Source organism: Aeromonas sp. QDB31 (genome assembly GCF_027707605.1).
GTDB lineage: Bacteria > Pseudomonadota > Gammaproteobacteria > Enterobacterales > Aeromonadaceae > Aeromonas > Aeromonas media.
Map to the genome: position 1 here is coordinate 57231 of NZ_JAPCIX010000002.1, position 54580 is coordinate 111810.

Sequence of the window (54580 nt, forward strand, 5' to 3'; positions counted from 1 at the left end):
GCAGATCGCTCTCCATCAGCGGCACCTTCAGCATCACATCGGCGTTACGGTCGATAGAGATGAGGTGATAGAAGACGGTGAAGTCGCTGTCCGGCAGGCCGTGACGATGGCTGCGCATCCGCTCGTCGGTGGCGCTGAGATCAAACAGCATCACGAAGGGGGAGGGGAGCTTTTGTAAAAAGCCCATCACGTCCAGCAGCAGATCGCGGGAGAGCCAGATCACCGGCACCCCGGTACGGGTGCTCTGCACCGTGAAGTGCTCGGCACCGAAGTGGGCGAACAGCTCGCCGACCACCTGGGCATCGACGTGATCCGCCGTCTGCCCCTGGGCCATGGTGTAGTTGCTTGGGAATTCTCGAGTCAGTTTCATGGTCAGATCTCATCCGGCGTGCGCAGGTTGGTGACTTGGATGCGCTCTTCCCGCTTGCGATCCTTCTCCGCCTGCATCTGGGGACGGTAGACCCCCTGATCGCCCACCACCCAGGAGAGGGGGCGGCGCTCCTTGCCGATGGAGTCTTGCAGCAGCATCAGGGCTTGCAGGAAGGCTTCGGGACGGGGCGGGCAGCCCGGGATGTAGACGTCGACCGGCAGGAACTTGTCCACCCCCTGCACCACGGAATAGATGTCATACATGCCGCCCGAGTTGGCACAGGCCCCCATGGAGATGACCCACTTGGGTTCGAGCAGTTGTTCATAGAGGCGCTGGATGACCGGCGCCATCTTGATGAAGGGAGTCCCTGCGATCACCATGAAATCCGCCTGACGGGGCGAAGCCCGGATGACTTCGGCGCCGAAGCGGGCCACGTCATGGGGGGAGGTGAAGGCGGTACACATCTCCACATAGCAGCAGGAGATGCCGAAGTTGTAGGGCCAGAGGGAATTCTTGCGGCCCCAGTTGACGGTGTCTTGCAGCACCTCTTCGAGGCGCCCGATCATGATGCCGCGGGTCGCCTGCTGCGCCAGCGGGTCATCGACGGTCTGGCGCTGTTCCTGGGGGTAGCGCTCAACGGGCGCATCCGGGTCAATCCGGGTCAGGGTGTACTTCATGGTGCAACCTCAAAGGGATAATCGGTAAATCAGTCTGGCTTCTTGTCAGTCAGGACGCGTTTCTTCGGGGCCCAGTCGAGAGCACCGATGCGCCACAGGTAGATGAGGCCTACCAGCAGCAGGGTGATGAAGATGGTGGCTTCGATGAAACCGACCCAGCCGCTCTCCCGAACGGAGACGGACCAGGCGAAGAGATAGAGCGCCTCGACGTCGAAGATGACGAAGAACATGGCGACCAGATAGAACTTGGCGGAGAAACGCAGACGGGCATTGCCGACGGAGTCGATGCCCGATTCGAAGGGCCTGTTTTTGGCACGGCCATAGGCTCGTCCCCCCAGCAAGGCGGCGACGCCTATCATGGTCAGACAGATGCAGATGGCCCCAATGACGTAGACAGCAAAGGCCCAATGCTGGACAGCAATATCAGCAAACATATAGGTTTTCCCTAACCGAATTAATCATGTGACTTAACAAGGATGCTACGTAGTATGCCACTTTCATACTGATTTACATGTCATTTCAAAGGATTAATTATTAATCAATAGGGGGAAAATCGCGTTTTGCTAGCGGGGTCAATTTTCTCATTTGAGAATCATTTTCAATTGCTTTTACGCGGTGGGAGAAATGGCGAAATGGTGCAAAAAACAAACTAATCGACAAAACGAAAGACCCCGCATGGCGGGGTCTTTTCATCAGGGGGCGAGGAGGGGAAGGGCTTGTTCCGCCGCCTTGCCCTGGGAGAGCACTATCTCCACCCGGCGATTGGCCTGGCGATGGGCCGGGGTGTCGTTGGCAAAGCGGGGCTGGGTGTCCGCCACGCCCTGGGCGATGACGCGGCGTGAATCCAGCTTGGGGTTGGTGAGCAGGGTATGGACTATGGTGGCGGCTCGCAGCACCGACAGCTCCCAGTTGTTGCGATAGAGCTCCACCGGGGCCTGGGAGTTGTCAGTATGGCCAGTGACCACCACCATGCCCGGAATATCGGCCAGCACGTCGGAGACCTTGTTGACCAGGGGGATGAACTGGGGCTGCAGGAAGGCCGAATCAGCCGGGAACAGGGTCTTCTCGCCGATGCGGATCACCAGCTGGCTGCCGAGCTGTTCCACCTCGATCTCCTTGGATTCAATCTGGCTCTTGAGCTGCTGATCCAGTTTTTGCTTGGTGAGGACGGCCCACTCCTGCTCCTTGGTCTTGTGGGGCCATGACTCGGTGGCGCTGGGTTTCTCCGAGGCGCCGATGGTCTCGTTGAAGGGATCGGCCGCGGCGGCCGGCGCCTGGGTGTCCAGCACTTCCTCTTTCTGAGAGGTGCCCGGCGTGGTCTTGGACTCCGGCTCCAGAATGCCGGTCCCCCCCTGCATCACGGGAGAGCCGGCAGGCAGAGAGATGAGGCCTATCTTGCCAAGCGACTCGATAAAGCCCTGGATAAGCACCCGGGTCTCCGATTGCTTGGCCATGGCGAAGGAGTAGAGCACCACGAACAGGGCAAACAGCAGGGTCATGAAGTCGGCATAGGAGACCAGCCAGCGTTCATGGTTCTCCGGTGCCTCAGCCTTTTTCTTTTTCGCCACCATGGCCTCCGAGGTAGGGTTCAAGGGTCACTTGCAGTCGCTGCTGTGACTCGCCGTCCACTATGCAGAGGATGCCGGTCAGGGTCATCTCCTTGTAGTGGCGGATCTGGTGGGCGAAGCCCTTGTAGCGGTTGCCAAAGGGCAGGAAGATCAAGTTGGCGGCGCCGACCCCGTAGATGGTGGCGATGAAGGCCACCGCGATGGCACCACCGAGCTTGTCCGGTGCATCCAGCAGCCCCATGGCGTGAATGAGGCCGAACACGGCCCCGACTATCCCCATGGTCGGGCAGTAGCCCCCCATGGCCTCGTAGAATTTGACGGTCTGCTCGAGATCTTCCTGCTCGAATTCGATCTCGTTTTCCAGCACCTCGTGGATCTTGGTCTTCTCGTAGCCATCCACCATCATCTGCACCCCTTTTTGCAGGAAGGGATCCTTGATGTCATCGATCATCCCCTCCAGTGCCAGCATGCCGCTGCGCCGGGCGTTGCCTGCCAGGGTCTCCAGTAGCTGAGCCTGCTCCAGCATGTCGAGGCGCAGGGGAGAGATGAGCCACTTGAAGCGCTTGAAGGTCTTGCCGACCACGGAGAAGGGGAACTGGGTCAGTGCGGCTCCCACGGTTCCCCCGATCACGATGAGAAAGGCGGGGAGATCGAGCAGGGCGCTTGGATGCCCCCCCTCGATGAGGTTGCCGCCCAGGATGGCAGCCAGGGCCAGCAGCAAACCGATAAGACTCATTTGTCCATATTCCTATGCGATGTGTGTGGCTAGTGTAGCTATTTAACTATCAGTTTTTCAAAACGAAATACAATCGGTGAGCAATATCCGAGAGGATACCGACATGGCTCCACCTTCCTGTGTCGGCCCGAGTCGCGGGATCATGAGGGCTGGCGGGCGCCAACATGGCAGCAACCGGGCAGTGTGGGGCTTTGATGAAGTGGAGAGAGATTGCGCCGACAGCTTGGTGATGAAAAGGAGTGACGAGCGAGGCGTGGTAGTGGAGGTCGGCTCTGCGTAGCGGTGAGGAAGGGATGATTTGCCACTGCGTGGCTCACCCCTTCGGGGCGGCCTCTGGCCGTTCATCGCGGTAAGCCGCTCTGCTCGAACCCGGCGAGGGTTCTCACCCTCCCTCTATGCGCATCAGGGAACACGGTAGCCCAGATGCAAAAAACCGACCCTGAGGTCGGTTTTTTATAATTTGGCGGTGAGGGAGGGATTCGAACCCTCGATACGTTGCCGTATACACACTTTCCAGGCGTGCTCCTTCAGCCACTCGGACACCTCACCAAATTTTCGATTGCTGCTTAACGTGTTCAATCACCACATAGTTCGCTGCGTTGTTGCGCTGGAACGGGGCGTAATTTAGGGGAAAGCTGACTCGGGGTCAAACACTTTTCCCCTTATTTTTCAGAATCTTTATCGAATGCCTATCCCTTGAACAGAATGCCGGTTTTTTAAGCCCGATCAAGGTTTGTCCAAAATGATCAGGCTGTCGGGCAACTCGTTTTGATCCCGGGTGGCCGGAAACGCATCGGTCAGGATGGCGCTGGTGCGATCCACGCACTCGAGGAAGCCTTGTTCCACCTCCTTGTTGCGTACCCGCACCACGAAGTCGTCGATGATCTGTTGCCACTGCGCGTTGTCTATGTGCTGGGCGATGCCGTCATCCACCAGGATCTCCACATAGTGCTCCGCCACCGAGACGAAGATCAGCACCCCGAGCCGGTCGCGGGTGCGGTGCAGCCCCTGCTCGACAAATTGCAGGCGGGCCATCAGTGCCGCCCTGTGTTGACGCACTTTTTTCGGGATCAGCCGCATCTTGATGGGGGTCCAGTGGAACAGCAGGCTCAGCAGCAACCAGACCGACCACTGCACCAGCAGGATCTCGTACCAGCCGAGCCAGAAGCCGAGCTGGAATACCAGCAAGGGGGTGAGCATGGCCAGCAGCGCAGCCCAGAGGGTCGGGATGTAACGATAGCCATCGCTGGCGGGGGCCAGCACGGTGACCAGTTCGGCGTCCGTGGCCTGCTCGGCCTGCCGTACCCTGGCCTGCAAGGTGTGATAGAACTGTTTCGAAATCATCTTGTAGTCTCTTGTTCCCTGATTACCAACCGCCGGAAGCACCGCCGCCACCAAAACTGCCACCGCCGCCACTGAAACCACCGCCGCCCCCAAAACCGCCGCCGGTGCGTCCGGCACCGAAACCGCCGACCAGATAGGCGGCGTTGCGCCGGCCGCGACCACCGCCGCCACCGCCTCCCCGCAGGTTATGCAGCACGATCATCACTATCACTACCAGGATGAAGAGCCAGGGGCCGCCTTGCTTCTCCTCCTTGCTGGCGTTGTCTACCGGTTGGTATTCACCGGCCAGGGCCTGCATGATGCCCTGACTGCCGGCGACCACGCCGGCCACCATGTCGCCGCGCTTGAAGGCGGGCAGGATCCGGGTCTGGATGATGTTGGCGGCGATGGCATCGGGCAGGGCCCCTTCCAGGCCATAACCCACTTCGATGCGCACCTTGCGCTCATCCTGGGCGATCAGCAGCAGCACGCCGTTGTTCTTCCCCTTCTGGCCTATGCCCCAGTGGCGACCGAGCTGATAGCCGTACTCCTCGATGGTGTTGCCATCCAGGGTGTCTATAGAAACCACCACCAGCTGGATGCCGCTGCGCTTCTCGAAGGCGGCCAGTTGCTGGGTCAGCTGGTGGGCCTGCTTGCGAGACATCAAGGCCGCCTCATCCACCACACGCCCACTTAACGGCGGAAAGGCGGGGGCGGCTTGCAGCGCTGTCGTCCAGAGCAGCAGCAAGGGGAGCAGCGCGCGCAACATCATCGTCATTGGAAGCTGACCTTGGGCGCCTCATCGGCACCGGGTTTGGCGCTGAAACTGGGTTTGGCTTCCAGATCCGAGTAGAGCAGCTTGGACCAGATGACCCCGGGGAAGGTGCGGATCTCGGTATTGAACTGGCGCACCGCCTCTATGTAGTCGCGTCGCGCCACCGCAATGCGATTCTCGGTGCCTTCCAGCTGGGCCTGCAGGGTCAGGAACTGCTGATCCGCTTTCAGATCCGGGTAGCGCTCGACCACCACCATCAGGCGGGAGAGGGCGCTGGAGAGCTGATCCTGGGCCGCTTCAAAGGCCTTGAGCTGGGCGGGGTCGCTCACCTGCAGGCTGCCGACCCGGGCGCGGGCATCGGTCACCGCCTTCAAGGTCTCCTGCTCGTGGCTGGCGTACCCCTTGACGGTCGCCACCAGGTTGGGAATGAGATCGGCCCGGCGTTGGTACTGGTTCTCGACCTGGCCCCAACTCGCCTTGACCTGCTCATCCAGGGTGGGGATGTTGTTCATGCCGCACCCGGTCAATCCTAGCAGCAGGGTGAAAGTCAGCAGGCACTGGGTGGCCCTGTGCCGGAGTGAAGTGGCCATCTTGTTGTTCTCCATTGAAATTTCTGACGGATATCGGCTCACCATAGCAGCTTGTGGTCAGCCCTCACAACGCCTCGGTAGGGCGGGGGCTCGATAGCTCATGGAGACCTTGGGCAACTGGGGCTTGTCCTTGAGCCAGGAGGCCAGTTCGGCATCGCAACCGTTGCCGGGCGGGATGGGGGCCTGGGGCTGGCAATCCGGGCTGTTCACCGGGCAGCGCAACCTGACGTGGAAGTGGCTGAAGTGGCCGACCCAGGGGCGCAGCTTGGCGACCCAGGGTTCATCGGCCGCCCGTTTGCACACCTCGGCCTTGATGACGGGGTTGACGAAGATGCGCGCCACCTCGGGCTTGTCGGCGGCGAGGCGCAGCAGGGTGAGTTGCTGGGAGCCGAAACGGCCGGGCAGCATACGGTAGCTGGGCTCGTCGATCAGCGCCCACTCCTTGGGGGCATCCTGCTCCCACTGGCTGATGGGCCTGTCGGCCATCCGGAACCAGATGTCGGCATCGAGGCCGGTCTGGTGACTGCGATGACCCGAGGTGAAGGGGCCGCCCCGTGCCATGGCGAGATCGGCGATATAGAGATCCGGCATGCCGGCCAGCCTGGTCTGGTTGGCCAGGCCCTGCAGGTAGTGAATGAGATCGGGGTGACCGTAATAGCGCAGCCGCTTGCTGCGGATCACCTGATAGCCGGGCCCTGTCAGCGGCAGGGCCACGGCATTTTTCAGGCAACCGGCCGCGTAGCCGCCGATGGCTTCTGCATAGAGGGCGCTGGTGGTGAGCAGCAGGGCAGTGGCGAACATGGGACTCCTGAAGATGGCGGGCTCAGACAGCCCCAAGCATACCAAGAGTTGCGGCTGGCCGTCATCCGTGCCGGCGCGCCGGTTGCAACCCATGGGCGGGCTCGCGCACAATGCGGGCCAACGCCGATGCGGCAGGGCCGTTTCCATCATGTGAGGAGGATGAAATGAGAGTCAGTGAACTGGCATTGCAGGGGGGCGTGAACTGGCTGATGCCACCGGCGCGGCGCTTCTACGGGGTCATGATCTGCCTGTTGCTGGCGAGCCTGGGGACTGTGGTGGCCGCGCTCTTGCTGGGGTATCCCGAGATGGGGTTGCTGCCCTGGGTCGGTCTGGTGTTTGGCGGCATAGTGCTGGTGATGATGGTGTTGCCGCGCAACTGGCAACGCTGGCGGTTGGCGGAGCTCGCCTGGGACGATCACCACCTCTATCTGCTCAACGGTGGCGAAGACCGGGCCCTGGCCCTGCCGAAGGCGGCGCTGGTGGGCATAGAGCGGGATCGCAAGGTGGGTCACGACGGTCAGTGGCTCGACTTCAGCCTGGATCTCGGGCTGGATGAAGAGACTCTGGCCGACGCCGCCGGCTTGCTGGGCCTGACCCGGGAAGGCACCCATGAGGTGGCCCCCGGGGTCTATCGCTTCGGTTTTAAACGGGCCTGGCACAGCCGCCAGGTCCTGAACAAGCTGTTGGCCGCGCTGCAGCCGGCCTGACTATTTTCTCGACAATTCACCGTAAAGCTCAGATACTCCCTCTGATTCGAATTGATCTTTCCTGCTCCGATAGTCCAAGAGATCAACGACTTGGGGCTCGAAGCAGGGAGTGCCACGGCATGATGCCATGGCTGGTCCGGCAGGGGGGTTGTGCCCTTACTCCAGGTCGGTGGATGCATAGATAAGGCACCTTGAATCGAGAGTAGATGGCATGAAGATTTACGTAGGTAATCTGTCGTACCGGATGACGGCCGACGAACTGACAAACGTGTTCAGCCAATTTGGGCAGGTAGTCAAGGTCGATATCATCATCGATCGCGATACCGGTCAGTCCAAGGGGTTTGGCTTCATTGAAATGCCTGTAAACGGGGATGCCGAGAAGGCCATTGCCGAGTTGCATGGCACCGAAATAGGTGGTCGTACCATTACGGTCAACCAGGCCAAACCGAAGACAGATGCACCTCGTGGCCGCCCTCAGCGCCATCGTTGAATCGTCTCGATAACGAAAAACGGCATGGATCTCTCCATGCCGTTTTTGTTTGCCTCGCGATCAGGGGCAGGCGGGATCAGGGCACATCGTAACCCAAGGCGGCCTTGCGGATGCGGAACCACTGCTGGCGGCTGAGCACGATGGACTCGGCCGCCACGGCGGCGGCGATCCGCTCCCGCTTGCCCGAGCCGATGAGCGGCAGCGGCTGGCTCGGCAGCATCATCACCCAGGCGTAGACCACCTGCTCTATGGTCTGGGTCCCCAGCTCCTGGCGGATCAGTTCGAGCTCGGCCCGCAGCGGGGCATAGGCGGGATCGTTGAACAACCGTCCGCCACCGAGGCAGGACCAGGCCATGGGCTTGATGCCCAGTTGCTGACACTGATCCAGGGCGCCATCCAGCGTCCCTTCCTGGTGCAGCGGCGAGATCTCCAGCTGGTTGGTGACCAGCGGGAAGGGCAGGCGGGATTGCAGCAGCGCGAACTGGTGGGGAGTGAAGTTGGAGACGCCGGCGTGCTTGATCTTGCCCGCCTGCTTGAGGCTGATGAAGGCCTCGGCCACCTCGTCGGCATTCATCAGAGGGTCGGGGCGGTGGATCAGCAGCAGATCCAGGTGATCGGTGCCGAGCTTTTGCAAGGAGGCCTCGGCGCTGGCGACGATGTGGCCCTTGCTGGTGTTGTAGTGATTGAGAGCGTGTTCCGGCTTGGCGGTGAGGGCGATGCCGCACTTGCTGACAATCTCCACTCGGCTGCGCAGGGAGGGTTCCAGACGCAGGGCCTGGCCGAAGGCCTCCTCGCACTGGTAACCGCCGTAGATATCGGCGTGATCTATGGTGGTGACCCCGAGATCCAGGTGGTATTTCATCAGATCCAGCAGGGCGGCCGGGGAGAGTTGCCACTCCATCAGGCGCCAGTAGCCCATGATGAGGCGGGAGAAGGTGGGACCTTGATGGTGCAGGGCAAGACGGGATACTGACATGGTGACTCCTCTACGGATAAAGCGACGGACAAATAAAGGCAGAATGAATGCTGCCAGCATCTTGGTCTCTTCTGGCGGACAAGGCAATAATACCCCCTTTGCGAATTCGAACTATGGTTCTGACCACCCCACTGACCGTGGCCAGCATGCCAGTGAGAGGAGAGAGTGTGATGGAAGGATTTGCCGCCAGGCTGCAGAGCCTGATCGGGGAGGGTAGCGTCAGCGCCTTTGCCCGCAAAGTGGGGCTGAGTGAGGCTCTGATCCGCAAGTATCTGAAAGGGGCCGAGCCCGGCCTTGGCAAGGCGAACCAGATCGCCATGGGGGCGAACTGCTCCCTGGAGTGGCTCGCCACCGGTTGCGGGTATCTCTATCGCCAGGCCGAGGTGGTGGACAGGGACGCGCTGGCGGCGGCGGGGGCGCTGGTGCAGGAGACGCTCCCCGGCCAGCCGATGCCGGACGAGGAGCAACTGGTGACCCTGCTCGCTTACTATCAGTTTTTGCGCAGCCACAAGCAGGCGGACGGCTTTCTGGATCTGGCGCGGGCGAGGGAGTTCGGACGTCACCTGGCAGAGGCCTGAGGCCGCAGGTCAGCGGCAGCCTGCCATTCTTCTGATACCCTCTAAGCAAAGGACAAAACCAAGGACACACAGATGAGTTATCTGATCCTGGGCAGTGGTGGATTGGGGGGGGCCCTGGCCCATGAGCTCGCCAGCCGTGGCGAAGAGTGGTTGCTGGCGGGCAGACAACTGCCCAAAGGGCTGGATCCGGCCTGCTATTTCCCGTTGCAGGAGGTGGACCCGCTCTCCTTCGACGCCCTGTTCACCCTCTATGACACCGCCACCCTGCCGACTGTGGTGATCAACACCATAGGTCTGCTGCACGATCTCAGCCACATGCCGGAGCGGCGAGTGGAGGAGGTAACCCCCCAGTGGCTTGGCGAAAGCCTGCAGGCCAATGCCTGGCCCCACCTGGCTCTTGGTGCCAGCCTGAGCCGGCTGATGACGTTCGAGAGTCGGCTGTGGCTTTGTACCCTCTCCGATCTGGCGGGTAGCCTGAGGGAGGCTCATAAGGAGCCCGTTCGCCGTTACAGCTATCGGATGAGCAAGGCTGCCCTCAACATGGGATCCCGGATCCTGGCCGCCGAGTGGGCCGAGCGATTCCCCGGTGCCGGGGTCATCACGGTTCATCCTGGGCTCATGGATACTCCCATGCAGCAACCCTTCCGACAGGAGATTGACTCGGCCTTGTTACAGGATCCCGCCCTGGTGGCACCGTTGTTGCTGGATCTCCTGGCCTCGCTGAACCAGGCGCACTCTGGCCGCTTCGTGGACTTGCGCGGCCAGCCGCTGCCCTGGTGAGCCGCCGGGCTCACATTCCCGCCCCCCATCCCTTGCCAGCACAGTCCCGGCTGGTTAATGTCATGCTCCTGCATCAGGAGGATGACATGCGCTATATCGATTTACGAAGTGATACCGTGACCCAGCCCACGGAGGCCATGCGCCAGAGCATGCTGCACGCCGAGGTGGGCGATGATGTCTACGGGGAAGATCCCAGCATCAATGCGCTCGAACACAAAGGTGCTGAGTTGCTGGGCAAGGAGGCGGCCCTGTTCGTGCCATCCGGCACCATGTCCAACCTGCTGGCGATGATGAGCCACTGCCAGCGTGGAGAAGGGGCCGTGCTGGGCTCGGCCTCTCACATCTATCGCTACGAGGCGCAAGGATCCGCCGTGCTGGGCTCGGTGGCTCTGCAGTCTGTTCCCATGCAGGCAGACGGTACCCTGGTGCTCAAGGATGTGCGGGCCGCCATCGCCCCCGATGACGCCCACTTCGTCCAGACCCGGCTGGTGTGCCTTGAGAACACCCACAATGGCAAGGTACTGCCGCTGCCCTACCTGCGCGAGATGCGCGATTTTGTGGATGAGCACGGCTTGCTGCTGCACCTGGACGGCGCCCGTCTGTTCAATGCGGTGGTGGCGAGCGGCGAGCCGGTCGCGGCCATAGCGGCTCCTTTCGACAGCATCTCCGTCTGTCTCTCCAAGGGGCTGGGTGCGCCGGTCGGTTCACTGCTGGTGGGTTCCCATGGTTTCATCGCGCGGGCCAGACGGCTGCGCAAGATGCTGGGGGGCGGCATGCGCCAGGCTGGGATCCTGGCCCAGGCCGCACTTTTTGCCCTGGATCAGCACGTCACCCGGCTGGCGGACGATCATCGCCGCGCCCGGCGTCTGGCAGAGGGGCTGGCTTCCTTGCCAGGCGTCGCGCTCAATATGGAAGAGGTGCAGACCAACATGGTGTTCCTGCGCCTGACGCAGGGGGATCCCGTCACCTTGCTCGGCTTCATGAAGGAGCGCGGCATCCTCTTCTCCGGCTATGGGGAGCTGAGGCTGGTGACCCATCTGCAGATCACCGATGACGACATCGACGAGGTGATCGATGCCTTCACCGAGTTCCTGAACGGCTGAAGGTGATCGGCAAGTATGGAAAGAAGGGCGCCTGATGGCGCCCTTCTTGTGTCTCTGTGCCGAGGGCTCACCCCTGGCGCTGGCCCGTGATCAGCATGGCCTCGTCGGTGGCGTCGTAGATCATGATGGCCAGATGGGTGACCTCGCCGCCAAAATCGGCAAGGGGCACCAGGGTCAGGTTCTGGTACATGTGGGGAGCCGAGCCTGTAATGGGGCGATAGTTGGAGAAGCGCAGCAGATAGGGGCGCTGCTCCCAGGTGCTGAAGGCGCGGTTGTTGAGCTTGAACACCATGTTGGTCTTGCGCTCCAGCCAGGCGCGGTCCACGTCGGGGAAGAGGTCGAACAGCACCTGATCGCGCACCTCGCCGGCCAGTCGGCCGCTATGGCTCTCCATGAAGCCGTTCCATACCTGTACCCGGTAGCCCTTGTCGAGCACGACCAGCCCCACGTCCAGGTTCTGGACTATGTTCATCAGCCAATGAAATTCCCGGATTTCCATGGTCACTCCTGGTGCCTGAGTCTGTGTGGTTGATGCTGGCGATGAGGTCACACCGCTAGCGCATATGCATGATCTTGTTATTGATGCTGGCGATGGGGTCACACCGCTAGAGCATATGCATGATCTTGTTGTTCATGGTGGCGATGGAGTCTTCGGTGAACAGCAGCAGCAGGTCACACTGCACCGCATAACCCTGCACCCGGTAGTTGATCTCGATGGCCAGGGTGCGGCGCCAGCGGCTCTGGTTGGTGCGAATGAGATCTCTAATGGGCCTGTGCTGACCGAGCACCACGGGGTGGCCCTGGCTGAAGGGGGTGTCGAGCTGGTTGGCGTAGCCGCGCAGGAAGGCCCCGATCAAGACGTTGGCGGTATCCATCAACAGCTCCAGCTCGGCGTTGTGATCCAGCACCCCCTGATGGTTCATCAGGCGTGCCAGATCCTGGAAGCTGGCATCGTGAAACAGCAGCAGCGCCTCGCCGGCGATACCGGCCCCGATAAAACCCTGGCAGACGGCGGAGAGGGTGTCCGACTCCGCGGCGGCCGAGAGGGCCATGTGCAGCTCGGAGACTTCCAGCACGTTGACGTTCGGAATGGGCAGCAGCACGAAGGCGTCCAGCAGGCGGGCCAGCAGATTGGCTCCTTGGCCCATGGCGACGTTGGCGAGCTCCTGATAGACATCCCGCAGCTCGGGGGTGAGCAGGACGGGGGACTCGATGAGCTGTCGTTCGGCAAGGGCAGAGGAGGTGGCCGCATGCGGTGCCGGTTGCCACAAGCCGTGCCGCTGGAGCAGGGCGAGCAGGCTCTCGGGCGAGGCCGGCTTCTTGATGAAATCGAGGGCCCCGAGGGCCATGACGCGGGCGTGGGCTTCCGGCTGGATGTCGCCGGAGACCACGATCACCTTGTTGCGCAATCCCTCCCGCTTGAGGGTCTCCAGCACGCCATAGCCGTCCATTTCCGGCATAGTCAGATCGAGAAAGATCAGATCGCCGTGGCCCATCAGGATCTGCTCGACCCCTTCCAGGCCGTCAGCGGCCTGGTGCAGGGTGACATTCCAGCCGGCAGGCAGGGCGCGCATCAACTGCTTGCGAGCGAACCCCGAGTCATCACATATCAATACATTCATAGTGTTAGCCGACCTGTGCAACGAGGATTGCGCTAAGTGTGGGCGATCAACCGTCAGATGCAACGGGCAGCGGCATGGCCGGCAAAAATTGATCGTCCCGTTGATGATGGCGATAGCGTACGGAGTATTTCTCGACGAAATCGGCAAACATCTTAACACGCAACGGCGTGAACCGGGGCTGGCAATGGAGCATGTAGAAGGGGCGTTTGCCCGACTGCCAGTCCGGCAGCACGGCGACCAGTTGCTCGTCTTGCAGGAAGGGGTGCACATAGTGCAGAGGGGCATTGACGATACCGAGGTGGCGCCGGGCGGCCCGCACGGCGGCCTGGGTCTGGTTGACGCTCAGGCGCGGTGTCCGCTTGATCTGCACCGTCTGCTGATCCCGCCCGCTCAGCTGCCAGTGCTGGTGGGGCCAGCAATAGATGAGATCGTGCTCTTCCAGTTGCGCCGGATGGGAGGGGATGCCCATCTTCTCCAGATAAAGAGGGGAGGCAAACAGGCCGTACTCGATGTGGCCGAGGCAGAGGGCATTGGGCAGGGTCTGGGAGAGCTCGCCGTTGAAGAACACCAGATCCCTGTCCTGATCACAGAGGGGGGCATGGTCATTGGTCTGGCTGATGTCAAACTGCACCCCGGGATAGCGCAGACCGAAGTCGGCCAGCATGTCGACCAGAATGGTGTTGGAGAGGGCGATGGGCGCGGCGAGGCGGATGAGGCCGCTGATGTCCGTCTCCTGACCCTGGATCTCGCCGGTTGCCTGCTCGATTTCGGCCAGCGGCGTGCACAGGCGCTCGTAATAGCGCAGCCCTTCGTCGGTGAGGCGCAGCTTGCGAGTGGATCGGTGCAGCAAGGCGCACCCGAGCTGTTCTTCCAGTTGGGAGATGCGTCGACTGATGGTGCCGGTCGGCATGCCCAGTGCGGCGGCGGCGTGGGAGAAACCGCCCTCTTGCACCACCTTGACGAACAGATAGAACTCTTCGATGTACTTCATAAGCGGCTTGGGGGGTGTTTGTAACAAGCCCGTGACCTTATGAAGAGTCGCCAGGCTTGGCAAGCGCAATCCGGCGTTTAATTGATCTGGATTAGATTCGACTCGCGTTGGTACTGATTGAGCAAACGGACGAAGTCGACAGGGGATCTGTCCAGGCTGTTGTCCGGTACCAGAAGGTCATAACCCAGCAGGTCACGCAGCCGGGTCATGCGGTTGCCCAGCATGGCGATCACCCCCTCGTATTGCTGGCCCGAGGAGGAGCGAAAGCGGCTCTCCTCCAGCAGCCCCTCTCCCAACAAGCCGGCGCCGCAGCCTCCGGTGAGGCAGTCCGGGCGCTCGCTGCTCATGGCCTGCAACAGCACAGCGCGCTGCTCGGTCAACAGGCGAACGGCCAGCCTGGGTGTGATCAGCGTCAAGAAATCGTCGTAATCCTTAATCTTCAAACCTATGTAGGGCAGGGGCACCAGATCCCACCCTAAATGGATACGTGGCTGGTCAATTCGCTGAATATTTCTCCATTTCAGGATCCAACCGCCGTACTTATGGTGATATTGCAGGCAATCCTGACACAGAGAGAGACTAAAATGAGGCTCAGACAGTTTCAGTGCCCCGACAAGAATTGTCATCAGGCCAGCCAACAGGAGGAAAATGACGGGCATTAACAGTTGTTCGCGAAGGAAAAAAAGTATAAAAATCATAGTAATGGTTATGACCATGCCCAACAATATCAGTGTGAGTCCATTTCTCCTGACCATGGGGATCACATGTAGCGTTTTCATATGATTTCGGCCTTTTTCGCTCGCCTGTTTCCAGATTATGGGCCGGAACGGATTTTGTACCAGCACGGACGCGTTGACCAAACGCGGATCCAGGCCGGTTCTGCCATGAGCTTTCAGCATGAATCATCACTCAACATGAATACGCTAGACGAACGCCTGCTCACCGCGATGGATGTGCTCCATACGCCCATCTGGGTCTATGACATCCAGCGTCACCACATTTACTGGGCCAATGACTCCGCCCTGGGATTGTGGGAGGCGAGTTCCCTGTCCGAGCTGCAATCGCGCGACTTTTCGGCTGACATGGCCGCCGCCATCGATCTGCTGTTGCAGCGTTATCTCGGTGATTTTCAACAGGATCGCAGTTACAACGAGTGGTGGACCCTCTCCCCCAAGGGGGTCAAGAAACAGGTCTATCTGCGCCTCTCCGGCATCCAGCTCGCCGGACGGCAGATGATGATGACGGAGGCGGTCATCGATGCCGATACCCTCTATCAGGAATCCTCCCTCGCCACCGGTGACACCCTGGCCTGTCTGTTCGACAACGAGGGGTGCCTCGAGAGCGGCAACCACCATTTCGACATGTGCTTCGGCACCGGCATCAGCCGGCTGACCCAGGTTTTCTCCGGCTGCGATGAGGCCTTCTACACCCGGCTATCCCGGGTGGGGGAGGTGGTGGCCGAGGGTGAGTGCCGGACCCAGAAGGGAATGCGCTGGTTCCAGTATCAGTTCCGCCACATCCAGCAGGGGGCCCGGATCCTGCTGACCATGCGGGACATCACGGATCGCAAGCTCGAGGAGCTCGAACACCGTCACCTTGCCTGGCACGACTCCCTCACCGGCCTGCTCAATCGCTACGGCCTGATGAAGTCCCTCGAGGCCTACTGCGGCCTGGGGGGGCGCTTCGCCCTGGTGTTCATGGACTTGGACAACTTCAAGCTGGTCAATGACAACTATGGCCACAAGGCGGGGGATCGCCTGCTGGAGCGGGTGGCCGGTCGGCTCAAGCAGATCTGCCCGCGGGACGTGGAGCTGGCGCGGCTCGGCGGAGACGAGTTCACCGCCCTGGTGCCTCTCAACCAGGCGAGCGAGCGGGCGCAGGAAGTGGCGGATCTTATGCTCTCCCAGATGAGCAAGCCGCTGCAACTGAGCGGAGTGCCCGAGGTCACCATAGGCGGCAGTATCGGCATCGCCATCTACCCGGACGACGCCGATGATGGCGACAACCTCATCACTCGTGCCGACATGGCCATGTACCAGGCCAAGCAGATGGGGCGCCTGCGCTGGCAGCGCTTCACCCCCAGCATGCAGCAGAGCCTGCACCGCAAACTGACCCTGAAGCAGTTTCTGGCCAAGGCCGTCGGCCGGGGGGAGCTGAGCCTGCGCTATCAACCTCAGGTGGACGTGGCCCAGGGGAAGCTCATCGGTTTCGAGGCCCTGCTGCGCTGGTACAACCCCGTGCTCGGGCATGTCTCGCCGGCGGAGTTCATCCCGCTGGCCGAAGAGATGGGGCTTATTCGTGAAATCGGGAGCTGGGTGCTCGCCACCGCCTTGGCCCAGATGGGGGAGTGGCAGCGTCAATGGCAGGTGCGGGTACCTGTCTCGGTCAACCTCTCCGGCTTCCAGCTCTCCGCCTCCCTGCCGGGGCAGGTGGCGCAGCAGCTCAGGGAGTCCAATGTCGAGGCGGGCCTGTTGACGCTGGAGCTGACCGAAACCGTGCTGATGCTGGACATGAAGGGCTGCATCGAGATCCTCGACGCCCTGAGCGAGCAGGGGATCAAGATCGCCATCGACGATTTTGGCACCGGCTACTCGTCGCTCGCCTACCTCAACCGCCTGCCCATCGACACCATCAAGCTGGATCGCTCCTTCGTGGTCGGGCTGAACCTGCCGGTGATCCGGGCCACCGTGGCCATGGCCACCAGCCTGGGGCTCGGGATCCTGGCGGAAGGGGTGGAGGATGAGCACGAGCTGGCGGCCCTGCGGGCCCAGGGCTGTCACGTCTTCCAGGGATTCCTGTTCAGCACGCCCATGACCCCGGAGGAGGTGGCGGCGGCAGGCTTCGGGATCCGCTGCAAGCTTGGCCACTATCCGCTTATCGGCGCCTGATACCACAGCTGACAATGTGCGGCATGTCTCATTTCAGGAGCGTGACATGCCAAATTAAACATAATTAATCGAATTTTTGTCTCATATCATGGGATTCATTAGACGTTATCGCTAGTATGCGCGCTCATTCCTTGGTAATGGAGTATCACCATAATGAGTCAAGCCGCAGTGAACGAGCGTCCGGCCAGTCCCAATGGCTGGTTGAACCGCTTCCTGAACGGGGTCGAGAAGGCGGGCAACAAGCTGCCGGATCCCGCCATGTTGTTCCTCTATGCCTTGCTGATCGTCTGGGTCGGCTCCTGGATAGGCTCCCAGTTCTCCTTCGATCTGGTCAATCCCCGCACCGGGGAGGCCGTGGTGGTCAACAACCTGTTGACCGGGGCAGGGCTGGCCGAGTTTCTCGCCAGCATGGTCACCACCTTCACCGGCTTTGCGCCCCTTGGCATCGTGCTGGTGGCCATGTTGGGGGTTGGAGTGGCCGAGCAGTCCGGCTTCATCAACACCGGCCTGAAGAAGTTGCTCAAGGTCACCCCGGCGCGCTTCCTGACCCCCATGCTGATCCTGGTGGCCATTGTCAGCCATACGGCGGCAGATGCGGGCTATGTGCTGGTGATCCCCATCGGCGGCATTATCTTCCATGCGGCGGGCCGTCACCCGCTGGCGGGCATAGCCGCGGCCTTTGCCGGGGTTTCCGGTGGCTTCGCCGCCAACTTCCTGCCCTCCGGCGGGGATGCCCTGCTGCAGGGGTTCACCCAGTCGGCGGCCCAACTGCTCGACCCCGACTACATGGTCAACACCCTGTGCAACATCATCTTCACCGGCGCCTCCTCCCTGCTGATCATCTGCGTGGGATGGTTTGTCACCGAGAAGATAGTGGAGCCGCGTCTCAAGCAGGTGCCCCTCAACGAGGATCTGGAGAGTGCCGACGAGATGGGGCGCTACAGCGCGCAGGAGAGCCGGGCCTTCAACTGGGCCGGGTTTGCCATGCTGGCGGCCGTGGTGCTGCTGGGACTGGCCCTGTCTCCGGACGACTCGCCGATGCGGGCACCGGATGGATCGCTCACCACCTTCGCGGCGCCCGTGATGAAGTCCATCGTGCCCCTCATCTTCCTGCTCTTCATCCTGCCCGGGATCGTCTACGGCTTCGTGGCGGGGAGCTTCAAGAGCGGTAAGGATGTGATCGATGCCATGTCGGCCACCATGAACAAGATGGGCTCCTACATGGTGATGGCCTTCTTCTGCGCCCTCTTCATCAAGGCGTTCGGTGATTCCAACCTGGGGACCCTGCTGGCCCTCTCCGGCGCCGAGGTGCTTCACGCTCTGGCGCTGCCGGGGGAGGTGACCATAGTCGGCATGATACTGCTCACCGCCAGCGTCAACCTGGTGGTGGGGTCGGCCTCGGCCAAGTGGGCGCTCATCAGCCCCATCCTGGTGCCCATGCTGATGGCGGTGGGGATTTCGCCCGAGCTGACCCAGGCCGCCTATCGGGTAGGGGATTCCGCCTCCAACATCATCACCCCGCTGATGGTCTTCTTCCCCCTGGTGGTGGTCTATTGCCAGCAGTATGTGAAGAGCACCGGGATCGGTACCCTGGTCTCCATGATGCTGCCCTACTCCCTGGCCTTCCTGGTGAGCTGGACCTGCTTCCTGCTGCTCTACTGGGCGCTGGGCTTCCCGCTCGGGCTGCAGGCGCCCTATGTCTATCCTGCCCCCTGAGGGTAACGAGGGGCCTTGGGCCCCTCGCTTTTTTTGGGTACAGTGTGACCTTCATTTTGGAGGCACCATGAACCCGACCATAGATCTCATCCTTTCCCATCGCTCCATTCGTCAGTTCACCCCTGAGCCCATCAGCGCCTCGCAACTCGATCAGATACTGAATGCCGCCCAGAGCGCCTCCAGCTCCAGCTTCCTGCAGGCCAACAGCATTATCCGGGTGACGGACAAGGGGTTGCGCGCCACCCTGGCCGAGCTGGCCGGACACCAGGCCTACGTGGCCGAGGCGGCGGAGTTCCTGCTGTTTTGCGCCGACTATCAGCGCCACAGCCAGATAGTGCCGGAGGCCCAGACCGGCTTCGTGGAGCAGCTCATGATCGGTGCCATCGACGGGGCCCTGATGGCCCAGAATGCCCTGCTGGCGGCCCAGTCCCTGGGCCTGGGCGGCGTCTACATCGGCGGCATTCGCAACAACCCGGCGGCGGTGAGCGAGCTGCTGGGGCTGCCCCATCAGGTGATCCCGCTGTTCGGCCTCTGCCTGGGTCATCCCGCCCAGCAGCCGGAGCAGAAGCCGCGGCTGCCCCGCGCGCTGGTGGTGCACGAGAACCGCTATCCAGAGACGCTCGATCGCGCTCTACTGGCGCAATACGACAGCCAAATCCACGACTACTACCTGGCCCGCAGCAGCAACAACAAGGTGCAGACCTGGAGCGGACAGATCAAGGCCATCCTCGGCAAGGAGGCGCGCCCCTTCATGCTGGGCTTCCTCCAGTCGAAGGGGTTTTGCCTCAAGTAATGGACGCGGCGGGCGATATGGTGCATGAGGCCCCGGGCATCGCCCTCGCATCGACTCCCTTGCGTTGTTGTGAGGCAAGGTGCGATCTGGGCGCTACCCTATGCGGGTAAGCTGTTGTAGGATCACGCAATTGGATTGGGACAGGAGTGTGAATACCCTATGATTTTAACCTTGATATTGCTGTCGATTGGCGCACTCCTGTTTCTGGTCATCGCCTATAACGTGGTGCAGCAATACAAACAGAAGGCGGAAGCCGACAAGCGCCAGGCCATCGCCCGCCACAAGGCGGTGGCGGACGAGACCGAAGAGGTGCTGTTGAACGTCAACCTGGTGCCCTTCTCCAAGAACATGGTGCTGCTGCTGCAACACCGGATCCTGGATGCCTACCGCGCCATAGTGCAGGTCATGCCGAACCCCCAGGTCAAGCAGCGCATCATCGACGTCCAGACCCAGATCAAGAATGTGCAGGAGAACTACAGCAGTCAGGACGAGGGGCACTTCAAGACCCCGGAGTCCGATCGTCAGGCGATCCAGATGTTGCAACTGGCCAAGAAGATGCGGGCCGTGCTGCGGGTCGAGCACAACAAAGGCAAGATAGATCCTCAGGGGTTCGCCCAGGAGGATCGCCGCCTCGAGCTGATGCAGCTCAAGATCAACATCGCCAACTTGATCAAGCGGGCCATGGATGCCCAGATCCAGGGGCAGTACGGCACCTGTCGTCAGCTCTATACCAAGGGGCTCGGCGCCCTGGCCAATGTCTCCGACAAGGATCCCTACCTGCTGGCGCGGGAAGAGGACATGCGCCAGGGGATGCGCCAACTGGAAGAGCATCTGCAACAGCACAGCGAGAAGGAGCTGCAAAACATCAAGGACAAAGAAGCGGACGAGCTCGATGTCCTGTTCCAACCCAAGAAGAAATGGTGATCATGTCTCATCCACTGGATACCACGCTGGGGCCCATGGCCCCATTCGTTTGCCAACTGCTCACTGAAATGCACGCCCTCATGGGGGAGTGCGAAGCCCCCCAGGTGGATCATCTCTGCTACCGCGCCGCCACCCTGCCGGAATACCTCGTCCTGAAAGAGACGCTGGCGCGCCATGGGGTGCTGCTGGTGGAGGGAATGATAGGGGGCCGCCCCATCGCCACCTATCGTCTGCATCAACCCGTCTGCTGGCAGCAGATCACTGTCCCTTGCATCGAGCTTGCCGCCCCCAAGGCGGGCCGCGCCCATCGGGCGGGGCTGGAGCACATAGAGCTGGTGGTGCCCTCACTGCCAGCGCTGGTGGCCGCCCATCCCGGGCTTGCATTCAAGACGGCCAACATGGGCGACGGGCGTAATCCTGATGTGGGGCTGATGTTGCCGTCGGGGCAAATCAAGTTTCATCTGCGCCCATTGAGCGAGGTGATCGACGAGGAGCTGCACACAGGCGCCGTGGTGCCGGTGCCGGCGGACTATTACGACGGCCTGTAGTTGAGGGCCCGTCACTGGCGTGACGAGGCGTGACAGGAGAGGGGCGGCGCCGCGCGCCCCTTGAGATGACCGAGCCAGAGGCTCAAGGCGGCGGTGACGCACAAGACCAGCTCGATGCCGAGCACCAATCCCCAGAGCCCCCCCCGCTCCCAGAAGGGATGCAAGTAAAGCCCCCCCAGACTGGCCCCCAGGTAATACCCCACCAGATAGAGCGATGAGGCGAGCGCCCTGTTGTGCTCCACATGCTGGCCAACCCAGGCGCTGGCGCAGGCGTGGGCGAGGAAGAAGCCGAAACTCGAGACCAGCAGACCCCCTATGATGGCGGCAAGGGTTCCCTGCAGCAGGGCGAGGCTGCCGAGCGCCATCAGGGCGATCCCCGCCAGCAGCAGGCGCTGCGCCCCAAAGCGATGGGCACAACGACCGCTCAGGGAGGAGGCGAGGGTGCCGGTGAGGTAGGTCAGAAACAGCATGCCGAGCCACTGGGTCGGCAGGGAGAAGGGGGCCTTGGCCAGCAGGAAGGTGAGGTAGCTGTACTGGTTCAGGAAGACCATGAAGTTGAGCCCGCCGATGAGATAGGCCCCCAGTAGCAAGGGATTGCCGAGGTGGCTCTGGATGGCGCGGCGCAGCTGTCCGGGGGCGGCCTCCACGGCCACGAAGCGGGTCTGGGCCGGCAGCAGCCAGATGACCAGCGGCAGCAGGGCGAGACTGATGAACCCGATCCCGAGGAAGGTATGTTGCCAGTCCCCGAACCAGCCTGCCAGCAGGCCACCGACCACACGGCCGGCGATGCCGCCGAGGGAGTTGGCGGCGATATAGACCCCTACCGCCGAGAGCAGGGCGCGTTTGCTGAACTCCTCCCCCATGTAGGCGATGGCGGTGGCAGGCAGCCCAGCCAGAAAGGCGCCCTGCAGCACGCGCAGGCACACCAGCAGATCGAAGCGGGTCACCCAGGGAATGCACAGGGAGAGCAGGATGGCGCAGGTCAGCGTCCACAGCATGATCCGCCGCCGCCCGAACCTGTCCGCCAGGCGGGCGCAGATGAGCAGGGATCCCGCTAGCCCTGCGGTGCAGCCCGCCAGGGTCCATCCCGCCGACAGGGAGCTGACGGAGAACACCTCCGCCAGCAGGGGCAGCAGGGGGTGGGTCTGATAGAGATTGAGAAATACCAGGAAGGATCCCAGGCTGAGGGCCAGGGTGGCGCGTATCCATTCGCGACTGCCGACTTCGATCATATGGAGTTGTCCCGACGACTTTTGTGCAGAGTAGTGGGTCGCCTTATATAAATATAATATATTTAAGTTATAAGCCTGATAAATGGAATTGATATGGATCTGAAACAGCTCGGTTACCTGCTGGCGGTGCGAGACGCGGGCTCCTTTACCAAGGCCGCCCAGGGCCTGCACGTGGCGCAACCGGCCGTCAGCATGGCCATCGCCAAACTGGAGCAACAACTCGATCTGCGCCTGTTCGACAGGCAGGATCGCAGCGTGCGGCTCACCCCGGAGGGGGAGGTGCTCTGCCGTCATGCCGAGCGGCTGCTGCTGCAGATGCACCAGGCACAGGCGGAGATGGCCGAGCTCAAGGGATTGGAGCGGGGGGAGGTGCGCATCGGCATCCCCTACATGATGGGCTCCTATTACTTCCCGCCGATCCTGATGGCCTTCAAGCATCGCTACCCCGGTTTGAAGATCCGGGTGGAGGAGGCGGGTACCCGGGAACTGCTCAGTCGCATGGTGGACGGCAGCCTGGATCTCGCCATCCTCATTACCAGCGACTTGCCGCCGGCGCTCGAGGGGGCTCAGCTGCTGCGGGAAGAGATGCTGATGGTGGTGGGGGGGGAGCATCCTCTGCGGGGGGCCGGCGCTGTCTCGCTGCCCCAGTTCTTCAACCAGGAGCTCGCCATGTTTCGGCGGGGCTTCTACCACAGAGAGCACATGGAGGCGCTGGCACAGGGCTTGGGAATAGAGCCCAACATCGGCTTCGAGAGCAACCTCATCCCCCTGCTCAAGGCGGTGGTGAGACAAGGGTTCGCCGTGACCACCTTCCTGCGCATGGCGCTGGAGGAGGAGACAACTCTCAGCGGGATCCCCTTTGCTCCGCCCATCTTCCTCGATCTCTGCGTGGCCTGGCGGCGGGGAGATCCCCTCTCCATGGCCAATCGGGCGCTGCGGGATTTCCTGCTGGCACAGGCCAAGCCAGAGCCAACCCTGGACGGTGCCCTGAGGGACAACAACTTGGGGGACAACAGATAGGGCAGCAAGATCGCCAACAAAAACGCCTCCCGATGGAGGCGTTTTTCATGCCGGTGCCAGGCTGCGAGCCATCACTTCTTGAACAGGTGATCCAGCTTGTTGGCCTTGGTGGAGAGATAGAACTCATTGTGGGGATTGCGACCCTCCTGCAGGGGGACGCGCTCGGCCACCGGAATGCCAAAGGACTCCATCGCCTTCAGCTTGCGCGGGTTGTTGGTCATCAGGCGCAGGCTCTTGACCTCCAGAGCTTTGAGCATATCGGCACAGATGGTGTAATCGCGCATGTCGGCGGCAAAGCCCAGTGCCACGTTGGCCTCGACGGTGTCGGCGCCCTGATCCTGCAGATGATAGGCGCGGATCTTGTTGAGCAGGCCGATGCCACGGCCTTCCTGACGGACATACAGCAAGACGCCGCGACCGGCCTTGGCGATCTTCTCCATGGCGGCCTGCAGCTGGAAGCCGCAGTCGCAGCGCAGGCTGAACAGGGCGTCCCCGGTCAGACACTCGGAATGAATTCGGCCCAGCACGGGCTCACCGTCCGCGATATCGCCCATCACCAGCGCGGCGTGATCCTTGCCTGTGCCGGTTTCCTGAAAGCCTACCAGCGTGAAGATACCCCAAGGGGTCGGCAACTTGGATTTGGCTACGAGAGTAATGCTGCTCATAGGGTTGCTCCTGACTACAGCTGCTTGAAAAAGGCGGCTAGTTTAACGTGCCTCATCCCTAACAACCATAAGAACAAAAGCTTGTATTCAGGAATGATCGACTCGACTGGTCATAATAGGCGCAATCGCGACGACTTTTGCGCAATTGTGCGCCTCGACAACTGCCAGTACCGGTGCATTCGGGTATAATCGGCGCCCATTACCCCCTCCCGCCAGGGATGCGGGCAACCAGTCAACATGCCGAGTGCGCAGGAGAAAGATTATGCCTCAGATGGCCCCCGTGATGACAATTGATGGCCCGAGTGGCGCCGGTAAAGGCACCCTGTGCCAGCTGTTGGCAGAGAAACTGGGTTGGCACCTGCTCGACTCCGGTGCCATCTACCGGGTACTGGCGCTGGCAGCCTTGCACCACGATGTGGAGCTCGATGCCGAAGCCGCGCTGGTTCCCTTGGCCGCCAATCTGGACGTGCAGTTCCAGGTCGATGGCGGACAGGTCAAGGTGGTGCTGGAAGGGGAGGATGTTTCCCGTACCATCCGCTCCCAGGAAGTGAGCGATGCCGCCAGCAAGGTCGCCGTCTTCCCCCGCGTGCGTGAGGCGCTGCTGCGCCGCCAACGTGCCTTCCGTCAGTTGCCTGGCCTCATTGCCGATGGCCGTGACATGGGGACTGTGGTTTTCCCCGAGGCCGAGGTGAAGATTTTCCTCGATGCCAGCGCCGAGGAGCGGGCACAGCGCCGCTATAAGCAGTTGCAAGATAAGGGCTTTGATGTTAACTTTGAGCGTCTTTTAACCGAGATTCGGGACCGTGACGATCGCGACAGAAATCGCGCAGTTGCCCCCCTGAAACCCGCGGAAGATGCGCTTGTAGTAGACTCAACGTCTATGACCATAGATGACGTACTGGCAACGGTACTCGCCTATGCGGAGCAACAACTTGGTGATGTCAGCACCAGCTGATGTCAGTCGTCTGCACCATGGATGGCGCAGATAATTTAAAACAACCCCGCTTGTGCCGGATTGCGAGTGGATGTTTCATTTGTGACACAAACAATGATCGAATCTTTTGCTCAACTCTTTGAAGAGTCCCTGAACGCCGTTGAAACCCGTCAAGGTTCCATCGTCAAGGGCACCGTCGTTGCTATCGAGAACGGTTTCGTACTGGTTGACGCCGGTCTGAAATCCGAGTCTGCCATTCCTGCTGAAGAGTTCAAGAACGCCCTGGGCGAACTGGAAATCAACGTAGGCGACACCGTTGACGTGGCTCTGGACTCTATCGAAGATGGTTTCGGCGAAACCAAGCTGTCCCGCGAAAAAGCCAAGCGTCACGAAGCCTGGCTGCAGCTTGAGAAGGCATACGAAGAGCAAGCTACCGTTATCGGTATCATCAACGGCAAGGTCAAGGGTGGTTTCACCGTTGAGCTGAACGGCATCCGTGCCTTCCTGCCGGGTTCTCTGGTTGACGTGCGTCCGATCCGTGACACCGCTCACCTGGAAAACAAAGAACTCGAGTTCAAGGTCATCAAGCTGGACCAGAAGCGCAACAACGTTGTTGTTTCCCGTCGTGCCGTGATCGAAACCGAGAACACCTCCGAGCGCGAAAGCCTGCTGGCCAACCTGCAAGAAGGTCAAGAAGTTAAGGGTATCGTCAAGAACCTGACCGACTACGGTGCATTCGTAGATCTGGGCGGCGTTGACGGCCTGCTGCACATCACCGACATGGCGTGGAAGCGCGTTAAGCATCCTTCCGAAATCGTCAACGTTGGCGACGAGATCGCAGTCAAGGTTCTGAAGTTCGACCGCGAGCGTACCCGTGTATCCCTGGGTCTGAAGCAGCTGGGCGAAGATCCCTGGGTTGCTATCGCCAAGCGTTACCCGGAGACCACCCGTTTGTCTGGCCGCGTGACCAACCTGACCGACTACGGCTGCTTCGTTGAAATCGAAGAAGGCGTTGAAGGCCTGGTACACGTATCCGAGATGGATTGGACCAACAAGAACATCCACCCGTCCAAGGTTGTTAACGTTGGCGACGTGGTTGACGTGATGGTTCTGGACATCGACGAAGAGCGTCGTCGTATCTCCCTGGGTCTGAAGCAGTGCAAATCCAACCCGTGGCAGCTGTTTGCCGAAACTCACGCCAAGGGCGACCGTGTTTCCGGCAAGATCAAGTCCATCACTGACTTCGGTATCTTCATCGGTCTGGACGGCGGCATCGACGGCCTGGTTCACCTGTCTGACATCTCCTGGAACAACCAGGGCGAAGAAGCAGTACGTGAATTCAAGAAGGGCGACGAAATCGAAGCCGTTGTTCTGCAAGTGGACCCGGAGCGCGAGCGCATCTCTCTGGGTGTCAAGCAGATCGAAGAAGACCCGTTCAACAAGTACCTGTCTGATAACAAGAAAGGTGCTATCGTGAAGGGTAAGGTTACCGAGGTTGATGCCAAGGGTGCCGTGATCGAACTGGCTGACGGCGTGGAAGGCTACCTGCGTGCCTCCGACGCTGCTCGTGACCGTGTAGAAGACGCCACTCTGGTGCTGTCTGTTGGTGACGAAGTAGAAGCTAAATTCATGGGTGTTGATCGCAAGAACCGTACCGTAAGCCTGTCTGTCCGTGCCAAGGACGAGGCTGACGAGCGTGTTGCCATCGACAGCCTGAACCAACAAGAAGAAGTTGTGTTCAGCAATGCCATGATGGAAGCGTTCAAAGCCGCCAAGGGTGAGTAATCCTTGATGCAAGAAAAGGGCGGCTTCACGCCGCCCTTTTTTATCTTGGCATAATGAAAATTGCATGTGATCGGGGAAGGAGATTTAACCTTATGACCAAATCAGATCTCATCGAACAATTGGCTGCCAGCCGCATGCATATGCCGGCCAAAGATGTCGAAGCCGCCATCAAGGAGATCCTTGAGCAGATGGCATCGACCTTGCAAAACGGCGACCGGATTGAAATCCGAGGATTTGGAAGTTTCTCGCTGCACTATCGTGCGCCCCGCGTGGGTCGCAACCCCAAGACTGGGGACAAGGTTGAACTGACCGGGAAATATGTCCCGCATTTCAAGCCAGGTAAAGAGTTACGCGAACGCGTGAACATCATCGAATAATGCAGAAAATGGCATACCTGGGTATGCCTTTTTTATTTTTACGTCTTTAGATATGTCATTTGTCAGGTTTCTCGCAGTCTTTTCCCATTCGCTCTAGAGTCTGCCTGTGATTTTAAGGATAATCAGTCTCTCATTAGCTACAGACAGGGAGATCTTATGAAGCGTATCTTGGCCCTCATCCCATTGGTGCTGGTGTTTGTACTGACCCTCGCCATCGGTTCGCAAAATGGCCAGCTGGTGCAGTTCAACTATCTCATCGCCCAGGGGGAGTTCTCTCTCTCCATGCTGCTGGGGTTCTTCTTTGCCGGTGGCTTCCTGTTGGGCTGGCTGGTGTTCGGTCTGCTCTTCCTGCGCTTGAAACTGCAAAACCGCACCCTCAGTCGCACCATGCGTCGTCAATCCCGTGAGTTGGAGCTAGCCCGGTCGCCAGCCAAGGAATAATGTCCCTCGATGCTTGAACTGCTTTTCCTGCTGTTACCAATTGCCGCTGGTTATGGCTGGTACATGGGACGCAGGAGTGTTCGCCAGGACACCCAGCAACAAAGTAACCAGTTTTCCCGCCAGTACGTGGCGGGCCTCAACTATTTGCTGTCTGACGAGCCTGACAAGGCGGTGGATCTCTTTATCCAGCTGCTGGAAGTCGACAGCGAAACCATCGAAACCCATCTCTCCCTCGGCAACCTCTTTCGTCAGCGGGGGGAGGTCGATCGCGCCATCAAGATCCACCAGAACCTGGTCGCCCGCCAGCTGACCCGGGAGCAGCGTCAGCTCGCACTGCAGGAGCTGGCCCGGGATTTCCTGGCTGCCGGCCTGCTGGACCGGGCCGAAGCGCTCTGGAAGGAGCTGTGCGAAGACAGCGACTTTGAAGAGACGGCCCTGGCGCAGTTGCTCATCATCCATCAACAGCTGCGTGACTGGGACAAGGCCATCGAGGTCGCCATTCGCCTGCAGAAATTCCAGGGCAAGAAGCTGGCGGAGCCCATCTCCCATTTCTATTGCGAGCAGGCGGAGAGCGCCTTGCGCGACGGTGACAAGGGGATGGGGATCGCCAAGTTCAAGCGGGCGCTCGCAGCCCACCCTGGCTGTGCTCGGGCCAGCCTGCGACTGGCCGATCTGTCGATGGAGGAGGGCAAGTTCGAGGAGGCCAGCAAGGATCTGCTGCGGGTGTTCGAGCAGGACATGGATTTTGCCTCCGAGGCCATGCCCAGGCTGCTCGATTGCTATCAGCAGCTTGGCCGCACCCAGGAGCTGATCCCGCTGCTGGAGAAGGCGGTGGAGGATCATGCCGGTGTCAGCGTGACCCTGGCCCTGGCCAATCTGGTGGAGGCCCGCGACGGCCTGAGCCAGGCCCGCGCCCTGGTGCTGCGCCAGCTGCGGCGCCACCCCTCCATGAAGGGGTTTTACCAGCTGGTGGGCTTCCAGCTGGCGAGCGCCGAAGAAGGGCCCGCCAAGGAGAGTCTGGAGCTGCTGCAGCAGCTGGTCGGCGAGCAGATCAAGATAAAATCGACCCACAAGTGCCGCCAGTGCGGCTTTGCCACCCATTCGCTGTTCTGGCAGTGTCCCTCCTGCCGGCAGTGGGGCTCCATCAAGCCTATCCGTGGCCTGGATGGTGAATAGCCCTTAGTGACAAAAAGTCCGCCCCCGCGCGTCTCGAGCGTGGGCGGCAAGCCGAAGCAGGCGCAAACCCGAGTGAGCAAGATGCCAGACTGCGACCGGCTCGCCGGCCGTGTCGAGACTGGATGTGGCATAACAACCCATAGGAAGTGACATGCAAGACCCCAAAGTACTGGTCGCGCTGGATTATCAGCACGAAGCCGATGCCTTCGCCTTCATTGAACAGATCTCCCCGGCCGAGTGCCGCCTCAAGGTGGGCAAGGAGATGTTTACCCTGTTTGGCCCCCAGTTCGTGCGCCAGCTGGTGGCCAAGGGCTTTGACGTGTTCCTGGATCTGAAGTTTCACGACATTCCCAACACGGTTGCCAAGGCGGTAGCCGCGAGTGCCGAGCTGGGGGTATGGATGGTGAACGTCCATGCCAGCGGCGGCGAGCGCATGATGCGCGCGGCCAGAGAGGCGCTGCTGCCCTATGGTAACAAGGCCCCCCTGCTGATCGGGGTGACCGTGTTGACCAGCATGGAGCAGTCCGACATGGCGCCTCTGGGTCTGGATGTGAGCCCGGCCGAGCAGGTGATCCGGTTGGCCACCCTCGCCAAGGCGGCAGGGTTGGACGGCGTGGTCTGCTCCGCCGAGGAAGCCAGTGCGTTGAAAACCTTGCTCGGCTCTGACTTCAAGCTGGTGACTCCGGGCATTCGCCCGAGCGGAGCCGCTGCCGGGGATCAACGCCGGGTCATGACGCCGCTGGCGGCGGTGGAGGCGGGAGCCGACTATCTGGTGATTGGGCGCCCCATTACCCAGGCGGCGGATCCTGCCGCCGTGCTGGGGGCGATCAACGCTGAGCTCTGCCGATAACGGGCCGACTCCTGGATGAACACAGGCCGGATTGCAGATCCGGCCTGTTGCATTTTGATGGGTAGCTGAGCGCTGCTGCTAATGAGTGGCAGCCCTAAACCGCAGGGGATATCAGGACTTGACGGTCTGCACACCCAGGCCGATGGGGAAGAGGCCGAGCAGCAGGCCGGCAGCCGAGCCGATGAGGTGCGACTCTATGTGCACCCTGGCGCCAATGAGGGCAGAGACAGGGCTCTCTCCCGCACTGTAAAAATCCAGCCCGAGCTTGATGACGATACCAAGCAGCATGAGCCAGCCCGAGTAGCGACGGTAACGGATATCCTGCATGGCCCCCCACACGAACAAGCCGTGCAGCAGGCCGGAGAGCCCCATGTACCATTGGGTCTGTGGGCACCACCACCAGATCCCGAGCCCGACGGCCGTCCCCAGCAGCAGGAGCAGCACGGGCAGGCGCCAGCCCGTCAGGTATTCGCGAAACAGGCTGTAGAGCACCGCAAGCCCGCTCAGGTTGAGCAGCAGGTGCCATCCGTTGGTGTGGGCCAGATTGCCTGTTATGATGCGCCACCCTTCGCCTTGGGCGATCAGGTCGCGATCGAAGGAGAGCAGGTGGTTCGGTACGGTGAAGAAGAGCAAGGCAGTGACGAGCGAAAGCGTGATGACCCAGAGCAGACCCGATTTTTCTGACAACATGAAACAACCCAACGACAAAGAGAGCCGATACTGTACACGCTGTGCCCGAGCCCTCAAAGCCTGCCTGTGTGAATATATCCAACAGGTGCCCCACCTTGCACCGCTCCATATCCTGCAGCACCCCAACGAGGTCGCCCACCCCAAGGGAACGGCCGCCCTGCTGGCCGCCTCCCTCAGCCATGCCCGCATTCACGTGGGGGAGAACTTCGCCGATGCCGACTGGCTCAATGCCCTGCTCGCCGACCCCAAGGTGCAGTGCTATCTGCTGTGGCCCGATGATGAGGCTCTGACCCTGGCGCAGGTGCGCGAGGGTAGGGGACAAGCCAGAAAGGTGCACTTCATCCTGCTCGATGGCACCTGGCGCAAGGCCTATCGCATGTTGCACAGCAACCCGGCCCTGCTGGGGTTGCCGAGGATCACCCTCGGTGCCATGGCGGGGCAATATTCCATTCGCAAGAAGCCGTTTCCCGAGGCGCTGTCGACCCTGGAGGCGGGCTACCATCTGTTATCCCAGTGGGAAGCGGAGCCCGAGCGCTTCGCCCCGTTGATGAACCTCTTTACCGAGTTGAACCGGCAGTGGCATGACTTTGCCCAAGGTCGCCGCGCTTGAATCTGAATTGCAAACAGGAGTGATGAACGTGAAAAAAGCCGTCGTGGTATTCAGTGGTGGTCAGGACAGTACCACCTGTCTGGTGCAGGCCCTGGCCCTCTATGATGAAGTGCACGCCATCACCTTCGACTATGGCCAGCGTCATCGGGAGGAGATCGAGACTGCTCGCCGCCTGGCCGGGCAGCTCGGGATTGCCGCCCACAAGGTGATGGATGTGACCATGCTGGGTGAGCTGGCTGTCTCGGCCCTGACTCGGGATGACATCCCGGTCAGCGGTGAGCTGCAGGACAACGGCCTGCCCAACACCTTCGTGCCGGGCCGCAACATATTGTTTCTGACTCTGGCGGCCATCTATGCCTATCAGGTCGGCGCCGACACCCTGATCACCGGGGTGTGCGAGACCGACTTCTCCGGTTATCCCGATTGCCGCGACGACTTCGTCAAGGCCCTCAATCAGGCGGTGTCGCTGGGGCTGGATCGCGCCATTCGCTTCGAGACCCCCCTGATGTGGCTCGACAAGGCGGAAACCTGGGCGCTGGCGGATCACTATGGCCATCTCGAGACGGTGCGCCAACAGACGCTCACCTGCTACAACGGCATCCAGGGGGATGGCTGTGGCACTTGCCCCGCCTGCGAGCTGCGAAGCCGCGGTCTGAATCAGTATCTGGCCGACAGGGTTGGCGTCATGGCCCGCTTGCACAAGAAAACCGGATTGTGAACCTGTCTCTTCCCCGGGTTTGGGGTATAATCCGCGCCTTTTGCAGCAAGCCGTGACCGAGATGCACTACCCAATCAACGAGATCTTCCAGACCATCCAGGGGGAGGGCGTCTTCACCGGCGTGCCCGCCATCTTCGTTCGCCTGCAAGGCTGCCCTGTGGGCTGCCCCTGGTGCGACACCCGCCATACCTGGGTGGTGGATCCTGCTCGTGAGGTGGGCAGTCGCGAGGTGCTTGACCGCTCCAACGAGTCCGATGGCTGGAGCAAGATGAGTACGGAGGAGATCCTGGGGAGCTTCGAGACCCTGGGTTACCGGGCGCGCCATGTGGTGTTGACCGGTGGCGAGCCCTGTCTCTACGATCTGCACGAACTCTCGTCGGCCCTGCTGGCGGCGGGATATCAGGTACAGATCGAAACCAGTGGTACCAGCGAGATCCTGACCCACGCACAGACCTGGGTCACCGTCTCCCCCAAGATCGGCATGAAGGGGGGCTTGCCTGTGCTGGTATCGGCTCTGGAGCGGGCCAACGAGATCAAGCATCCGGTGGCCACCGAGCGCCACATCGAGGAGCTCGATGCCCTGCTGGCCACGGCCAGCCTGCGTCCCGACGTGGTGATCGCATTGCAGCCCATCAGCCAAAAGCCCAGGGCCACCGAGCTGGCCATGGCCACCTGCATCGCCCGTAATTGGCGGCTCTCCATCCAGACCCATAAATATCTGAATATCGATTGATATGGACAGACTCTCCGATGAGCGGGTATTGCTCACCCTGGCGGGCAAGATGCCCTACGGTAAATATCAGGGGCGACGCATCATCGATATTCCAGAGCCCTATCTGGTATGGATGGCGCGCAGCGGTTTTCCGGCTGGTGTGCTGGGCCAAACCCTGGCACTGGCGTACGAGATAAAACTCAATGGACTGGAGTCCATGATTATTCCCATTATTAACAGGATGTCAGAATGAGAATATATACCCGACAAGGGGACAAGGGCCTCACGCGGCTGGCTGATGGCTCCTCCCTTGCAAAAGATGACCGGCGGGTCGAGACCTATGGCGCCATTGACGAGCTCAATTCCCAGATAGGTCTGCTGATGGCCGAAATACCCGAGAATGAGCCGGCATTATTGGCTCAACTCATATTGCTGCAGCAGGAGCTGTTTGATTTGGGCGGAGAGCTGGCGTTTTCCAGCGAGGCGCAGAATGCCTCTCTGTGGCAGGTCAATGAGGCCTGGACGGCGCGGCTGGAGCAACAGATTGACGCCTACAGCGTCCAGTTGCCGGTATTGCGCAATTTCATTCTGCCGAGCGGATCACGAGCGGCGGCGCAGGCCCATGTGGTGCGTACCTTGACCCGTCGCTGTGAGCGGTTGCTGCTCGGCTTGAGCCGGGAAGAGCAGGTGAACCCGGCGATCCTGCCCTATCTGAATCGGCTAAGTGACTGGTTTTTCACGGTGGCTAGATACTTGCTGGTCTCTGCCGGCACCCCGGAAGTGCTCTGGGTTAAGGCGGCAGACAGGCGCTGAGATGCCCGGCATGGAAACAATAAAAAACCTCGCCTGGCGAGGTTTTTTATTGGGCGGGACTGTGCTTCAGATCAGATGGCAAAGTCTTCCACGGATTTGCCTTCGGCCACGGCCTTGGCAATGGCGGAGGGCATGCGGCCCTGGCCGGTCCAGGTTTTTTCCACACCATTGTCCAGATAACGGTATTTGGCGGGGCGGGGGGCACGTTTGCCTTTGCTGGCCTTGGTGCTCTCGGTGGCAACTGTGCCCACCAATTCAGCAGGATCTATCCCTGCGGCTTTCAACATTTCGGCGTATTCGGCAATTTTCTTCTGATGTTCTTCACGGGCCTGGCGTTCGGCAGATTCATCTTGCTGGCGCTCGGCGACCACCTCGGACAATTTCTGCAGTCCCTCTTCCAGTTGCTCCAGGGACAAATCGCGGCAGGCTGCGCGCAGACTACGGATATTCAGCAGAATTTTCAGAAATTCGTTCATATTGGCTACCACGCGAGCAGAAATATTAATGGGAAGGGCTGGTTTTTCGATAATTTATAGGGGGGATTGGCACCAAGTCAAGCCTGCCAAAATAATTAATTAGGCAGATAAATAAAGTCCGGAAATTATTCACGACACCCGCTTTATTCTCATTGCAGGAGTTTCATTTCCGAATGAGTTCCGAGCAGATGAAAATATCGACCGCATCGTATTTTATGAACCATTTGACTACCATTTTTCCGCTTTTCGCCACACAAGCCTTGAAATTTAATCAAAAAACTTGCTATCAATCCGTGGCTCGATAAAATGTGCCGCGAATACCTTTAAGTAGAGGCGCGCTGCCTATGAGTAACCGAGCGGAGGGTGATGCCTGCGATGCTCGATGAAAGGAGTCGGCGCCGAAGTGACCAGGCCATCATACCGGGTTGCTGGTTCTGCATCGAACAGGTGCAGGACTGCCATAGTCATCCACTATGGAGCGCTACCTGAAGGGGCTGAGGAGTATGCCCGCCCTGGGTTTTGTTTCTTTGATCCTCTCGGTAGATCTCCACCTGTTGTCTTTAGGTGCAAAGAGATCATGGACATCGTTCATTACGCCGACTCCGGTTGGTCTGTCGTTCCCCCCCTGTTGGCCGTCGCCCTTGCGATCATTACCCGCCGCGTCCTGGTGTCGCTGGGGGTGGGCATAGTCGCCGGCAGTCTGCTGCTCAACCAGTTCTCTCCCCTCGAATCCCTGCATTACATGCTGAACACTGTGCTCAAGATCTTCTGGGTCGACGGTGCGCTCAACCGGGACAACGTCAACATGATCCTGTTCATGTTGCTGCTGGGGGGCCTCATCAGCCTGATGAGCGTCTCCGGGGCGACCCGGGCCTTCGCCGAGTGGGCCGAGCGCCGCGCCAAGACCCGCAAGGGGGCCAAGGCCCTCACCGGCATGATGGTCTTTGCCTTCTTCATCGACGACTTCTTCCACAGCCTGTCGGTAGGGGCCATCTGCCGCCCGGTCACCGATCGCTTCCAGATCTCCCGCGCCAAGCTGGCCTATCTGCTGGACTCCACTGCGGCACCGGTCTGCGTGCTGATGCCCATCTCCTCCTGGGGCGCCTACATCATCGCCCTGGTGGGGGGCATCATGGCGGCCCATGGCCTGACCGATCAGAGCCCCATTTCGGCCTTCGTCGAGATGATCCCGATGAACCTCTACGCCGTGTTCACCCTGATCATGGTGCTGGTGGTGATCGCGTTCCAGCTCGACATCGGCTCCATGCGTCAACACGAGCAGTGGGCGCTGGAAGGCAAGCTGTGGGATGAGTCCAAGGGGCGTCCCATCGGGCTGGACATGGAGTCTCCGGAGGAGAGCAATGGCGGCATGATCGACATGGTGCTGCCGATCCTGACCCTGACCCTGGCAACCGTCTACTTCATGATCGATTCCGGCGCGGCCGTGCTGGCCGACAAAGGCCTGCCATTCAGCGTGCTCGGCTCGTTCGAGAATACCAACGTCGGTTCTTCCCTGGTCTATGGCGCCCTGTGCAGTCTGGTGGTCTCCATCGGTCTGGCCATGCGCCTCAAGCTGGGTGCCAAGAACTGGATGAAGGCGGCTCCGCAAGGGATCATGGCCATGCTGCCCGCCATCAACATCCTGTTGTTCGCCTGGACCATAGGTGCCGTGGTGCGTGACGTTGAGACCGGCAAGTACCTGGCCTCCATGGCCAATGGCAACTTGCCGATCGAAGTGTTGCCGGCTGTGGTATTCATCCTCTCCTGCGCCATGGCCTTTGCCACCGGTACCAGCTGGGGTACCTTCGGCATCATGCTGCCGCTCGCCGGCGACATGGCCGCCGCCAGCGACATCAGCCTGATGCTGCCGATGCTGGCCGCTGTGCTGGCCGGCTCTGTGTTCGGTGATCACAGCTCGCCCATCTCCAGTACCAGCATCCTCTCGGCCACCGGCGCCGGCTGCCATCACATCGATCACGTGATGACCCAGCTGCCCTATGCGCTGGCCATCGCCTTCGGTGCGGCCATGGGTTACCTGGTCATGGGGATGATGCACTCTGTGCTGGCGGGCTTCACGGTCAGCGGACTCTGGTTCCTGATCTTCTCCGGTTACCATTTGCGCAAGGCTCGGGTGCAGCGCGCCCTGGCCGTCGCATAAAGAGAACAAGGGGCCCACGGGCCCCTTGGTTTTGGCAGGTGCTTTGGTTAGCATGCGCCCCATCAATCCCGTTTCGGAACCCCATCATGGCTTCACTGCACTACAAATTCGCCACCATGAACTCGGGCAAGTCGACCCAGCTCATTCAGGCCCACTTCAACTACCTGGAGCGCGGCATGGTTCCGTTGGCCATGACCCCTGCCATCGACGATCGCTTCGGGCCGGGGATCATCAGCGCCCGAGTCGGGCTGGAGCTGAAGGTGGAGGTGTTCAGTGACAGCTGCGATCTGTTCGAGATGGTCAAGGCGCGCCATGCAAATCGCCATATCGATGTGTTCATCGTCGACGAGGCGCAGTTCCTGACCCGCGAGCAGGTCTACCAGCTGGCCCGCATCGTCGACGAACTCAAGATCCCGGTCATCGCTTATGGCCTCAAGACCGATTTTCGCGGCGAGTTGTTCCCCGGCTCCTACCACCTGCTCTGCCTGGCGGACAAGTTCGAGGAGCTCAAGAGCATCTGCTGGTGCGGCAACAAGGCACACATGAACTCGCGGGTCAACGAGGCAGGCCAGGTGATGCGCGACGGCGAGCAGGTGGAGATAGGAGGCAACGACCGTTATGTGTCGCTTTGTCGCAAGCACTATCTGGAAGGACGGGCTTACAAGTAAGTCCGCAGCATGAATAAGGGCGCCTCGTGGGCGCCCTTTTTTGTCGACGGACGGTTCAGTCTATCTCTATGTCTACCGGCGCTATGATGGGGTCGGCCACCGGCAGGCGGTGGAACAGCTGGCGAAAATGTTGCTGTACCCGGCCTATATCCACCAGGGACATGCCGGAGGCAAAGCCGAACCAGACATAGAGACCGGTGAGATCGCGAAACATCGGGGGCAGATAGCGGGGGGCATCGATGAGCCCCTCCAGATAGTGCTGATAGAGCACAGGGATGTCGTCCAGGGTCACCTTGCCGACGAACAGCATGGGCAGGATCTCCGGCACCCCTTCCAGCACCGCGCTGCGGATGAAGTTGACCGTCTCCACATAGCCCCTCACGTAGGAGAGATCCTTGGTGAAGCAGGCGCCTCCCTCGACCATGCCGCCCCTAAACACCCGCTGGGTGATCTTGTAGGCATCGTGCTCGCTGGCCCCCTTCTCGACGAAGTGGCGGAACACCTCGATGAAGTCGGCGCCGCGCTCCGCCATGTCGATGGCCATCACCCGATCCGAGATGCGCTTGGCCCGGTCCGGGAAGGAGCTGAAGGTGAGGGTCTCGATGAGCACAGCCAGCCCCTCCTGACAGGCGGTGATGCGCGGCGAACCGGCCCCCAGCCAGGTGGCGTAGGATTGCTGGCGGCCGTTGAGGGTGGTGCCCACGTGCACCCAGCCCTCGTGCACCTCCAATACCTGCAAGTCCAGCTCAGAGAAGCGGGCGTGGGAGCTCAGCTTGATGTAATCCCCCCCGGCGGCGGCATCGGAGACGATGCCATCGCTCAGCTTGACCTGCACTGTGCCGTCGCTGAAGTAGTTCGACAGCTTGCCCTGCAGTTTGGCCACCGCGGCTTCCCCCTCGAACTCCTTGGGGTAGGGGCGCACCAGATGGCGGGCGCCGGGCAGGGAGAAGATGTCGCACAGGCGGGCACCCAGCTCTTTCAGGGTCTTGCGATCCCCGCGCAGGTGATCGCTCGCCGAGCCGTAGAGCAACTGGCTGTAGCGTTGAAAGTCCGGCTGCCCGCGCTGGCGCAGCATCTCGATCACCACCATGTACTGATCCACCGTCTCTTGCAGGATCCGGCCAAGATCATCCTGTGGCCCCAGCTTTCTGCGGATCCTGTCCCTTAGCTCCTTGAGCTCCAGGTATTTGTTGCGGGGATCGAAATCGAGGGGGAGGGCCTGATAGAAGTCGGTATCGATGGCGGGCAGCACTCGCCCGCCCTTGGCGAGAAACTCGGTCTGCAGGTGGCGGGGCCACTTGATGGCATCCAGGATGCGAATGGGTTTTTGCAGGGCGAGCAGTTCATCCGAGAGGGATTTCAGGTGCAGGCGATACTTTTCTTGGATGGTCATCGGGCCTTCTGTGGAGGCGAGTGCGCTACGAGAATGGCTGAGTATATGCATAGCGCTTGCCAAAAAGAAGCGAGACCGGGAGTGATCCGGCCTGTGCGCTTTTGGTTGTCGGAAAATTGGTTTAGACTGCGCCCCTTGATCCTTATTGTGTTCGTGAAAATGATGAATATCCCCAGCTCTGAAATGATAATGCGTTGGCTGCAGCAGGCCCGGATCGAGCACTATGTGTGCGATCAGTGCCACGGCATCCACATGGTCTCCCTGCAGTCCGTCGAGGGCATCCAGGAGAGCCGGATCTTCGTGGAAGAGGAAGGGTTGCTGTTTTCATCCGAGCTGGAGGTACGCCCCTCATCGCTGCTGCCCCTGGTGGCCGAGCTGGGTCGTCTCAACATGCAATACCCGTCCCTCAAGGTGTTCCTCGACATCATAGATGACAACCTGCCGCGCCTCGTCGTGGGCCATACCGTCTTCACCAAGGCGGGTCTCTCCGTCGAGCAGTTCCTGCTGTTCGTCGAGAGCACCACGGCGGCGACCCATGAAGTGGTTTCCGAATGTGAACGCCTCGGCTTCCTCAATCTGCCGGAGATCCAGGTAGCACCGGAATCTGTGCACTGAGTTGCGCGTTTAATGTGCGAACGGTTCGCGGCAGCCAAAAAGCCGTTGACGCCGGCGGGGCTTTCCCCTAAATTACGCCCCGTTCCGGCGCAACAGCTCCGCGAATGTCGTGTTGGCTGAACACGTTAAACCACAGACAAAAATTTGGTGATGTGCCCAAGTGGCTGCCAGCCGATGAAATCGGCAAGAAAGCACGCAGCGCGTGCTCCGCAAGCCACAGGCAGATGACTGAAACAAATTGGTGAGGTGTCCGAGTGGCTGAAGGAGCACGCCTGGAAAGTGTGTATACGGCAACGTATCGAGGGTTCGAATCCCTCCCTCACCGCCAAATTGAAAAACCGACCTCAGGGTCGGTTTTTTGCATCTGGGTTACCGTGTTCCCTGATGCGCATAGAGGGAGGGTGAGAACCCTCGCCGGGTTCGAGCAGAGCGGCTTGCCGCGATGAACGGCCAGAGGCCGCCCCGAAGGGGTGAGCCACGCAGTGGCGAATCATCCCTCCCACACCGCCAAATAAAGTCAAAGGGCCTGTCGCAAGACAGGCCCTTTGACTTTCCGCTGATGGGCGGCTCGGTTCTGACTCAGGTTCGACAAGGGGCAGGGCAGCCCGGGTCAATCCAGACCCGCCGCCAATATAAAAACCCGACCTTATGGTCGGGTTTCTGTTTTGTGGTGCCCGGTCATCCCTCACGCATGTCCCTTGAAGCAGGCCAGGCGACATGCAGGGGATGCGGGTCAGGCGAGATCGAAGCGATCCAGGTTCATCACCTTGGCCCAGGCAGCCACGAAGTCCTTCACGAACTTCTCTTTCCCGTCCGCACTGGCATAGACCTCCGCCAGGGCCCGCAACTGGGAGTTCGAGCCGAACACCAGATCGACGCGGGTGCCGGTCCACTTGACCTTGCCTGTCTTGCGATCACTCCCCTCGTAGATACCCTTGGCTCCTGCTGCCGGTTTCCACTCCGTGCCCATGTCGAGCAGGTTGACGAAGAAGTCGTTGGAGAGGGTGCCCGGGGCAGAGGTAAAGACCCCGTGGCAGTTGCCGACGTTGGTGCCGAGCACCCGCATGCCGCCCACCAACACCGTCATCTCGGGGGCACTCAGGGTGAGCAACTGCGCCTTGTCGATCAGCATGGTCTCCGCGAAGGCGGCGCACTCGCCTCCGTAGTTGCGGAACCCGTCGGCGAGGGGCTCGAGCACAGCGAAGGAGTCCACATCGGTCTGGGCCTGGGAGGCGTCCATGCGACCCGGCGTGAAGGGCACAGTCACTGTGACCCCCGCCAGTTTGGCCGCCTGTTCGACACCGACGCCGCCGGCCAGCACGATCAGATCGGCGAGGGATACCCGTTTGCCGCCGGTGGCCGAGGCGTTGAACCCCTGCTGGATCCCTTCGAGGGTCTTGAGCACCTTGGCCAGTTGTGCCGGTTGGTTGGCTGCCCAATCCTTCTGCGGGGCTAGGCGGATGCGGGCACCGTTGGCGCCGCCGCGTTTGTCAGAGCCGCGGAAGGTGGATGCCGAAGCCCAGGCAGTGGATGCCAGCTCGGCGACGGTCAGGGAGGCCGCCAGGATCTTCTCCTTGAGGGCGGCTACGTCTTTGTCATCGACCAGGGGGTGATTGACGGCGGGGATGGGGTCCTGCCAGATCAGCTCTTCCTTGGGCACTTCTGGCCCCAGGTAGCGTGCGATGGGGCCCATGTCCCTGTGGGTCAGCTTGTACCAAGCGCGGGCAAAGGCATCGGCGAAGGCCTGGGGATCCTCATAGAAGTGGCGGGAGATCTTGCCAAACTCGGGGTCAAAGCGCAGGGTCAGGTCGGTGGTCAGCATGGTCGGCTTGTGGAACTTGCCCGGGATATGCGCATCGGGGATGATCTCGGGCGCATCCTTGGCCACCCACTGCTTGGCGCCCGCCGGTGACTTGGTCAGCTCCCACTCGAAGTTGAACAGGTTCTCGAAGAAGTTGTTGCTCCAAAGGGCAGGGGTCTTGGTCCAGGTCACCTCGAGGCCGCTCGAGACGGTGTCCTTGCCATGGCCGCTGCCGTAGTCGCTCATCCAGCCCAGGCCCTGGGCTTCCAGGGGGGCGGCTTCCGGCTCGGGCCCCTTGTGGGATTCGGGGGCGGCGCCGTGGGCCTTGCCGAAGGTGTGGCCACCGGCAATGAGGGCGACCGTCTCTTCGTCATTCATGGCCATGCGGCCGAAGGTGGAGCGGATGTCCTTGGCCGCCTCCATGTAGTCACCGCTGGCATTGGGGCCTTCGGGGTTGACGTAGATGAGGCCCATGTGGGTGGCGCCAAAGGGGGCCGTGAGCTCGCGGTCGCCCTTGACCCGGTCGGGGTCGACCCCGAGCCAGGCGATCTCGTCACCCCAGTTGACGTCCTGATCCGGCTCCCACACATCCGGGCGGCCGCCACCAAATCCGAAGGTTCTAAAGCCCATGGACTCCAGCGCGACGTTGCCGGCGAGGATCAGCAGGTCGGCCCAGGAGATCTTGTTGCCGTACTTCTGCTTGATGGGCCAGAGCAGGCGACGGGACTTGTCGATGTTGACGTTGTCGGGCCAACTGTTGAGGGGAGCGAAGCGTTGTTGGCCGCGACCACCGCCGCCACGACCATCCGTGATGCGATAGGTGCCTGCGGCGTGCCAGGTCATGCGGATGAACTGGGGACCATAGTGGCCGAAGTCCGCCGGCCACCACTCCTGGGAGTCGGTCATCAACTTGACCAGATCTTTCTTGAGTGCCTTGTAGTCGAGGCTGTTGAATGCCTCGGCATAGTTGAAATCGTTGTCCATGGGATCGGAGCTGGGGGAATGCTGGTGCAGCAGATCCAGCCGCAACTGGTTCGGCCACCAATCACGATTGGTTCTGCCGACGCCGGCGGTGTGGTTGAAGGGGCATTTGCTTTCTTCACTCATCTCAGTCTCTCCTTGGAGGGCATGTACATTGCTGACACTTAGTATGGGAAGATTTCCACTGCGCTGTGTGAGGTCATGGCAGGAGAACCGTCTGCAGTTGATCGGGCCATTATCAATAACCCCTTTATTTTCAATTCATTGCGTTATTGTGCAGTGAGTGGATTACGAAAAGATGAATCACGACCATCTAGTTTAACAATCTATTTACGTTCTGCCCGTCTTCCCTCGCTTCAGGAGAGGCGGCAACTTGTGATGCCGCTGCCTGGGCGCAAGTGGCTGCTCGCCCTTCATGAGGGAAGTAGGCAAGGGACCTGCCTGGTTTTTATCCATATCACGGCCATCGACATTGAAGCTTGCGCTGTGTCATGGGGAGCAGGGATACATCGGGAGCCGTGATGACCCCGCTCATTTCTGTGATCTGGTCAGGCGACGTGACAAAGCTGGCGGGCCGGCGTGACGCTGACTGACCAGCAAAGAGACAAGCGTGAGGGAGCCTGGGCAGGGAGACAAAGAGTATAAAAGAGGAAGCGGAGCGCTCGGCGCAGATGGTGGGTCTGGGGCACAGGCACAAAAAAACCGGCGCAAGGCCGGTTTTGATGAGGGCATAAGCTGCCCGGTTCATGGCAAGTCAGGCTTGCCCCTGTCGGCTTGATTCAGCACGAACAGGCAATAATGGGGTGGCTGATGGGGCTCGAACCCACGACAACCGGAATCACAATCCGGGACTCTACCAACTGAGCTACAGCCACCACTGAAATCTGCCTTCGATGCCGCTCTTCGAGTGAAGAGTCACATCAATGGCGCGCCCTGCAGGATTCGAACCTGCGACCCACGGCTTAGAAGGCCGTTGCTCTATCCGACTGAGCTAAGGGCGCTCTGTATCGAGCCGCCACAAGACGTCTCGATGAACCTGGTCGGTGATAAAGGATTCGAACCTTTGACCCTCTGGTCCCAAACCAGATGCGCTACCGGGCTGCGCTAATCACCGAAATCTCATCGTCCAGCATACCGGGGGCGGTACGACTGGGCAACGGGCGGGCATCATACCCAAGCGTCAAAGTCAGCGTCAATGACTTTTTCCGCCAGTAAATTCAAATGCCTACTTATTGCCCGCCAGGCGAGAGCCGCTAACACCCGCGCCAAAAAAATGCGACAATGCGCGGCAGTTGAACACATGGTGAGTGAAGAACGATGTCTGCCAAAATCATTGATGGAAAACAGGTTGCGCAAACGATTCGCAATCAGGTCGCCGAACAAGTCCAACAGCGGTTGGCACTGGGCAAGCGGGCACCGGGTCTGGCGGTGATCCTGGTGGGGCTGGATCCGGCGTCCCAGGTCTATGTGGGCAGCAAGCGTCGTGCCTGTGAAGAGGTGGGGTTTGTCTCCCGCTCCTATGATCTCAGCGCCAATGCGACCCAGGAAGAGTTGCTGGCCCTGATCGACCGGCTCAATGAGGATGCGGAGGTGGACGGCATCCTGGTGCAGCTGCCCCTGCCGGCTCATTGCGACACCACCCAGGTGCTGGAGCGCATTCGTCCCGACAAGGACGTGGATGGTTTCCACCCCTACAACGTGGGCCGTCTGGCACAGCGCATCCCGGCGCTGCGTCCCTGCACCCCCAAGGGGATCATGACCCTGATCGAGGCGACTGGCGTCAAGACCCACGGTCTGCATGCTGTGGTGGTAGGTGCTTCCAACATCGTCGGTCGCCCGATGACGCTGGAGCTGCTGCTGGCGGGTTGCACCACCACCACCTGTCACCGCTTCACCCAGGATCTGGAAGCCCAGGTGCGCCGTGCCGATCTGCTGGTAGTGGCGGTGGGCAAGCCGAACTTCATCCCGGGGGAGTGGGTCAAGCCGGGGGCCCTGGTGATCGACGTGGGGATCAACCGCCTGGCCGACGGCTCCCTGGTGGGGGACGTGGAGTTTGAAACGGCGCGCAATCACGCCGCCTTCATCACCCCCGTGCCCGGTGGCGTGGGGCCCATGACGGTGGCCAGCCTGATGGAGAACACCCTGAGCGCCTGCCAGGATTATCACGACGCCTGAGCAGGGCTCCTTCCCGCACCCGGGAATGGATGAGAGAAAGGGAAGGCCTGGCCTTCCCTTTTTTATTGCGCGTGGCGCCGGTCGTGCATGGTGCTGAGGGTCAGATCAGGGCCAGCGCCGCCGCCAGATCGGCGATGAGATCATCGGCATCCTCTACCCCTATGCTGAAGCGGATGAGGTCGTCATTGACCCCGGCGGCGAGGCGGCTCGCCTCGTCCATGGCCGCGTGGGTGGTGCTGGCCGGATGGCAGGCCAGGCTCTCGAGATCCCCGAGACTCACCGCCTGCACGAACAGCTGCAGGTTGTCGAGCAGGGTGGCGCAGCGGGGGAAGCCCCCCTCCAGCTCTATGCTCACCATGCCGCCAAAGCCGCTGGCGAAGGCGCCGAGGGCGTCGTGGCCCGGGTGACTGGCGAGCCCCGGGTAGATCACCTTCTTCACCGCCGGGTGGGCGGCGAGGAAGTCTGCCACCTTCTGGGCATTGTGCAGGTGGGCATCCATGCGCAGGGGCAGGGTCTTGACCCCGCGCTGCAGCAGATAGGCCTCCTGTGGGCCTATGGGGGAGCCGATGTGCTTGAGGGCCACGGTGCGCACCGACTTCATCAACTCGTGGGAGCCCGCCACCACACCGGCGATGATGTCGCCGTGACCACCGAGGTACTTGGTGCCGCTGTGCATCACCAGATCGATGCCGAGCTCCAGCGGGCGCAGCAGATAGGGGGTGAGGAAGGTGTTGTCACAGACGCTGATGGCGCCCACCTTGCGGGCCGCTTCCACCACCACCCGGGGATCCACCACCTTGAGGGTGGGGTTGGTCAGGGTCTCGAACAGGATCACCCTGGTGGCGGGGTTGATGTTGGCCAGCAGATCCTGATCGCTGTCGTAACTTGTGATGGTGATGCCGGCCCGGCTGAAGGTCTGTTTCAGGAACGCATCGGTGCCGCCGTAGAGGGGGCCGACATAGGCCACTTCATCTCCGCTGCTGGCCAGGGCATAGAGGATGGCGCTCACCGCCGCCATGCCGCTCGCCACCACCAGCGCCTCGTCGGCGCCCTCGAGGGCCGCCAGCTTCAGCTCCAGCTCGGCGGTGGTGGGGTTGCCGAAGCGGCTGTAGATAAAGCCCGGGGCCTGGCCTGCGAAGCGCTCCTTGCCCGCCTGGGCATTGACGTAGCTGAAGGTGCTGCTCTGGTAGAGCGGTGTGGTGAGGGCGCCGGTCTGGGGATCGATCCGCTGGCCGCTGTGCACGCTCATGGTCTTGAATTTCATCGTTTTGCTCCGTGGTCGCCAGGCTATGGCGTTGTTGTTCTGGTGTGTAAATCGGTGGACGGGATGGCGGCTTGTTGCCATCCCCCTTGATGATGTCAGGCCGGTACCGGCGCCTGCGCTACCCTGTGTTGCTGAGCATAGTGGCGCGCTGCCACATCCGGGTGAGAGCGCAGCCTCCCCTTGAGCACGTTTTCCCCCACCTGATAGAAGAGCGGGTTGGCGGGGTCGCTCTCTGGCCCTTGTGCCTGTGCCGCCAGCTCGGGGGAGAGCGACAGCAGCGGCACTGTGGCATCGAGTCTCGCCGCCATAAAGAAGGCGCAGGAGAGACGCGAGACCCCTGGGGGCGGGCTCACCACCCGGTGCAGAGTCGCCTTGAGGTAGCCGTTGGAGGCAAGCTCCAGCAACTCGCCTATGTTGACCACCAGGGCGCCGGGCAGGGGCGGTGCGGAAATCCAGCCCTGCGCCGTCTCCACCTCGAGCCCCGAGTGATCGTCCTGCATCACCAGGGTCAGGTAGCCGGGATCCTTGTGGGCGCCGACTCCCTGGCCGCTGCCTCCCGCTTCCCGTCCCGGGTAGTGAATGAGCTTCATGTGCTGATAGGGGGCGCCCTGGATGCTCTCGTCGAACACCCCGGCCGGTTGCGCCAGCACCTCGGCAAAGGCGGCGAGCAGGGTGAGGGTGATGTCGCTCAGCCGCTCTTGCCAGTCCAGCAGTTGCGTCTTCATCTCGGGCAGGGCGGTGGGCCACTGGTTGGGGCCTATGAGCCGCTGCCAGGGTTTGCCGATCTGCGCCAGGGGGAGGGCCTGCTCCTCGTTCATGATGTCGAACTGCTCCCGCCTGTCCGGCCGCTCCCGGGTGAGCTCGGCACCCACCAGGTTGTAGCCACGAAAGTGGGGGGAGTGCACCATCTGCACCGCCAGCTTCTCCTGCAGGGGCAGGGCGAAGAAGCGGGCCGCCAGCGCCAGGGTCTCCCGTTGCTCCGCTTCGCTCAGACCATGGCCTGTCAGATAGAAGAAGCCGATGTCGCGGGCCGCCCGGCCAAGCTTGGCCAGCATCTGGCGACGTTCCTCGGGGGTGCCGTTGATCGCGGCATAGTCGATGATGGGCAGTGATGAATGTTCCATGTGCATCTCCTCACTTGCCGGATGTCGGGTGCAGTCCCGAGGCTCCGGTACAAAGACGGCGGTGTGGCTCGTGGCAGGGCTCGGGTCCGTGGTTCACGATGGCACCATTTGGGTTTAAGGGGATGCTACTGTTCGGGGTTATAAGGTGGAAGCAACAAAATATTCTTAGTTATATACAAAAGTCGAAATAGAATTCGATCCCTTTGGGGCAGTCTGTCGATTACACGGAGAAAATGCGCCCCTGGCGATCGCCTTGCCCATGAATCCTCCAGGGGCAGGGAAGGCGCAGTGCCCGTGGGAGGCGAATGAACAAAGGGGAGGCATCAGCCTCCCCTTGGGTAGTGTGGCGCAGAGGATAGTGGGCGAGCGCCCGCTCGGTGCGCCCCGGTCAGTGTCTTCAGTAACCCAGGGTGAAGCGCTGGAGCAGGTGCGCCGGTGTTTCCGCCTCGTTCAACACCCCATCCGCCAGATCCCCGACCCTGATCCCGGCAGGCTTGTCGCCGCTAAAGAGCACCTGATCGCCCCCGAGACGATAGCCGCCGCGCTTCTCGCCGGGTTCGAGGAACACCGGCGGGGAGACGAAGCGCCAGTCGAGAGCGGCTTCGCGGCGCAGGGCGGTGAGACCGTCGCGGGCCGCCAGCGCCCCTTGCTTCCACTCGGCCGGGAAGTCCGGGGTATCCACCAGCTGCACGCCGGGGGCTATCTCCAGGCTGCCGGCACCGCCGACCACCAGCAGCCAGCTGTGGGCGGCTTTGGCTGCCTCGACAATGGCGCTGGCGCCCTTGAGGTACTGATCATGGATATCCGGGGTACTCCAGCCCGGGTTGTAGGCGCTGATCACCCTATCGTGCCCCTTGATCACGTCGGCCAGCGCCTGCGGGTCCTGGGCATCGACCGCCACGGCGGTGACCTGCGGATGGGGGGTAAGTTTGCTGGTGTCGCGGACGATGGCGGTGACGTGATGGCCACGGCTGACGGCCTCATTGAGGATGGCTGAACCGACAAAACCGCTGGCACCTATGAGGGCAATCTTCATGGATATCTCTCCTTCACTGTGGGAATGAGGCTATCCTACGCCCCCGGATGTGATTTAATAATCCTCTGTAAATTGCATTTACTTGTAAGCTGGATTTAATAATGGATCAGCTCAGACGTTACGCCATCTTCGCCGCCGTGGTGGAGGCGGGCACCATGACGGGGGCCGCCAAGGCCCTCGGTATGACCCCCTCCGCCGTCAGCCAGCACATTGGCCAGCTGGAGAGCCTGCTCGGCCTCACCCTGCTCCATCGCTCCACCCGTCGCCTCAGTCTGACCGAGGCGGGGGAGGTGGTGTGGCAGGGGTGCCAGTCCCTGCAACAGACCCTCAACCAGACCGAGCTGCGCCTGTCGGAAGTGCGCGACAGCCTGCTCGGGGAGGTGCGGATCACCGCCCCCGTGGGGATGGCGGGCCAGCCGCTGGCGCTGGCCTTGTCGCCCCTGCTGCAGGCCCATCCTGGCCTCTGCATCCAGATCATCGCCGACGACGAGAAGCGGGATCTCATTGCCGAGCGCATCGATGTGGCGCTGCGGGTCGGCTCCCTGCCGGACTCCACCCTGGTGGCCCGCAAGCTGGGCCAGACCCGGATGCTGCTGTGCGCCGCCCCCGCCTACCTGGCGCGCAAGGGGACGCCGCGCACCCCGGCAGATCTGGCCGCGCACGACTGGCTCTGCGGCGACATGCTGGGGAGCGGCTTGCTGCTCCTTGACGAAAAGGGGGGCGAGCACAGGGTGAGGTGCAAACCCAGGGTGCAATGCAACAACGTGCTGCCCCTGCGCCAGTTTGCCCTGGCGGGGCAGGGGATCTCCCTGCAACCCGAGGGGGAAGTTGCTGAGGATCTCGCCCAGGGCCGCCTGCTCGCCTTGCTGCCAGGCTTTCGGGTGCCGCCCATGGAGATCCACGCCATCACCCCCCAGCGGGAGATCCCGGAAAAGGTGCGCCGGGTGATCACCGCCCTGCGCAGCCATTTCGCCGAGCCAGGGGGGACGGCGCGCCTCTTGTAGCAGGCCAAAAGCAGGGGGCAGCCTGTTGGCTGCCCCCTGTGGATCCTGCTTATCCCGCGTTACTTCATGTAGAGGCCGCCGTTGATGGCTAGGGTTTCCCCCGTGATATAGGCGCCTGCTTCGCTGGCGAGGAAGGCCACGGCGGCGGCAATCTCCTCCGGTTTGGCGAGGCGGCGCATGGGAATGTCGGCCTTGATGCTGTCTAGGATGTCGCTGCGGATCGCCTCCACCATGGGGGTGGCGGTGTAGCCGGGGGCGATGGCGTTGACCGTGACCCCGAAGCGGGCGCCTTCCGCCGCCAGCGCCTTGGTGAAGCCCAGCATGCCTGCCTTGGCCGCCGAGTAGTTGACCTGACCGAACTGCCCCTTCTGGCCGTTGACCGAGGAGATGTTGATGATGCGGGCATCGCGCTGCTCGCACATGGCGTCGAACAGCGGCTGGGTCACGTTGTAGAGGCTGCACAGATTGGTGTGGATCACCTCGAACCACTGATCCGGCACCATCCGCTTGAAGGCCCCATCCCGGGTGATGCCGGCGTTGTTGACCAGCACGTCCACCCGGCCCTCCTCCTGCAGCAGGCGGCCCAGGGTCTCGCGGCACATGGCGGTGTCGGCCACATCCAGCGCCAGCAGCCGCACCCGATCCGGCTGATACCCCTGCTCCTGGTACCACTCCCGTGCAGCGGCGGCATTGACGCTGGAGTGGGTGGCGATGATGCGATACTCCTGGGCCAGCAAGGCGGTGGTGATGGCGGATCCGATGCCGCCCCGAGCTCCGGTGATCAAGGCAATCTTCTTCATGGTTGCACTCCCTGCAATTTGGCTCGAATGAGAGCCAGATGATCGATGCCAGACAACTGATAAATCTGTTTTCAAACAATCTGACAGAGGAAGGCGTCACTTTTGTGACAAGAGGGAGGGCAGACCCCACCAGAAGGGGAAGATGGCACCGCCAGCCCCCTTGCTCCCGGCACGGCGGCCATGTTTAATGTGCACTCCTGAACAGAGGCTGATCCTCTGCAGGCAGAGACCAGCACCCGGCATGACAATCACCACATCTTTCGCACCTTCCGACCCGGCGCCACGGACGCGTCCCCATTTCACCCGCATCGAGCGGGTGCTCGACTACATTCACGCCCACCTGGATCAGCCCCTGTCGCTGGAGCAGCTGGCCGAGCAGAGCTGCTGGTCGCGCTGGCAGTTGCAGCGGGTTTTCTTGCACGAAACCGGCCAGACAGTGGCCCACTATGTGCGCGAGCTGAAGCTGAGCCTGGCGGCGGAGGCGCTGCTTTCTGGCCGGCAGCGGGTGCTGGATCTGGCGCTGAACCATGGTTTTGGCTCCGAGGTGAGCTTCAGCCGGGCCTTCAAACAGCACTTTGGCTGCTCGCCCCTGGCCTATCGCAAACGCGGCCTGCGGCTGGGGCTGCGTACCCCCCTGGTACGGGTCCCCATGCCGCTGACCAGTCCCCCCAGGCTGGTGCAGGTGCGGGTGGAGAGCCGGCCGGGATTCACCCTGCACGGCGTCAGGGGGGAGATCCGGGGCCTCTTTGCCGAAGACCCGGACTTTCAGCAGACGGTGCCTGCCATCTGGCGTGCCTGGCGCGAGGCGGGGGGGCTGCCATTGACCAGCGAACTGCTTGGCGTGGTGGACGTCTCGGGGGCGGGGGAGCGGCTGCCTTACTGGGCCGGGATGGCGGCAGAGGAGGGGGCTGAACCCCGGCCCGGGTTGGCGTGCCTTCGGGTTCCGTCCCAGGAGTATGCGGTGCTGAGCCACCAGGGCCCCATCGAGCAACTGGGGCCGAGTCTCAACTGGTTCATCCAGCACTGGCTGCCAGCCTCCAGCTATCGCGGGCTGGATGGCTTCGAACTGGAACGCTATGCCCCGGGTTTTGACGGTCGGAGGGCGGATGCCTCCATGGAGTACTGGCTGCCCATCGTTCCCTGCCCGGGTTGAGCGTGCACGTCTTCACTCAAGTCCCCTATCCCTGGCGAGGCCGCTTGCGGCTGATGGCCGACCCTCTGTGCGCCTGCCAAAGATAGTCATTTGAATTCATGGTCTTTTCTCATCGACATAAGGCGTCGTCGACTGAGGCTAATCTCGCCTGTTTTTCGCCTCTCTGCCCGCCAAGATGCCCCAAATTGTTAATTCAGGGGCAAATTAGCACAATAAAATGCAAATGATATTTGTTACTATTCACATGCAGTAGGCAGTCGAGGATCAGATGCAACTTGTTCACCCCCCATTGACCGTGGTCGCCGCGACCATCTCTACCCTGTTGGCAGGCTCTGTGCTGGCCGCCACTCCCGGCAGCCAGGACGCGGCGCTTGCCGACGAGACCCTGACCGTGCTTGGTCAGACCTATCGCAATACGGCGACCAAGACCCAGCTTGACCCCATAGAGACGCCCCAGGCGATTTCGGTGGTGGACAGCGAGACCCTAGAACAGCGCGGCGTCAGTTCGGTGAGCGAGGCGCTGCGTTACGTGCCCGGGGTTAACACCGAGCTGCGGGGCGGGGCGGTCAATCGGCTGGATCTGTTCAACATCCGCGGCTTTGACAACTACCAGAACTTCTATGACGGCCTGTTGCTGCAATACAACGAGTGGAACCTGCAACCCCAGATAGATCCGGTGGCCATCGAACAGCTGGAGGTGTTCAAGGGGCCGACCTCGGTGCTCTACGGCAGCATGCCCCCCGGCGGTATGGTCAACCTCATTGCCAAGCGGCCCCAGCGGGAGAGCAAGCACAGCGTCAGCGTGGCGACGGGGACGGGCACCCTCAAGGAGATGACCCTCGACAGCACAGGCGCCATCAACGACCGGCTCGCCTACCGGGTGGTGGGGCTGGCCCGTCAGAAGGAGGGGCAGGCGGTGACCTCCGAAGAGGAGCGCTACGTATTCGCGCCCTCCCTCGACTGGCAGCTGAGTGATCGCACCCTGCTGAACCTCAACCTCTACTACCAGAAGGATCCGCAAGCCGGCATCTACACCACCGTCCCCGCCAGCGGCTCGGTCAAGAGCAACCCCCTGGGGCAGCTTGGCAGCGATACCTTCCTCGGCGACGAGAACTGGAATGAGTACAACCGGGATGTGACCCTGCTCGGCTACAAGCTGAGCCACGACTTCAACGCCAACTGGCAGGTGCTGCAAAATGCTCGCTACATGGATGCCTCCGCCTATCAGCGCAACACCTACAACGCGGCCCTGGCGGCGGACAACCGCACCCTGGCCCGCAACGCCTATCTCACCGATGAAGCGTCGAAAGGCTTTGTCATCGACAACCAGCTGGCAGGCAAGGTGCAGACCGGCGGTGCCCAGCACAACCTGCTGCTCGGGGTCGACTACCAATATCTGGACGCGCGCATCCTCTACCGGGACACGCTCGACTACTCTGCGCCCGCCATCGACATCTTCAACCCGGACCACAACCAGATCCGGCCGGATGCCCTGACCTTCTCCTATGAGGATCGCAAGACCATTCGCCAGTCCCAGACCGGCGTCTATCTGCAGGATCAGGTGCGCCTCGACCGGCTGGTGGCCATCGGTGGCGCCCGCTACGACAGCTACCGGATGGACACCGACAGCCGCGGCCTCTACCTGGGAGCCGCCAGCCAGTCTCTGGCCCAGATCGATCAGGACAACCTCTCCTTCCGCCTCGGCGCCCTCTATGAGCTGGATTATGGCTTGTCACCCTATGTGAGCTATGCCGAGAGCTTCGAGCCAGTACCGGGGGCGGACAAGAGCGGCAAGGCGTTCGATCCCGCTACCGGCCACCAGTGGGAGGGGGGGCTCAAGTTCCTCTCCGAGGACATGAGCAAGACGGCCACGATCTCGGCGTTCCATATCACCAAGGAGAACGCCCTGGTGACGGATCCGGACAACGTCTACGGGCCCAAGCTACAGACCGGCGAAATCGTCTCCAGGGGGATAGAGCTGGAAGGGCGCGCCGATCTCACCAGCCGGCTGGATCTGGCGTTGAGCTATACCCGCCAGGACATGGAGATCACCAAGGACACCACGGATCTGCAGGGCAAGACCCCGGTCTGGGTACCCAGGCAGATGGCCTCCTTGTGGAGCAACTACCTGCCGGGCGGCAGCCTGGAGGGAATGCGGGTAGGTGCCGGCCTGCGCTACGTGGGGGAGGCCCAGCTCGATGCCGCCAACACCGATACTGTGCCGGATTATCTGCTGATGGACATGTCCGCCTCCTATGATCTCGCAGCCCTCAGCGCGAGCATGAAGGGGGTGGGGGTATCGCTTAGCGCCAGCAACCTGCTTAACAAGACCTACTACTCCTGCTACGACCAGAACAACTGCTGGTTCGGGGCTGAGCGCAATGTGGAGGCTCGACTCAAATACGTATTCTGACCTTGCGCCCCGGACCTGCGCCGGGGCCCTCTCATCACGGGATACCGGCGCGTGGCGGCCCCTCTGGCAGCACCTCGTCTGGGTTTGGCAGTCTGCTCAACCACCGGCAGGCCCGCCACCAGGCGGACCACGATGCCCTGTTCGCCGCCGCCGAGCAGCTCATTCCCTCCCTCAAGGGGCGGCTGACGGCTGGGGATATGCCGCTGCTGGCAATGGCTGATGCCGACATGGCCCCCGGGGCTGTGACGTTGGCGCTGCACGAGCACTGGCGGCTGGCACATCCGGAGGCGGGCCCCGCCTATTGGCTGACCCGCAGTTGGGGCATGCTCTGCTGGCAGTCCATCTATCTCGCCATGGTGGCCGTCTATCGCGTCGGGGCCGTGCCTGCCTTGGATCGCATGGGGCTGGGCTATGGTGCCGGACTGGTGTCCGGTTTCAGCCTGCCGGCCCTGCCCATGATCAGGGGCGAGCGGGAGGTACTGATCGAGGCGGCAGGACGGCGCTTGCGCCGCCATTGGCAGGGATTGTTCGAGGCGATGGCCAGCGGGCAGCGGCTGAGGCCCGGCTTCGTGCGCCCGCTCCTGGCTGACGATCTGCTGGCGGCCCTGGTGCGGGTGCCGGATTTCTTCGACGAGGTGAGCCGCGAGCAGGTGGCGGCCCATGCTCCGCTCTGGTTGGCCGCCTGCGGCTTGCCCGCCGAGCATCTGGCGGGCTGGCGCCTGGCGGTGGAGCCGGCGGGTGAGACGAGCGCCGCTCCCGGCTATGTGCGCCAGCGCTGCTGCCTGCACCACAAGCGCAGCGACGGCAGCCTGTGCGACAACTGCCCAAGGCAGCAGGATCCTCAAGCCCGCTGTGGTGATGGGACGACGCAAGCACAGCAATAAACGGTTGAATAGTTGGCAAGGCCGCCCCCTGGGGCGGCTTTTTCATGCCCTGTCATTGCTCGGCCATCTGGGTGCGAATGCGCTCGAACAGGCTCTGCAGACAGGCTTGATCCTTGTCGGCGGCACGCACGGCGCCATACATATGGCGGCGGATCCCGGTGCCCAGAGGGCGTGCCTCGAGCAAGCCCTGGCGCACGAACTCTTCGCTGGCCCAGCGCGGCAGGGCGGCGACCCCGAGTCCGGCGGCGGCCATCTGCAGCATGACGGAGGTGTTGTCCACTGGCTTGCAGCGGGCGGGCTCCACCCCGGCGGGTTGCAGGAAGCGGCTGAATACGTCCATGCGTGCCCGCTCCACCGGGTAGACCAGCAGCACCTCCTGTTTGAGATCGTCAGGGGCTATCCGGGCCTGGTGACAGAGGGGGTGATCCGGTGCCATCACCAGGGTGAGATCGAAGGCGAACAGGGGCTCGAAGTGGAGATCCCCGCGCGCCTGCACGTCCGAGGTGAGCAGCAGGTCGAGCTGGCCGCCGAGCAGGGCGCTGATGGCATCGAAGCCGGGCACGGACTCCACCTCAAGGGCCACCCCGGGCCACTGGCGGCGAAAGCCCGGCAACAGCGGCAGCAGCCACTGGATGCAGCTGTGGCAATCCAGCGCCAGGTGCAGCCTGCCCGCATCCCCGCTGTGCAGGGCCAGCAGCTGGCGCTCGGTCTGGGCCAGGGCGGGCAGCACCTGACGGGCCAGGGCCAGCAGATGCTGGCCGGCCGCCGTCAATACTAGGGGGCGGCTCTTGCGCAGATAGAGCTCCAGGTTGAGGCGGGTCTCCAGCTCTTTCAACTGGTGGGAGAGGGCGGACTGGGTGAGGTTGAGGCAGAGCGCCGCCCCCGCCAGGGAGCCCTGCTCGGCCAGGGCACTGATGGTCTTCAGGTGCTTGAGATCGATGCCCGTGTTGGTGTTCTGATGGCTGGTCGACTGGTTGGGCACACCCATGGCACTGCTCCTTTGTGCGTCAGTTGAGGATTTCTTGAGAGCCAGTTGAAGAGGATTCAATAGCCAAGGCCACCTTATCTCGTCACTCTAGATGTGTAAACATCTGGATGGCTAAATCATCCAGTGTCCCATCAGATGAATGAGCATAAGGAATTGGACCTATGACACGAGCACACACCCTGGGCTTCCCCCGTATCGGCGCCAAGCGCGAGCTGAAATTTGCCCTCGAATCCTACTGGCGCGGCGAGACCACCCAGGCCGAGCTGGTCGCCGTGGGCAAGAGCCTGCGTGAGCGCCACTGGCAGGCTCAGCGCACCGCCGGAGTCAACCTGCTGCCGGTGGGCGACTTCGCCTGGTACGATCAGGTGCTCGGCACCAGCCTGCTGGTGGACGCCGTGCCTGCCCGCCACCGCCATGGCGACACCGATCTCGACACCCTGTTCCGGGTGGCCCGTGGCCGTGCGCCGACCGGCCCGGCTGCCGCCGCCGCCGAGATGACCAAGTGGTTCAACACCAACTATCACTACCTGGTGCCCGAGTTCAGCCGCGACCAGCGCTTCAAGCTGGGCTGGAGCCAGCTGTTTGAAGAGGTGGAAGAGGCCAAGGCGCTGGGGCTGCCGGTCAAGGCGGTGCTGCTGGGCCCTGTCTCCTACCTCTGGCTCGGCAAG

General features: G+C 61.6%; 56 protein-coding genes, 5 tRNA genes, 2 other RNA genes and 1 riboswitch (2 of these 64 only partly in view). Of the genes, 33 read left to right on the plus strand and 30 right to left on the minus strand.

From position 1 onward, the window contains the following. The 11 genes from nuoC to mepA form a co-directional block, all read right to left on the minus strand. A protein-coding gene (gene nuoC / locus PG898_RS02235) for an NADH-quinone oxidoreductase subunit C/D (RefSeq protein ID WP_171268904.1) crosses the window boundary here: on the minus strand, window positions 1-370 show its beginning. The gene continues 1436 nt to the left of window position 1, outside the view; 370 of the gene's 1806 nt are visible here — the first part of the coding sequence; the start codon lies at window positions 368-370; its stop codon lies off the left edge, out of view. 2 nt (window positions 371-372) lie between these two features. Further along, complete coding sequence (locus PG898_RS02240; RefSeq protein WP_005324228.1) at window positions 373-1047, minus strand: NuoB/complex I 20 kDa subunit family protein; 675 nt, start codon at window positions 1045-1047, stop codon at window positions 373-375. A 29-nt stretch (window positions 1048-1076) separates the two neighbouring features. Then, window positions 1077-1481, minus strand: a complete 405-nt coding sequence (locus PG898_RS02245) for an NADH-quinone oxidoreductase subunit A (RefSeq protein WP_025327214.1) — start codon at window positions 1479-1481, stop codon at window positions 1077-1079. 258 nt (window positions 1482-1739) lie between these two features. Beyond that, a complete protein-coding gene (locus tag PG898_RS02250; protein WP_270823561.1) occupies window positions 1740-2618 on the minus strand; it encodes a flagellar motor protein MotB in 879 nt (292 codons plus the stop codon). Beyond that, the gene (locus PG898_RS02255; protein ID WP_041205919.1) at window positions 2593-3351 is read right to left on the minus strand and encodes a flagellar motor protein; all 759 of its coding nucleotides are present in this window, start codon (window positions 3349-3351) and stop codon (window positions 2593-2595) included. The genes PG898_RS02250 and PG898_RS02255 overlap by 26 nt, the downstream gene beginning before the upstream one ends. A 277-nt stretch (window positions 3352-3628) precedes the next feature. Then, window positions 3629-3757: non-coding RNA, RtT sRNA (locus PG898_RS02260), on the minus strand. Window positions 3758-3812: 55 nt separating this feature from the next. Continuing rightward, window positions 3813-3900: transfer RNA gene (locus PG898_RS02265), tRNA-Ser, on the minus strand. A gap of 177 nt (window positions 3901-4077) precedes the next feature. Continuing rightward, window positions 4078-4695: a TPM domain-containing protein gene (locus PG898_RS02270; protein WP_041205604.1), complete on the minus strand. Its 618-nt coding sequence runs from the start codon at window positions 4693-4695 to the stop codon at window positions 4078-4080. 22 nt (window positions 4696-4717) lie between these two features. Then, window positions 4718-5452 carry a TPM domain-containing protein gene (locus PG898_RS02275; protein WP_268421801.1) on the minus strand — a complete coding sequence of 245 codons (735 nt, stop codon included), beginning with the start codon at window positions 5450-5452 and terminating at the stop codon, window positions 4718-4720. Continuing rightward, complete coding sequence (locus PG898_RS02280) at window positions 5449-6054, minus strand: LemA family protein (RefSeq protein ID WP_268421804.1); 606 nt, start codon at window positions 6052-6054, stop codon at window positions 5449-5451. Before PG898_RS02280 ends, PG898_RS02275 begins: the two co-directional genes overlap by 4 nt. 42 nt (window positions 6055-6096) lie before the next feature. Next, the gene (gene mepA, locus PG898_RS02285) at window positions 6097-6840 is read right to left on the minus strand and encodes a penicillin-insensitive murein endopeptidase (protein WP_268434647.1); all 744 of its coding nucleotides are present in this window, start codon (window positions 6838-6840) and stop codon (window positions 6097-6099) included. Between the two features lie 164 nt (window positions 6841-7004). On the opposite strand from mepA, the gene PG898_RS02290 reads away from it, so the two are divergent. Beyond that, window positions 7005-7547 (plus strand): hypothetical protein, encoded by a 543-nt coding sequence (locus tag PG898_RS02290; RefSeq protein WP_270823436.1) that lies wholly within the window; start codon window positions 7005-7007, stop codon window positions 7545-7547. A gap of 211 nt (window positions 7548-7758) precedes the next feature. Then, entirely contained in the window at window positions 7759-8037 is a 279-nt protein-coding gene (locus PG898_RS02295) for an RNA recognition motif domain-containing protein (protein WP_270823437.1), read from the plus strand. Window positions 8038-8113: 76 nt separating this feature from the next. On the opposite strand, the gene PG898_RS02300 is transcribed toward PG898_RS02295, so the two are convergent. Further along, on the minus strand, window positions 8114-9013 hold the full coding sequence (locus PG898_RS02300) for an aldo/keto reductase (protein WP_270823438.1): 900 nt from the start codon (window positions 9011-9013) through the stop codon (window positions 8114-8116). 170 nt (window positions 9014-9183) lie between these two features. On the opposite strand from PG898_RS02300, the gene PG898_RS02305 reads away from it, so the two are divergent. The 3 genes from PG898_RS02305 (at window position 9184) to ltaE (ending at window position 11474) form a co-directional block, all read left to right on the plus strand. After that, the gene (locus PG898_RS02305; protein ID WP_226172570.1) at window positions 9184-9591 is read left to right on the plus strand and encodes an XRE family transcriptional regulator; all 408 of its coding nucleotides are present in this window, start codon (window positions 9184-9186) and stop codon (window positions 9589-9591) included. A gap of 72 nt (window positions 9592-9663) precedes the next feature. Next, the gene (locus PG898_RS02310; protein WP_268421816.1) at window positions 9664-10371 is read left to right on the plus strand and encodes a short-chain dehydrogenase; all 708 of its coding nucleotides are present in this window, start codon (window positions 9664-9666) and stop codon (window positions 10369-10371) included. 86 nt (window positions 10372-10457) lie between these two features. Further along, window positions 10458-11474, plus strand: coding sequence for a low-specificity L-threonine aldolase (gene ltaE / locus PG898_RS02315; RefSeq protein WP_268421818.1), 1017 nt, complete (start codon window positions 10458-10460; stop codon window positions 11472-11474). Between the two features lie 67 nt (window positions 11475-11541). Here ltaE and PG898_RS02320 read toward each other — a convergent pair whose 3' ends face one another. From PG898_RS02320 to PG898_RS02335, 4 genes are all read right to left on the minus strand, one after another. Then, window positions 11542-11973: a PAS domain-containing protein gene (locus PG898_RS02320; protein WP_270823439.1), complete on the minus strand. Its 432-nt coding sequence runs from the start codon at window positions 11971-11973 to the stop codon at window positions 11542-11544. Between the two features lie 106 nt (window positions 11974-12079). Then, the gene (locus PG898_RS02325; RefSeq protein ID WP_270823440.1) at window positions 12080-13096 is read right to left on the minus strand and encodes a response regulator; all 1017 of its coding nucleotides are present in this window, start codon (window positions 13094-13096) and stop codon (window positions 12080-12082) included. Window positions 13097-13142: 46 nt separating this feature from the next. Next, window positions 13143-14087, minus strand: a complete 945-nt coding sequence (locus tag PG898_RS02330) for a LysR family transcriptional regulator (protein WP_043133486.1) — start codon at window positions 14085-14087, stop codon at window positions 13143-13145. A 77-nt stretch (window positions 14088-14164) separates the two neighbouring features. After that, window positions 14165-14866 carry a DUF2982 domain-containing protein gene (locus tag PG898_RS02335; protein WP_041206904.1) on the minus strand — a complete coding sequence of 234 codons (702 nt, stop codon included), beginning with the start codon at window positions 14864-14866 and terminating at the stop codon, window positions 14165-14167. A 168-nt stretch (window positions 14867-15034) separates the two neighbouring features. On the opposite strand from PG898_RS02335, the gene PG898_RS02340 reads away from it, so the two are divergent. The 5 genes from PG898_RS02340 to PG898_RS02360 all read left to right on the plus strand — a co-directional run bounded on the left by PG898_RS02340 (window position 15035) and on the right by PG898_RS02360 (window position 20956). Continuing rightward, window positions 15035-16975, plus strand: coding sequence for a putative bifunctional diguanylate cyclase/phosphodiesterase (locus PG898_RS02340; protein ID WP_161507840.1), 1941 nt, complete (start codon window positions 15035-15037; stop codon window positions 16973-16975). Between the two features lie 153 nt (window positions 16976-17128). Continuing rightward, on the plus strand, window positions 17129-18691 hold the full coding sequence (locus PG898_RS02345; protein ID WP_042650274.1) for an AbgT family transporter: 1563 nt from the start codon (window positions 17129-17131) through the stop codon (window positions 18689-18691). A gap of 67 nt (window positions 18692-18758) precedes the next feature. Beyond that, window positions 18759-19484: an oxygen-insensitive NADPH nitroreductase gene (nfsA, locus tag PG898_RS02350; RefSeq protein WP_171273722.1), complete on the plus strand. Its 726-nt coding sequence runs from the start codon at window positions 18759-18761 to the stop codon at window positions 19482-19484. A 159-nt stretch (window positions 19485-19643) separates the two neighbouring features. Then, entirely contained in the window at window positions 19644-20408 is a 765-nt protein-coding gene (locus PG898_RS02355; protein WP_042650272.1) for a hypothetical protein, read from the plus strand. After that, the gene (locus tag PG898_RS02360; RefSeq protein ID WP_270823441.1) at window positions 20402-20956 is read left to right on the plus strand and encodes a VOC family protein; all 555 of its coding nucleotides are present in this window, start codon (window positions 20402-20404) and stop codon (window positions 20954-20956) included. Before PG898_RS02355 ends, PG898_RS02360 begins: the two co-directional genes overlap by 7 nt. Before the next feature lie 11 nt (window positions 20957-20967). Here PG898_RS02360 and PG898_RS02365 read toward each other — a convergent pair whose 3' ends face one another. Then, window positions 20968-22188 carry an MFS transporter gene (locus PG898_RS02365; RefSeq protein ID WP_270823442.1) on the minus strand — a complete coding sequence of 407 codons (1221 nt, stop codon included), beginning with the start codon at window positions 22186-22188 and terminating at the stop codon, window positions 20968-20970. Between the two features lie 93 nt (window positions 22189-22281). Here PG898_RS02365 and PG898_RS02370 point away from each other — a divergent pair, with 93 nt between their 5' ends. Beyond that, a complete protein-coding gene (locus tag PG898_RS02370) occupies window positions 22282-23208 on the plus strand; it encodes a LysR family transcriptional regulator (protein ID WP_270823443.1) in 927 nt (308 codons plus the stop codon). A 71-nt stretch (window positions 23209-23279) separates the two neighbouring features. On the opposite strand, the gene ribA is transcribed toward PG898_RS02370, so the two are convergent. Continuing rightward, window positions 23280-23873, minus strand: coding sequence for a GTP cyclohydrolase II (gene ribA, locus PG898_RS02375; protein WP_005327814.1), 594 nt, complete (start codon window positions 23871-23873; stop codon window positions 23280-23282). Window positions 23874-24135: 262 nt separating this feature from the next. Between ribA and cmk the strand changes: the two genes are divergently transcribed. From cmk to pyrF, 6 genes are all read left to right on the plus strand, one after another. Beyond that, window positions 24136-24828, plus strand: a complete 693-nt coding sequence (cmk, locus tag PG898_RS02380) for a (d)CMP kinase (protein ID WP_005327815.1) — start codon at window positions 24136-24138, stop codon at window positions 24826-24828. A 93-nt stretch (window positions 24829-24921) separates the two neighbouring features. Then, window positions 24922-26592, plus strand: a complete 1671-nt coding sequence (rpsA, locus tag PG898_RS02385; RefSeq protein WP_005327816.1) for a 30S ribosomal protein S1 — start codon at window positions 24922-24924, stop codon at window positions 26590-26592. Between the two features lie 92 nt (window positions 26593-26684). After that, complete coding sequence (gene ihfB, locus PG898_RS02390; RefSeq protein WP_005299934.1) at window positions 26685-26969, plus strand: integration host factor subunit beta; 285 nt, start codon at window positions 26685-26687, stop codon at window positions 26967-26969. Window positions 26970-27125: 156 nt separating this feature from the next. Next, entirely contained in the window at window positions 27126-27410 is a 285-nt protein-coding gene (locus PG898_RS02395; protein WP_005327818.1) for a LapA family protein, read from the plus strand. Window positions 27411-27419: 9 nt separating this feature from the next. Further along, the gene (gene lapB / locus PG898_RS02400; RefSeq protein WP_270823445.1) at window positions 27420-28586 is read left to right on the plus strand and encodes a lipopolysaccharide assembly protein LapB; all 1167 of its coding nucleotides are present in this window, start codon (window positions 27420-27422) and stop codon (window positions 28584-28586) included. A gap of 151 nt (window positions 28587-28737) precedes the next feature. Next, entirely contained in the window at window positions 28738-29436 is a 699-nt protein-coding gene (pyrF, locus tag PG898_RS02405) for an orotidine-5'-phosphate decarboxylase (RefSeq protein WP_270823446.1), read from the plus strand. A 111-nt stretch (window positions 29437-29547) separates the two neighbouring features. Here pyrF and rrtA read toward each other — a convergent pair whose 3' ends face one another. Next, window positions 29548-30126, minus strand: a complete 579-nt coding sequence (gene rrtA / locus PG898_RS02410; protein WP_232534664.1) for a rhombosortase — start codon at window positions 30124-30126, stop codon at window positions 29548-29550. Here rrtA and PG898_RS02415 point away from each other — a divergent pair. From PG898_RS02415 to PG898_RS02435, 5 genes are all read left to right on the plus strand, one after another. Next, entirely contained in the window at window positions 30092-30736 is a 645-nt protein-coding gene (locus PG898_RS02415; protein ID WP_270823448.1) for a tRNA-uridine aminocarboxypropyltransferase, read from the plus strand. The two genes, rrtA and PG898_RS02415, sit on opposite strands and share 35 nt — an antisense overlap. A gap of 28 nt (window positions 30737-30764) precedes the next feature. Beyond that, window positions 30765-31454 (plus strand): 7-cyano-7-deazaguanine synthase QueC, encoded by a 690-nt coding sequence (queC, locus tag PG898_RS02420; RefSeq protein ID WP_041206906.1) that lies wholly within the window; start codon window positions 30765-30767, stop codon window positions 31452-31454. Between the two features lie 61 nt (window positions 31455-31515). Further along, the gene (queE, locus tag PG898_RS02425) at window positions 31516-32187 is read left to right on the plus strand and encodes a 7-carboxy-7-deazaguanine synthase QueE (RefSeq protein ID WP_262110641.1); all 672 of its coding nucleotides are present in this window, start codon (window positions 31516-31518) and stop codon (window positions 32185-32187) included. A 1-nt stretch (window position 32188) separates the two neighbouring features. After that, complete coding sequence (locus PG898_RS02430; RefSeq protein WP_270823451.1) at window positions 32189-32419, plus strand: DUF3820 family protein; 231 nt, start codon at window positions 32189-32191, stop codon at window positions 32417-32419. Further along, complete coding sequence (locus PG898_RS02435) at window positions 32416-32979, plus strand: cob(I)yrinic acid a,c-diamide adenosyltransferase (RefSeq protein ID WP_226172594.1); 564 nt, start codon at window positions 32416-32418, stop codon at window positions 32977-32979. Before PG898_RS02430 ends, PG898_RS02435 begins: the two co-directional genes overlap by 4 nt. Before the next feature lie 71 nt (window positions 32980-33050). Here PG898_RS02435 and PG898_RS02440 read toward each other — a convergent pair whose 3' ends face one another. After that, a complete protein-coding gene (locus tag PG898_RS02440; protein ID WP_025327182.1) occupies window positions 33051-33455 on the minus strand; it encodes an H-NS family histone-like protein in 405 nt (134 codons plus the stop codon). Between the two features lie 320 nt (window positions 33456-33775). Continuing rightward, window positions 33776-33947, plus strand: a riboswitch (Lysine riboswitch). An 85-nt stretch (window positions 33948-34032) separates the two neighbouring features. On the opposite strand from PG898_RS02440, the gene PG898_RS02445 reads away from it, so the two are divergent. Both PG898_RS02445 and PG898_RS02450 read left to right on the plus strand, forming a co-directional pair. Then, window positions 34033-35613, plus strand: a complete 1581-nt coding sequence (locus tag PG898_RS02445; protein ID WP_226172600.1) for a Na+/H+ antiporter NhaC family protein — start codon at window positions 34033-34035, stop codon at window positions 35611-35613. Window positions 35614-35699: 86 nt separating this feature from the next. Further along, window positions 35700-36281, plus strand: a complete 582-nt coding sequence (locus PG898_RS02450) for a thymidine kinase (RefSeq protein ID WP_226172603.1) — start codon at window positions 35700-35702, stop codon at window positions 36279-36281. 55 nt (window positions 36282-36336) lie between these two features. Here the strand turns inward: PG898_RS02450 and PG898_RS02455 are convergent, their stop codons facing one another. Further along, complete coding sequence (locus PG898_RS02455; protein WP_270823454.1) at window positions 36337-37674, minus strand: flavohemoglobin expression-modulating QEGLA motif protein; 1338 nt, start codon at window positions 37672-37674, stop codon at window positions 36337-36339. A gap of 159 nt (window positions 37675-37833) precedes the next feature. On the opposite strand from PG898_RS02455, the gene PG898_RS02460 reads away from it, so the two are divergent. The 3 genes from PG898_RS02460 to PG898_RS02470 all read left to right on the plus strand — a co-directional run bounded on the left by PG898_RS02460 (window position 37834) and on the right by PG898_RS02470 (window position 38799). Next, window positions 37834-38289 (plus strand): YbjN domain-containing protein, encoded by a 456-nt coding sequence (locus PG898_RS02460; protein WP_161507131.1) that lies wholly within the window; start codon window positions 37834-37836, stop codon window positions 38287-38289. Window positions 38290-38529: 240 nt separating this feature from the next. Beyond that, window positions 38530-38617: transfer RNA gene (locus PG898_RS02465), tRNA-Ser, on the plus strand. 53 nt (window positions 38618-38670) lie between these two features. After that, a non-coding RNA gene (locus PG898_RS02470) (RtT sRNA) lies at window positions 38671-38799 on the plus strand. 223 nt (window positions 38800-39022) lie between these two features. Here PG898_RS02470 and katG read toward each other — a convergent pair. From katG to PG898_RS02490, 4 genes are all read right to left on the minus strand, one after another. Beyond that, on the minus strand, window positions 39023-41197 hold the full coding sequence (katG, locus tag PG898_RS02475) for a catalase/peroxidase HPI (RefSeq protein ID WP_171268931.1): 2175 nt from the start codon (window positions 41195-41197) through the stop codon (window positions 39023-39025). A 673-nt stretch (window positions 41198-41870) separates the two neighbouring features. After that, window positions 41871-41946: transfer RNA gene (locus tag PG898_RS02480), tRNA-His, on the minus strand. Window positions 41947-41995: 49 nt separating this feature from the next. Beyond that, window positions 41996-42072, minus strand: a tRNA-Arg gene (locus PG898_RS02485). Window positions 42073-42108: 36 nt separating this feature from the next. Continuing rightward, a tRNA-Pro gene (locus PG898_RS02490) sits at window positions 42109-42185 on the minus strand. Between the two features lie 203 nt (window positions 42186-42388). Between PG898_RS02490 and folD the strand changes: the two genes are divergently transcribed. Then, a complete protein-coding gene (folD, locus tag PG898_RS02495) occupies window positions 42389-43246 on the plus strand; it encodes a bifunctional methylenetetrahydrofolate dehydrogenase/methenyltetrahydrofolate cyclohydrolase FolD (RefSeq protein ID WP_005326697.1) in 858 nt (285 codons plus the stop codon). 100 nt (window positions 43247-43346) lie between these two features. On the opposite strand, the gene PG898_RS02500 is transcribed toward folD, so the two are convergent. From PG898_RS02500 to PG898_RS02510, 3 genes are all read right to left on the minus strand, one after another. After that, a complete protein-coding gene (locus PG898_RS02500) occupies window positions 43347-44510 on the minus strand; it encodes a trans-sulfuration enzyme family protein (RefSeq protein WP_270823455.1) in 1164 nt (387 codons plus the stop codon). Window positions 44511-44605: 95 nt separating this feature from the next. Further along, entirely contained in the window at window positions 44606-45634 is a 1029-nt protein-coding gene (locus PG898_RS02505; RefSeq protein ID WP_270823456.1) for an isopenicillin N synthase family dioxygenase, read from the minus strand. A gap of 397 nt (window positions 45635-46031) precedes the next feature. Further along, window positions 46032-46670 (minus strand): NAD(P)-dependent oxidoreductase, encoded by a 639-nt coding sequence (locus PG898_RS02510; protein ID WP_270823457.1) that lies wholly within the window; start codon window positions 46668-46670, stop codon window positions 46032-46034. A gap of 101 nt (window positions 46671-46771) precedes the next feature. On the opposite strand from PG898_RS02510, the gene PG898_RS02515 reads away from it, so the two are divergent. Further along, complete coding sequence (locus tag PG898_RS02515; RefSeq protein WP_270823458.1) at window positions 46772-47674, plus strand: LysR family transcriptional regulator; 903 nt, start codon at window positions 46772-46774, stop codon at window positions 47672-47674. A 59-nt stretch (window positions 47675-47733) separates the two neighbouring features. Here the strand turns inward: PG898_RS02515 and PG898_RS02520 are convergent, their stop codons facing one another. Beyond that, on the minus strand, window positions 47734-48474 hold the full coding sequence (locus PG898_RS02520) for an SDR family oxidoreductase (protein ID WP_270823459.1): 741 nt from the start codon (window positions 48472-48474) through the stop codon (window positions 47734-47736). A gap of 241 nt (window positions 48475-48715) precedes the next feature. Here PG898_RS02520 and PG898_RS02525 point away from each other — a divergent pair, with 241 nt between their 5' ends. The 3 genes from PG898_RS02525 to PG898_RS02535 all read left to right on the plus strand — a co-directional run bounded on the left by PG898_RS02525 (window position 48716) and on the right by PG898_RS02535 (window position 52924). Continuing rightward, a complete protein-coding gene (locus PG898_RS02525) occupies window positions 48716-49627 on the plus strand; it encodes an AraC family transcriptional regulator (RefSeq protein ID WP_270823460.1) in 912 nt (303 codons plus the stop codon). A gap of 268 nt (window positions 49628-49895) precedes the next feature. Then, the gene (locus PG898_RS02530) at window positions 49896-52040 is read left to right on the plus strand and encodes a TonB-dependent siderophore receptor (protein ID WP_270823461.1); all 2145 of its coding nucleotides are present in this window, start codon (window positions 49896-49898) and stop codon (window positions 52038-52040) included. A gap of 92 nt (window positions 52041-52132) precedes the next feature. After that, window positions 52133-52924 carry a siderophore ferric iron reductase gene (locus PG898_RS02535; RefSeq protein ID WP_270823563.1) on the plus strand — a complete coding sequence of 264 codons (792 nt, stop codon included), beginning with the start codon at window positions 52133-52135 and terminating at the stop codon, window positions 52922-52924. 52 nt (window positions 52925-52976) lie between these two features. Here the strand turns inward: PG898_RS02535 and PG898_RS02540 are convergent, their stop codons facing one another. After that, window positions 52977-53912: a LysR substrate-binding domain-containing protein gene (locus tag PG898_RS02540; RefSeq protein WP_226172632.1), complete on the minus strand. Its 936-nt coding sequence runs from the start codon at window positions 53910-53912 to the stop codon at window positions 52977-52979. 161 nt (window positions 53913-54073) lie between these two features. Here PG898_RS02540 and metE point away from each other — a divergent pair, with 161 nt between their 5' ends. Next, a protein-coding gene (gene metE, locus PG898_RS02545) for a 5-methyltetrahydropteroyltriglutamate--homocysteine S-methyltransferase (protein WP_270823462.1) crosses the window boundary here: on the plus strand, window positions 54074-54580 show its 5' portion. It continues 1758 nt past the right edge of the window; the window shows 507 of its 2265 coding nt (coding positions 1-507); the start codon lies at window positions 54074-54076; its stop codon lies beyond the right edge, outside the window.

Coding starts and splice junctions, on each gene's coding strand:
- PG898_RS02240 (WP_005324228.1), bottom strand. CDS start 1,047: ATGAAGTACACCCTGACCCGGATTGACCCGGATGCGCCCGTTGAGCGC.
- PG898_RS02245 (WP_025327214.1), bottom strand. CDS start 1,481: ATGTTTGCTGATATTGCTGTCCAGCATTGGGCCTTTGCTGTCTACGTC.
- PG898_RS02250 (WP_270823561.1), bottom strand. CDS start 2,618: ATGGTGGCGAAAAAGAAAAAGGCTGAGGCACCGGAGAACCATGAACGC.
- PG898_RS02255 (WP_041205919.1), bottom strand. CDS start 3,351: ATGAGTCTTATCGGTTTGCTGCTGGCCCTGGCTGCCATCCTGGGCGGC.
- PG898_RS02270 (WP_041205604.1), bottom strand. CDS start 4,695: ATGATTTCGAAACAGTTCTATCACACCTTGCAGGCCAGGGTACGGCAG.
- PG898_RS02275 (WP_268421801.1), bottom strand. CDS start 5,452: ATGACGATGATGTTGCGCGCGCTGCTCCCCTTGCTGCTGCTCTGGACG.
- PG898_RS02280 (WP_268421804.1), bottom strand. CDS start 6,054: ATGGAGAACAACAAGATGGCCACTTCACTCCGGCACAGGGCCACCCAG.
- mepA (WP_268434647.1), bottom strand. CDS start 6,840: ATGTTCGCCACTGCCCTGCTGCTCACCACCAGCGCCCTCTATGCAGAA.
- PG898_RS02290 (WP_270823436.1), top strand. CDS start 7,005: ATGAGAGTCAGTGAACTGGCATTGCAGGGGGGCGTGAACTGGCTGATG.
- PG898_RS02295 (WP_270823437.1), top strand. CDS start 7,759: ATGAAGATTTACGTAGGTAATCTGTCGTACCGGATGACGGCCGACGAA.
- PG898_RS02300 (WP_270823438.1), bottom strand. CDS start 9,013: ATGTCAGTATCCCGTCTTGCCCTGCACCATCAAGGTCCCACCTTCTCC.
- PG898_RS02305 (WP_226172570.1), top strand. CDS start 9,184: ATGGAAGGATTTGCCGCCAGGCTGCAGAGCCTGATCGGGGAGGGTAGC.
- PG898_RS02310 (WP_268421816.1), top strand. CDS start 9,664: ATGAGTTATCTGATCCTGGGCAGTGGTGGATTGGGGGGGGCCCTGGCC.
- ltaE (WP_268421818.1), top strand. CDS start 10,458: ATGCGCTATATCGATTTACGAAGTGATACCGTGACCCAGCCCACGGAG.
- PG898_RS02320 (WP_270823439.1), bottom strand. CDS start 11,973: ATGGAAATCCGGGAATTTCATTGGCTGATGAACATAGTCCAGAACCTG.
- PG898_RS02325 (WP_270823440.1), bottom strand. CDS start 13,096: ATGAATGTATTGATATGTGATGACTCGGGGTTCGCTCGCAAGCAGTTG.
- PG898_RS02330 (WP_043133486.1), bottom strand. CDS start 14,087: ATGAAGTACATCGAAGAGTTCTATCTGTTCGTCAAGGTGGTGCAAGAG.
- PG898_RS02335 (WP_041206904.1), bottom strand. CDS start 14,866: ATGAAAACGCTACATGTGATCCCCATGGTCAGGAGAAATGGACTCACA.
- PG898_RS02340 (WP_161507840.1), top strand. CDS start 15,035: ATGGATGTGCTCCATACGCCCATCTGGGTCTATGACATCCAGCGTCAC.
- PG898_RS02345 (WP_042650274.1), top strand. CDS start 17,129: ATGAGTCAAGCCGCAGTGAACGAGCGTCCGGCCAGTCCCAATGGCTGG.
- nfsA (WP_171273722.1), top strand. CDS start 18,759: ATGAACCCGACCATAGATCTCATCCTTTCCCATCGCTCCATTCGTCAG.
- PG898_RS02355 (WP_042650272.1), top strand. CDS start 19,644: ATGATTTTAACCTTGATATTGCTGTCGATTGGCGCACTCCTGTTTCTG.
- PG898_RS02360 (WP_270823441.1), top strand. CDS start 20,402: ATGGTGATCATGTCTCATCCACTGGATACCACGCTGGGGCCCATGGCC.
- PG898_RS02365 (WP_270823442.1), bottom strand. CDS start 22,188: ATGATCGAAGTCGGCAGTCGCGAATGGATACGCGCCACCCTGGCCCTC.
- PG898_RS02370 (WP_270823443.1), top strand. CDS start 22,282: ATGGATCTGAAACAGCTCGGTTACCTGCTGGCGGTGCGAGACGCGGGC.
- ribA (WP_005327814.1), bottom strand. CDS start 23,873: ATGAGCAGCATTACTCTCGTAGCCAAATCCAAGTTGCCGACCCCTTGG.
- cmk (WP_005327815.1), top strand. CDS start 24,136: ATGCCTCAGATGGCCCCCGTGATGACAATTGATGGCCCGAGTGGCGCC.
- rpsA (WP_005327816.1), top strand. CDS start 24,922: ATGATCGAATCTTTTGCTCAACTCTTTGAAGAGTCCCTGAACGCCGTT.
- ihfB (WP_005299934.1), top strand. CDS start 26,685: ATGACCAAATCAGATCTCATCGAACAATTGGCTGCCAGCCGCATGCAT.
- PG898_RS02395 (WP_005327818.1), top strand. CDS start 27,126: ATGAAGCGTATCTTGGCCCTCATCCCATTGGTGCTGGTGTTTGTACTG.
- lapB (WP_270823445.1), top strand. CDS start 27,420: ATGCTTGAACTGCTTTTCCTGCTGTTACCAATTGCCGCTGGTTATGGC.
- pyrF (WP_270823446.1), top strand. CDS start 28,738: ATGCAAGACCCCAAAGTACTGGTCGCGCTGGATTATCAGCACGAAGCC.
- PG898_RS02415 (WP_270823448.1), top strand. CDS start 30,092: ATGACCCAGAGCAGACCCGATTTTTCTGACAACATGAAACAACCCAAC.
- rrtA (WP_232534664.1), bottom strand. CDS start 30,126: ATGTTGTCAGAAAAATCGGGTCTGCTCTGGGTCATCACGCTTTCGCTC.
- queE (WP_262110641.1), top strand. CDS start 31,516: ATGCACTACCCAATCAACGAGATCTTCCAGACCATCCAGGGGGAGGGC.
- PG898_RS02430 (WP_270823451.1), top strand. CDS start 32,189: ATGGACAGACTCTCCGATGAGCGGGTATTGCTCACCCTGGCGGGCAAG.
- PG898_RS02435 (WP_226172594.1), top strand. CDS start 32,416: ATGAGAATATATACCCGACAAGGGGACAAGGGCCTCACGCGGCTGGCT.
- PG898_RS02440 (WP_025327182.1), bottom strand. CDS start 33,455: ATGAACGAATTTCTGAAAATTCTGCTGAATATCCGTAGTCTGCGCGCA.
- PG898_RS02445 (WP_226172600.1), top strand. CDS start 34,033: ATGGACATCGTTCATTACGCCGACTCCGGTTGGTCTGTCGTTCCCCCC.
- PG898_RS02450 (WP_226172603.1), top strand. CDS start 35,700: ATGGCTTCACTGCACTACAAATTCGCCACCATGAACTCGGGCAAGTCG.
- PG898_RS02455 (WP_270823454.1), bottom strand. CDS start 37,674: ATGACCATCCAAGAAAAGTATCGCCTGCACCTGAAATCCCTCTCGGAT.
- PG898_RS02460 (WP_161507131.1), top strand. CDS start 37,834: ATGATGAATATCCCCAGCTCTGAAATGATAATGCGTTGGCTGCAGCAG.
- katG (WP_171268931.1), bottom strand. CDS start 41,197: ATGAGTGAAGAAAGCAAATGCCCCTTCAACCACACCGCCGGCGTCGGC.
- folD (WP_005326697.1), top strand. CDS start 42,389: ATGTCTGCCAAAATCATTGATGGAAAACAGGTTGCGCAAACGATTCGC.
- PG898_RS02500 (WP_270823455.1), bottom strand. CDS start 44,510: ATGAAATTCAAGACCATGAGCGTGCACAGCGGCCAGCGGATCGATCCC.
- PG898_RS02505 (WP_270823456.1), bottom strand. CDS start 45,634: ATGGAACATTCATCACTGCCCATCATCGACTATGCCGCGATCAACGGC.
- PG898_RS02510 (WP_270823457.1), bottom strand. CDS start 46,670: ATGAAGATTGCCCTCATAGGTGCCAGCGGTTTTGTCGGTTCAGCCATC.
- PG898_RS02515 (WP_270823458.1), top strand. CDS start 46,772: ATGGATCAGCTCAGACGTTACGCCATCTTCGCCGCCGTGGTGGAGGCG.
- PG898_RS02520 (WP_270823459.1), bottom strand. CDS start 48,474: ATGAAGAAGATTGCCTTGATCACCGGAGCTCGGGGCGGCATCGGATCC.
- PG898_RS02525 (WP_270823460.1), top strand. CDS start 48,716: ATGACAATCACCACATCTTTCGCACCTTCCGACCCGGCGCCACGGACG.
- PG898_RS02530 (WP_270823461.1), top strand. CDS start 49,896: ATGCAACTTGTTCACCCCCCATTGACCGTGGTCGCCGCGACCATCTCT.
- PG898_RS02540 (WP_226172632.1), bottom strand. CDS start 53,912: ATGGGTGTGCCCAACCAGTCGACCAGCCATCAGAACACCAACACGGGC.